The organism is Vogesella urethralis (assembly GCF_007644045.2).
Lineage (GTDB): Bacteria > Pseudomonadota > Gammaproteobacteria > Burkholderiales > Chromobacteriaceae > Vogesella > Vogesella urethralis.
In genome coordinates this window covers 1-56,641 of record NZ_VMDW02000090.1, presented here as the reverse complement: position 1 = coordinate 56,641, position 56,641 = coordinate 1, and the positions used below count along the sequence as shown (strand labels likewise).

Sequence of the window (56,641 nt, the reverse complement as noted above, 5' to 3'; positions counted from 1 at the left end):
GCGGCGCGTTGCGCCACCAGCAGGATCTGCTTGCCCTCTTCCATGGCCTGTTCCAGCGCCTTGATGGATTTGGGTCGGCCCACAAACAGCGGAATCACCATGTGTGGAAACACCACCACGTCACGCAGGGGCAGCAGCGCGAGGGTGGCTTGGTCTTTTAGTTCGGCGGGTTGTGGCATATCACCTAACCTTGCTCTTGGTGGAATTCAGTCTAGTGGCAGATGTGGGCAAATCTGACCATATCAAGCATGCTAAAGCACTTAATAACAGCTGCAAACAAAAACCGCCCTCGCGGGCGGTTTGGCGAACAGGGAACCCGTCCAGCAATCAGGCAGACTTGGCGGCAGCCTCGTCAGCCGGGGCTTCCGGCTGCGCCATGATGAAAGCCGGTTTCTGGCCTTGCTCGATCACTTTTTCGTCTACAACGACCTTGCTGACGCCTTCCAGCGACGGCAGTTCGTACATGGTATCCAGCAGCGAGCGTTCCAGAATGGAACGCAAGCCACGGGCGCCGGTCTTGCGAATCAGCGCCTGCTTGGCAATCACACGCAGCGCCGACGGCAGCACTTCCAGCTCTACCTGCTCCATCGCGAACAGACGCTGGTACTGCTTGATCAGCGCGTTACGCGGCTGGGTCAGGATGCTGACCAGCGCTTCTTCGTCCAGCTCTTCCAGCGTGGTCACTACCGGCAGACGGCCGATCAGCTCGGGGATAAGGCCGAACTTGATCAGGTCTTCCGGCTCTACCTCGCGGAACAGCGTGCTGATCGACTTGCCGTCTTCCTTGGACATCACCTCGGCACCAAAGCCGATACCGCCCTTTTCCGAGCGACGGCGGATGATCTTTTCCAGACCATCAAACGCGCCACCGCAAATGAACAGGATGTTGGTGGTGTCAACCTGGATGAACTCCTGGTTCGGGTGCTTGCGGCCACCTTGCGGCGGTACCGAAGCCACCGTGCCTTCGATCAGCTTCAGCAGTGCCTGCTGCACGCCCTCGCCCGACACGTCGCGGGTGATGGACGGGTTTTCCGACTTGCGGGAAATCTTGTCGATCTCGTCCAGGTACACGATGCCACGCTGTGCTTTTTCTACGTCGTAGTCGCACTTCTGCAGCAGTTTCTGGATGATGTGCTCGACATCTTCGCCCACGTAGCCGGCTTCGGTCAGCGTGGTGGCGTCCGCAATCACGAACGGCACGTCCAGCAGCTTGGCCAGGGTCTGCGCCAGCAGCGTCTTGCCGGAGCCGGTGGGGCCGATCAGCAGGATGTTGCTCTTGGACAGCTCCACGTCGTCCTTGCTGCTAGGGGTGTACAGCCGTTTGTAGTGGTTGTACACCGCCACCGCCAGCGACTTCTTGGCCGGGTCCTGGCCAATGATGTACTGGTCCAGCGTGCTGCGGATTTCCTGCGGCGTCGGCAAGGCAGGCGGTGCGCCCGACTCGGCCTTGTCGCCGATCTTGGCTTCTGTCTCTTCGCGAATGATGTCGCCGCACAGGTCTACACACTCGTTGCAGATGTAGACCTGCGGGCCGGCGATCAGACGCTGCACCTCGTGCTGGCTCTTGCCGCAGAAGGAGCAGTACAGCAGCTTGTCGTTACTGCCTTTGTCTGCCATCAGATAGACGTCCTGAATTAAACAGCCGCATCCAGACGCGAACTCAGCACCTTGTCGATCAGGCCGTATTCACGGCTCTGCTCGGCAGACATAAAGTTGTCGCGTTCGGTATCGGCTTGTACTTGTTCGATGGTCTGGCCGGTATGTTTGGCCAGCAGTTCGTTCATGTGCGCCTTGGTTTTCACCAGTTCGCGGGCATGAATTTCGATATCGGTCACCTGGCCGCTCAGGCCGCCACCGTACAGCAGCGGCTGGTGGATCATCACGCGGCTGTTCGGCAGCGCAAAGCGCTTGCCCTTGGCACCGGCAGACAGCAGGAAAGCACCCATGCTGGCAGCCTGGCCAATGCACAGGGTGGAGACATCCGGCTTGATGAAGTTCATCGTGTCGTAGATCGACATGCCGGCGGTAATGGAACCGCCAGGCGAGTTGATGTACAGGTAGATGTCCTTGTCCGGATTCTCCGACTCCAGGAACAGCAGCTGTGCTACCACCAGATTGGCCGACTCGTCGGTAACGGGGCCTACCAGGAACACGATACGCTCCTTCAGCAGGCGCGAGAAAATGTCGTAGGCGCGTTCGCCACGGCCACTTTGCTCCACCACCATGGGCACCAGGCCCAGACCTTGCGGTTCAAACATCGATTTCATCGACCTCTCCGGTTGCAGTGATACAGATCAGGCGTTGTTGCCCATCAGGGTTTCGAAGGAAACATCCTTCTGTACAACATTGGCGCGACCCAGCACAAATTCAACCACATTATCTTCCAGCACCATCGAAGTCGGGCCTTCCAGGCGGCCGGCTTCAGCGTAGTACCAGTCGATCACGTCTTGCGGCTGCTCGTAGCTTTCGGCGAACTCTTCCACCAGGGCTTTTACTTGCTCCGGCTTGGCTTCCAGCTGGTTGGCTTCTACCACTTGCGCCAGGATCAGGCCCAGAGCCACGCGGCGCTCGGCTTGCTTGGTGAACAGGTCAGCCGGCAGCGGCATGTCTTGCAGCTTCATGCCGCGCTGTTGCAGGTCTTGACGAGCCTGGTCCATCAGACGGCCCACTTCCAGGTCTACCAGCGCTTTCGGCAGGTCGATCGGGGTCACGTCGATCAGGGCTTGCATCACGTTTTCTTTCACCTGGGCGGACAGGCGGCGTTTCACTTCACGCTCAACGTTCTTGCGGATTTCAGCGCGCATCTTGGCCACGTCACCGTCGGCAATACCCAGCAGCTTGGCGAATTCTTCGTTCACTTCCGGCAGTTCGGCAGCCGCTACGTTTTTCACGGTGATCTCGAACACGGCAGTTTTGCCAGCCACGTCCTGACCATGATAATCAGCCGGGAAGTTCACTTCCACGGTCTTGGTTTCGCCTTCTTTGGCGCCGATGATGCCGGCTTCGAATTCCGGCAGCATCTGGCCCTGACCCAGCATGAACGGGAAGTTCTCGCTGCTGCCGCCTTCGAAGGCTACGCCGTCGATGGTGCCTTTGAAGTCGATGATCACGCGGTCGCCGTTGGCAGCTTCGCGCTCAACACGGTTGAAACGGGTGCGTTGCTTGCGCAGGATGTCGACAGTCTTGTCGATTTCAGCGTCGGTCACTTCGGTGTTCGGCTTTTCGATTTCCTTGCCGGCCAGTTCGCCGATCACGATCTCCGGGTATACCTCGAAGGAAGCGGAGAACTTGAAGGTCTCGGCATCGCCTTCGGCCGGTTCGAAACGCGGGTAGCCGGCTACGCGCAGCTTCTGCTCAACGGCAGCCTTGTAGAAGCTCTGCTGAACTTGCTCGCCCAGCACTTCTTCACGCACTTGGGCGCCGTAGTTGGCTTCGATGATCTTGGCCGGAGCCTTGCCCGGGCGGAAACCCTGGATCTTGGCGGTGCGCGCTACGCGCTTCAGGCGGTCGGCCACTTGGGCGTCGATAGCAGCCAGCGGCAGTGCAATGCTCATGCGACGCTCCAGGCCGCTCAGCGTTTCCAGTTGTACTTGCATGTCCAATCCTTAGATTCAAAAGGTGTGGGGTTGTAGCCAGAAGCGGGAAAGCCATCGGGTAAACCGCGATGCTTGGGGAATCTTGCAGATTTTGCTTTCCAGCGCCATGAAATATGTATTGTCGAGCTGCGTGTCAGCCCGCAAAACGGGCCAAGGCAGGCGGCCAAAGCAAAGGGCGAGTATAGCACGCAGTGTCGAATTGAACAGTCCACGATGCCGTTGCCCTGTCCTGCCCGCCAGCTGGTTCGCACCGCCCCCCATCAAATCAGGCGCTTGCCCCACTACGCCGCCCGGCCGATTGCGGCCAACCTTGCCCCGCGTTATCGTAGGCCACCCTCACATCATGATCATTACGCATGAGCACCCTCACCCACTTTGACGCCAGCGGCCAGGCCCATATGGTCGACGTCGGCAGCAAGGCCGAAACCCGCCGTGTGGCAGTTGCCAGCGGCCATATCAGCATGCACGCCGACACCTACGCGCTGCTGCAAGCCGGCAACAGCAAGAAAGGCGACGTACTGGGCATTGCCCGTATCGCCGCCATCCAGGGCAGCAAGCGCACCGCCGACCTGATTCCACTGTGCCACCCGCTGGCGCTCAGCCACGTGGCGGTGGATTTCCGCTACCAGGACGACGCCTGCCGCCTGCACCTCACTGTGACTGCCGAAACGGTTGGCCGCACCGGTGTGGAAATGGAAGCACTCAGCGCCGTCATGGCCGGCCTGCTGACCGTGTACGACATGCTGAAAGCCGTCGACCGCGGCATGACTATCGCCGGCGTGCGGCTGCTGGAAAAACAGGGCGGCAAGAGCGGCCACTGGCGTGCCGATGCCGAAGACGCGGAGGTGGCGCCATGAGCACCCTGCAAGCCGTGCCGCTCGACAAAGTCTACCGCCTGCTGAATCACGGCCCGACCGTACTGGTGAGCAGCGCCCACGACGGGCACCACAACGTGATGGCCGCCGCCTGGGCCATGCCACTGGATTTCGACCCGCCGAAAATCCTGGTGGTGATCGACAAGGCCACCCATACCCGCAAGCTGATGGAAGCCTCCGGCGAGTTTGCGCTGAACGTGCCCGGCCGCGACCAGGCCCACGCGGTGGTCGCCGCCGGCAGCGCCAGTGGCGCCGACTGCGACAAGTTTGCCGCCAGCGAGCTGCAACCCATGCCGGCGCAGCGCATCGGCGCGCCGCTGGTCGCCGGCTGCAGCGCCTACCTGGAATGCCGCATCATCCAGGAACCGCACAACCAGCAACAGTACGACCTGTTTATCGCCGAGGTGGTCGCCGCCCAGGCCGACAGCCGCGTCTTCAGCGACGGCCGCTGGCACTTCGACGGGCACGACGGCCTGCGCAGCTTGCACCACGTGGCCGGCGGTGCCTTCTTCGTCAGCGGAGAGATGGTCAGCGGCCAACCCTGAACCGCCTCGCCAGACGCAACAAACCCCGCCGTGGCGGGGTTTGTTTTTGAACGTTTGGCGCGACAGCTCAGGCCGTGGCCACCTGCTGCAGGTACTGCGCCACCTTGGCGGCGGGTACTTTCTGCAGCTTGCACAGCAAATCGTGACCGGGTTGGCGCACGCCATGACGCTGCTGCAAGGTGTGCTGCAGATAGTGCCACAGGTTGGCCGCCATTTCGGCATCGGCCAGCGCGCGGTGCGTCCGGCCGGTGGCTGGCAGGCCCGCCCAGCGCGTCAGCGTGCCAAGCTTGTGATCCGGCGCCTGCGGCAACAGCCGGCGAGACAGCAGCAGTGTGCAGGCAAACGCCTGCTTGCGCTGCAGGCCCAGCAAACCCAGCTCGTAGTCCCAGAACTTACTATCGAAGCTGGCGTTGTGCGCCACCAGCGGCGCACTGCCGACAAAACGCGCCGCCTCGGCCATCACCTGCGCAGCCGGCGGCGCCGCCTGCAGCATGGCATTGCTGATGCCGGTAAGCTGCTGGATCATCGGCGGCACCCACACGCCGGCGTTCATCAGGCTCTGGTAGCGGTCCACCACCTCGCCTGCTTCCAGCAGCACGATACCGATTTCGGTAGCCCGCCCCTGCGGCCCCGGCGCCACGCCGGTGGTTTCAAAGTCGATAACGGCCAGCCGCTGGCTCATGCCAGCGCCTGCTTGGCGGCCTCGGCCGGGCTGAGGCCATCGTAGAACATGTCGGTATACCACTCGGCCTGCTCTTCGATGTGGTCTTGCGCTTCCGCCTCGGTGGCGCCGGCGGCGACCAGGTGGGCTTCTACCTCGGTGCACCAGGCCAGCAGGGCCAGGGTTTCATCGTCCAGCTCGTCGATGTCGTTCTTTTTGCGCGACATGGGGTTTCCTTTGCTTGCTTCGTCATTGAACAGCCGCGCATTGTACGCAGCTTTGCCGTGTCGCGCGCTAGCGCGTCATCACATCACCGTACACCACTCCGGGCTGCGGCTTGCGCTTGGCAGACGGCGCGTCGTACAGCACCAGCCAGGCCAGCTCGCCCAGCCAGTGCGCCGGCATGGCGCACAACGCCTCGGCCCGATCCACCCCCTTGCCGTGCGGCAGCGCCAGGTGCTCGTGCACGCCGTCCCACCACAAGGCAGCCGCTTCGCCTGCTGCCACACCGGCCAGCAAGCCGCGTGCGCCCTGCCAGCGGAACACGCGCACGGCACCGTCCAGCACCATGGTCGGCCCGGCCAGCAGCATCAGGTCGTCGCCATCCAGGTACAAGTCGCGCACGCCCAGCCCCGCCAATGGCAGGAAGTGCTTGCGGTACAGCAGGCCACTGTCGTCCAGCGGCTGCAGGCGCAATTCGCCCTTGTGCTCGGCCACCCGCACTTCCAGCAGGCAACTCCAGCCGCGCAACACCGGGCCACGCAAGCCCAGCAGCAGGCGGCCATCTACTGCCGCCAGACCTTCCACGTCAAAACCGTTGTCCTTGCCGGGAATGGCCATGAACGGCGCCAGCTGTGGATCGTCGGCCAGCAAGGCCGTGAGCTCGTTGTGCTTTTTCTTGCCCTTGAGTATGGCAGCCGAGCGTCCGTCTGCCGTGCTTTTCTGCAGCGAAAATACGCCGTCGCCGTCGTCTTGCAGCGGGATGCGCACCAGCAGGCAGCGGTTGCCGTCGTGACTGACGGTGGCCAGCCGCTTCAGGTTGGCCGCAGCATCGCGTTCCGGCCTCGGCGCCTTGCGCTTCAGCCCGTGCGAGCCTACCAGCCACAGATAGCCATCGGCCACCGCCAGGCCTTCCAGGTCGGCTTCGATGTCGGCGCTATCCGGCAGGTCGAGGTAATCGGCCAGCGGGTAATGGCCATCGGCCACGAAGTGCAAGCCCTCGGCATGGCGATCGCGCAGCAGGCGGTCCAGGCCGCAGGCTTCGTCGCCGGCCACCCACAAGGTATCGCCGATGGCCACCGCGCCGGACAGGTTGTCGTGCACCAGTTGCGCGCTATCCAGCGCCAGACTTACCGCATTGACAGCAAGTTTCTTCGGCATCGTGCTCTCCTTTCGCCCTCAGTCAGCCGGCAAGCTGACACACCAAGGCGTGTCTTCCACAGATAAATGACAAGCCAGCCGCACGGTAGCCGGCGCATCCGGCCACTGCTCGCTGGCAGCGGCGGCCGCATCGCACAAGCCGGCGCGCAGCAGCACATTGCGTTCCTTGCGGCCAACCTGCACCAGCCGCGGCTGCCCCGAATGACGGATGCGCACCGCACAAGTACCACACGTGCCCTGACCGCAGCGCCAATGCAAGGGCACGTCGTGAAAGCGCGCCACGTCGATCAGCACGTCACCGGCGCTGGCCTCCACCTCGGCCAGCAGTTGGCCGCCACGCTCGAAACGCAGCAGCGTCACAGCGTGTACACCGGCAGCAACTCGCCCGCCGTTACCGCCTGGCCGGGCTGCAGCCGCACCAGACCATCGGCCCAGGCGCACGAGGTCAACACGCCGGACCCCTGGTTCGGATAGCGCTGCAGCAGCAGCCGGCCATCCTGCTGCACCACACGCACGCGCAGGAACTCTTCGCGCCGGGTGTCGGGCTTGCTCCAGTCAAAACCGGCCGGCAGCCAGTACTGCGGCTGCCACGCGGGCACCACCTCGCCCTGGCGCGCGCGCAGGAAGTCGCGCACCAGCACCGCAAAAGTGACATAACCGGACACCGGGTTGCCCGGCAGGCCGATGAAGTCGGCGTCGCCGATACGGCCGCTGGCCAGCGGCTTGCCGGGCTTGATGGCGATTTTCCACAGCTGCAGCTCGCCCTCGGCTTCCACAGCCGCCTTGACGTGGTCTTCCTCACCCACCGACACGCCACCGCAGGTCATCACCACGTCGGCGACTGCCGCTGCTTCGCGCAGCGCCTGACGCGTGGCAGCCAGGTTGTCGGCGATGATGCCCAGGTCCAGCACCTCGCACCCCAGCGCCTGCAGCGCCGGCACCAGCCAGTAACGGTTGGAGTTGTAGATTTTGCCCGGCGCCGCCGGCTGCCCGGGCTCCAGCAGCTCGTCACCGGTAAAGAACACCGCCACCCGCAAGCGGGCGTGCACGCTGAGCGTTGCCGCCCCGATCGACGCGGCCAAGCCCAGGTCGGCATCGCGCAGGCGCTGGCCTGCGGCCAACACCGTCTGGCCATCGGCAATGTCCTCGCCACGGCGGCGGATGTTCTGGCCGGCACTGACCGTCGCCGTGAACACCACGCTGCCGTCGGCCTGCAGCTCGGCCTGCTCCTGCATCACCACCGCATCGGCACCCAGCGGCACCGGCGCGCCGGTGAAAATGCGCGCGGCCGTGCCGGCGTCGAGTGGCGCGGGCATACTGCCCGCCGGAATGCGCTGACTGACCGGCAAGGCCGCCCCCGCCTCCGCCGCCCGCACGGCGTAGCCATCCATCGCGCTGTTATCGTGCGGTGGCACCGCCAGCGTGGACACCAGATCGCTGGCCAGCACGCGGCCAGCGGCTTGCAACAGGGGAAGGGTTTCAGTACGGGCCGGCACGCGGGCGCGTGCCAGTAGCCAGTCGCGGGTTTGCTCGACGGTTTGCATGGCAGGGACAGGCACAAAAAATGAAAGCCGCATCTTCTCACAGACGCGGCTGACAGGTAAGGCAAACGGCTCAAGCGGCGGCAGGGTTGGCCGCCAGCGGCGGGTCCTCGAAGCGCTTCCAGTCGGTAATGTGGATGCGGGACAACTGCAAGCTGCTGGCCAGGCGCCGCTCGATGTCTTCCAGCACGTGATGGTTATGGATGGTGCCGGCCAGCGTGATCTCGGCGTGGCGGCTGACGGGATGGTCGGGCGTGACAAACCAGATGCAGTAACGATTCATGACAGACACCAGAAATTGGCCTAATCACAGTATCGGCCCAATGCCTGCCATTCTTGAAGTTTTTTATCGAACGCCAGCGTATGCGCCGGGCTGCTGGACGGCAGCACCAACACCGGCACCCCGCTGGAGGCCAACTGTGGCGCCGCCTTGCCCGCCGTCTGGCCGTTGAATGCCACCACGCGCAGCGCCGGCAAGCTGGCCACCAGCTCGGCCAGCGGGTTGGCGCGCGCGTCGCGGATGGCGCTATCGAGGCTGCCACGGCGCGAGGCCTCGGCCACCACGTCCCACAGCCCAACACCGTGCTGCTGCATGGCAGCCAGCCGCTGCAGGTACGGCATGTCCGCCAGCGGCACCGCCAGCACCGCGCCCAGCAGGCGCCAGAACTGGTTGCGCGGGTGGGCATAGTACTGCGCCGCCGCCAGCGAGGCGTCGCCAGGCAGCGAGCCCAGAATCAGGATGCGGGTATCGGCGTCTACCACCGGGGCAAAGCTGGCTTTGCGCATGCGGCCAACCTAGAACAGGCTGCCCTGCTGCGCCGCCAGCTGCAGCCGCACCGGGCCGAAGCTGCGGCGGTGCTCGGCCAGCGCACCGTGCTCGGCCAGTGCCTTCAGGTGCTCGGCGGTGGGGTAGCCTTTGTGACGGGCAAAACCGTACTGCGGGTGGATGGCGTCCAGCGCGATCATTTCGGCGTCGCGCGCGGTCTTGGCCAGGATGGATGCAGCGGAAATCTCTTGCACCTTGGCGTCGCCCTTGACGATGGCCTCGGCCGGCACCAGCAGCTGCTTGGGCACCTTGTTGCCGTCGATCAGCGCCTTGTCCGGCAACACTTGCAAGCCGGCCACCGCGCGCGACATCGCCAGCATGGTGGCCTGGAAGATATTGAGCTGGTCGATTTCCTGCGCGCTGGCGCTGGCAATGCACCACGCCAGCGCCTGCTCGCGGATCAGCGGCGCCAGCGCCTCGCGCCGGGCTTCGCTGAGCTTTTTGGAGTCGGCCAGGCCGGCGATGGGCCGCGCCGGGTCCAGAATGACGGCCGCGGCAAACACCGAGCCGATCAGCGGGCCACGGCCCGCTTCGTCTACACCACAGATCAGCATCGTGCCACTTTCAGGATGGCCTCGGCCGCCAGCCTGGCGGAATCGGCCTTCAGGCTGAGGTGCAGCTCGGTAAAGGTGTCGACGATGTCCTGCCGGCTGGCCTGGTTGTCGTAGAGCTCGGCTACCGCCGCGGTGAGTTTTTCCACCGTAGCGTCTTTCTGCAGCAGCTCGGGCACCACAAAGCGCTTGGCCAGGATATTGGGCAAGCCCACATACGGCAGCTTGAGCTTGCGCTTTACCAGCTGGTAGGTCAGCCACGACAGCTTGTAGCTGATCACCATCGGCCGCTTGGTCAGCGCCACTTCCAGCGTAGCGGTGCCGCTGGTGACCAGCACCACGTCGGCAGCGATCATCGCCATCTGGGCGTGGCCAAACAGTTTGCGGATGGGCAGATCCCACGCCTTGTGCCGGGTCAGCAGCTGGTCGAACTGGTCCAGGGTTGGCCGCGTGGCCAGCGGCACCAGAAACTGCGCGTCCGGGTAGCGCGCCAGCAGCTGCCGCGCCACCTCGATATACAGGCCGCCCATGAATTCCAGCTCGCTCTTGCGGCTGCCGGGCATCAGCGCAAACACCGGCGCCTGCCGCGGCAGGCTCAGTTGCTCGCGCATGGCAGCGCGGTCCGGCTGCAACGGGATTTCGCTGGCCAGCGGGTGGCCGACAAACGTGGCCGGCACGCCGGCCGCGTCGTACAGCGGTTTTTCCATCGGAAACAGGCACAGCACCTGATCGGCGCTGTCGCCGATCTTCACCACCCGCTCCGGCCGCCACGCCCACACCGACGGGCTGACGTAATGCACGGTGCGCAAGCCGGCCTGCTTCAGCCATTTTTCCAGCGCCAGGTTGAAATCTGGCGCATCGATGCCGATGAACACGTCCGGCTTTTCCGCCAGCAGCGTGTCGCGCAGCGTGCGGCGGATGCGCAGCAGCTCGGGCAGGCGCGACAGCACCTCCACGTAGCCGCGTACCGCCAGCCGCTCTTGCGGCACCTGGCTGGTGAAGCCGCGCGCCAGCATGCGCGGGCCGCCGATGCCGGCAAACTCGACATCGGGGTGCGCCGCTTTCAGCGCGTCCATCAGGTGCGCGCCCAGCAAGTCGCCCGAGGCCTCGCCGGCGACCATGGCCACCTTCAGGGCACCCGGGCGGGTAAACAGCCGCTCCGCCATGGCTTAACGGATGATGCCGCGGTTGGCCGCAGCAAAGAAGCGGACGAAGGCGTCCAGCTCGGTCTTGCCTGCGGCGGCTTCGGTTTCGATCTCGGCACGGGCCTCGTCAAAGCCCAGGCCCTTGCGGTACAGCGACTTGTAGGCGTTACGCACGGTACGGATCTGTTCCGCGCTGAAACCGCGACGCTTCAGGCCTTCGGCATTGATGCCGGCCGGCACCGCACGGTTGCCGTGTGCCATCACGTACGGCGGCACGTCTTGCGCCACGGCGCTGGAGAAGGCGGTCATCGCGTGGTCGCCGATGTGGCAGAACTGGTGCACGCTGGTAAAGCCGCCCAGGATCACCCAGTCGCCCACATGCACGTGGCCGCCCAGCGTGGCGTTGTTGGCGAAGATGGTGTTGTCGCCGATCTGGCAGTCGTGGCCCAGATGCACGTAGGCCATGATCCAGTTGTTGTTGCCCAGACGGGTGACGCCCACGTCTTGCGCGGTACCGATGTTGAAGGTGCAGAACTCGCGGATGGTGTTGCCGTCGCCGATTTCCAGGCGCGTCGGCTCGCCGGCGTATTTTTTATCCTGCGGAATGGCGCCCAGCGAGCAAAACTGGAAGATGCGGTTGTTCTTGCCGATGGTGGTATGCCCCTCGATCACCACGTGGGGGCCCACCCAGGTGCCGCTGCCGATGCTGACATTGGCACCGATGATGCTGTAGGCGCCGATTTCGACGTCGTCAGCAATCTGCGCGCCATCGGCAATGATGGCGGTGGGATGAATGGCCATGGTTATACCTCGCGTTTGGCACACATGATTTGCGCTTCACAGGCCACCTGGCCGTCTACCAGCGCACGGGCGTTGTACTTGGCAATGCCGCGCTTCATGGTCAGCTGCTCCACTTCCAGCGTCAGCTGGTCGCCCGGCACCACCTGGCGCTTGAAGCGGGCGTTGTCGATACCGACGAAGAAGTACAGTTCGTTTTCCGGGCGCTCGCCTTCGCTGCGGATCGACAGGATGCCGGCCGCCTGCGCCAGCGCCTCGATGATCAGCACGCCCGGCATCACCGGGTATTGCTCGAAGTGGCCCATGAAGAACGGCTCGTTAACGGTCACGTTCTTGATGGCCTTGATGCGCTCGTTGGTCACGAACTCGGTGACGCGGTCCACCAGCAGGAACGGGTAGCGGTGCGGCAGGTAACGCATGATCTCGCGTACGTCGATGGATACGGCAGCAGCGTTGCTCACGGCTTCAGTCATGGTTGGGAGTCCTTATTGTCCTGCGCTTGTTGCAGCGCTTTTTCAAGTTGTTTGACACGGGTAACCAGCTCGTCCAGATGGCGCAGGTGCGCCGCGTTGGACAGCCATTCCTTGTGGGTGGCCATCGGGTACACCGCGGTGTACGCGTCGGCCTTGCGGATGGATTTGGAAATCAGGGTACCGGCGCCCACGTGGGTACCGTCGGCAATATCCAGGTGGCCGATGATGCGGGCGGCGCCGCCAATGGTACAGCGGGCGCCGATGCGGGTACTGCCGGCCACGGCGGCACAGCCGGCCATGGCGGTATGGTCGCCCACATGCACGTTGTGCGCCAGCTGGATCTGGTTATCCAGCTTCACGTCGTTGCCGATCACGGTATCTTTCAGCGCGCCGCGGTCGATGGTGGTATTGGCGCCGACTTCCACGTCGTCGCCGATCACCACCACGCCGGTTTGCGGAATCTTGAACCAGCCATCGCCGGCCCAGGCCAGGCCAAAGCCGTCGGCGCCGATGACGGCACCCGCATGCAGGATGACGCGATCGCCCAGGCGGCAGCCGTGGTAAATGGTGACATTGGGGTAGATGCGGGCATCGTCGCCGATGGTGACACCATCGCCGATCACCACCCCGGGGTGCAGGATGCAGCGCTGGCCAAGGGTAACGTTGCGGCCGATGCTGACCATCTCGCGTACTTCGCAGCCCTCGCCCAGCACGCTGCCCTCGCCCACCACGGCGCGCGGGTGGATACCGGCCTGCGCGGCCGGCGGCGGCGTCAGCAAGGTGGCTACGCGGGCAAAGTACAGGTACGGGTCCGGCGTCAGGATCAGGCTGCGGCCAACCTTGGCTGCTGCTTCGGCCAGCGCCGGCTTGACGATGACGGCGCCAGCGGCCGTGCTGTCCAGCTGGCTGCGGTATTTGGGGTTGGCCAGAAAGGTCAGCTGAGCCGGCCCGGCTTCTTCCATGCTGGCAAGGCGATCGACGTCGATATCGTTGCCCTGCAGCTCGCCGCCCAGGGCGGCCACGATGTGCGATAGTTTCATGACAGTTAGCAAAGACGAAGCCGACGTAACGTCGGCTTCGGTTGATCAAGATGCCGGCAAACGGCTATTTACCCAGCTCTTTCAATACCTTGTCGGTGATGTCCAGCGTGCGGCTGACATAGACCACATCCTGCAGGATCAGGTCGTACTGCTCGCGCTCTGCCATCTGGCGGATCACCCGGTTGGCACGCTCCTGCACCGCAGCAAACTCTTCGTTACGGCGCTGGTTCAGGTCGTCGCGGAAATCACGGGCCTTGGCCTGATACTCACGGTCGACCGACTCTAGCTCGCGCTCCATCTGGCGACGCTCGGGGCTGGGGGTCTTGTTCTTGGCCAGCAAGCCTTCCAGTTCCTTGCCGCGTGCCGCCAGCTTTTTCAGCTCCGCCTCGCGGGTGGCAAACTCGCGCTCCAGCTTTTTCTGGGCATTCAAAGCCGGCTGCGCTTCGCGATAGACACGCTCGGTATTGACGTAGCCGATTTTGACTTCCGCAGCGGCAACACTGAACGATAGCAGGGCCAGCGGCAGTAACAGCAGGTTTCTGGTTGACATGAGCCGTCCTTAGAACACTTGACCAATGGTGAACTGGAAGCGTTGCAGCTGGTCGCCCGATTTCTTCTTCAGCGGCACACCATAGCTGAACTTCAGCGGGCCAATCGGCGACACCCAGGTCAGCGACATACCGGCCGAATAACGCAAACCGCTTGAGGCCGTGACCGAAGCATCTTTCGGGTCCCACAACGTACCGGCATCAAAGAACAGGCTGGTACGCAAACTGCGATTATCACGCATGCCCGGGAACGGGAACAGCAACTCGGCCGAGGTTGTCGCCTTGCGGGTACCACCCAGTGCATCTCCGTTGGTGTCCAGCGGGCCCATACTGCCGTTTTCGTAACCACGCACCGAGCCCAGACCACCCAGATAGTAGTTCTGGAAGAACGGTACACGGCTGGTACGGCCGTAACCGTTGACGAAGCCGATGTCACCGCTGACAGCCAGCGTGTAGGTCTTGCTCAGCGGCCAGAACCATTGCTGACTATGCGACATGCGATAGTACTGGATATCGCCACCCGGCAAGCCAGCGTCCAGCGACACCCCCATGGTGTAGCCAGTGGTTGGCCATACCGCGCTGTCACGGGTGTCACGCGACCAGCCTGCAGATGCCAGCAGCGTCATGTTGGAACGGCCGTACTGGTTAACGAAATCCTTGTAACGCTGCGGACTGTCGCTGAACAGCGTGATCTTGGTGTTTTCGGCACCAAAGCTGTAATTGATACGGTCGTACTCGGTCACTGGCACGCCAAAGCGCACGGCACCGCCGAAGGTATTGGTCTTGTACTTGTTGGTGTCCGTCGAGGCCGGGTTGTACACACGGCGGTAAAGGTCGTAGCCCACGCTGACGCCGTCCACGGTGTAGTACGGGTCGGTAAACGACACGGTAGCCGACTTGGAGGTCTTGCCATTGGAAAAGCCTACCGACAGCGACTTGCCTGAACCCAGCACGTTGGCTTGCGAAACGGAACCGCTCAGCTGCAGGCCATCGCCTTGCGCATAGCCGATACCGGCGTTGATGGAACCGGTAGCGCGCTCTTTGACGGTAATATTCATGTCCACCTGATCCGCCGTATCGGCAACTGCCGGCGTATCGATATTGACCGTTTCAAAGTAGCCCAGCAACTCCAGGCGCTCCTTGCTGCGCTTGATGGCCGCACCGTTGTACTGGGCGCTTTCCAGCTGACGCAGCTCGCGACGGATCACTTCGTCTCGGGTACGGGTGTTGCCAGCCACATTGACGCGACGCACGGTCGTCAGGCGGCCCGGATCCACAAAGAACGTCAGGCTGACGGTTTGTTTGTCCTTGTCGATCTCCGGTACCGGGTTGACGCTGACAAAGGCGTAGCCATCGGCTTCCAGGCGTTCGGAAACGGCCTTGATCGAGTTATTGATGTCTTCCCGGTTGAACAGCGCACCCTGCTTGACCGTAATCAGCTTGCGCAGCTCTTCTTGCGGGACGCGCAGATCACCTGCCAGACGGATATCGGCAATCTTGTACTGCTTGCCCTCTACCAGGTTCAGCGTCACAAACATGTCCTGTTTGTCGGCGCTGATCGCCACCTGGGTGGACTCGATATTGAACTCGGCATAGCCCTGGTTCAGATAGAAGGCGCGGATTTTTTCCAGGTCGGCAGACAGCTGCTGCTTGGAGTAGCGGTCGGAGCGCGACAACCAGGTCATGAAACCGCTTGGCGTCAGCGACATCTCTTCCAGCAGCGTGTCCTCGCTGAATGCCTTGTTGCCGACGATACGGATATCGCTGATCTTGGCGGTTACACCTTCCACGATATCCAGCGTCACCGCCACGCGGTTACGTTCCAGGCGGGTAATCTGGGTCTGGATCTCGGCAGAATACTTGCCCTTGCTGAAATACTGGCGCTTCAGCTCTTGCACAGCTTGGTCCAGCAAGCCTTGGTCAAAAATGCGCGACTCGGCCAAGCCGTTATCTTTCATCGCCTTGATCAGCTGCTCTTTCGGAAACTCCTTGCTGCCGTTGACCTGCAGCTGGGCGATGACCGGCCGCTCGCTCACCGACAAAACCAGCACATCGCCGTCGGATTCGACACGAACATCGTTGAAAAAGCCGGTGCCGTACAAGGCCTTGATGATATCGGGCGCGCGCTGCGGGTCGAAGGTGTCACCCACTTTCAGCGGCAAGTAGTTGAAGACGGTACCCGGTTCGGTACGCTGCAACCCTTCAACACGGATGTCCTTGATGACGAAAGCGTCAGCGGCCCAGGCCGGCGACAGGAAAGCAGCGGCAACGGCCGCAGCAAGTAAACGTTTGTTCATGTTTGTTATGATCCTAGCCGGCCAGCAACCGGGCGAAGTCATTGAACAGGGCCAGCATCATGACCATCAAAATGAAAGCCATCCCCAGACGCTGACCGACTTCGTATACGCGATCAGGAAGCGGTCGCCCCCTGAGCCATTCCGCCACATGATACAGCAAGTGCCCGCCATCCAGCATCGGCACAGGCAGCAGATTGAATACCCCTAGACTGACACTGATCAGTGCCATGAATTCCAGCAGCGCCACCCAGCCAGCGTCCGCACTCTTGCCGGCATACTCTGCAATCGTCAGCGGGCCGCTCAAGGCGTCCAGCGAGACACCGCCAGTCACCATGGCACCGAGCGTTCCGAGCGTATGCCATGACAGGTCGCGCGTACGGGCCAGCGCAGCGGCCATTGCTTCGGCAAACGGCACCTGCACGCGCTGCGTCAAGCTTGCCAGCCAGGGTTTGTCGATGGCGGGCGCTGCGCCAATGCGGCCAACACTACCACCGTCCTGCACCACCACATCGGGGCGCAAAGACAGTTGCAGAGGCTTGCCATTACGCAGTACAGACACGGTGAACTGCTCACCAGGATGATTGTGCACCCACTGCACCCAAGCTTCCCAGCTTGCCAGCGGTTTGCCATTGACAGCCAACAACCGGTCCCCGGCCTTCAGCCCTGCACGCGCCGCTGCGCCACCCGGCTGCACCGCGGCAATTTCGGGTAAATAACGCGCCGGCAAGACACCCAGCTTGCCCATGGTCGCCTGATCGAACTTTTCCAGGCCAAAGCCAGCCAGGTCAAAACGGGCCGTCAGTGCTTGTTGCTGGCGCTGCAAGGCCAGCTCCAGCCGGCCGTCGTTGACGATGGCCATGCCCATCGCCTCGCGCGCCTCGCCCCAGTCGGCGACGCGTTGGCCGTTAACAGCCACGATGCGATCGCCCGGCTTGACGCCAGCCGCCGCCGCGGCGGTTTGCGCGGCCACCGTGCCTACCAGCGGCTGCAGCCGGGTTTGCTCGCCGCTCATGGTGACGGAAAACAGCCCCACTGCCAGCAGCAGATTGGCCAGCGGCCCAGCCAGCACGATGATCATGCGCTGCCATACCGGGCGCTGGTTAAAGGCGCGGGGCCGGTCGGCCGGAGCCACCGGCGCCTCGCGCTCGTCCAGCATGCGCACAAAACCGCCCAGCGGAATCCATGCCAGCCGCCACTCGGTATCACCGATGGTGCGTGCCCATAGCGGCTTGCCGAAACCGATGGAAAAAGTGAGCACCTTGACGCCACACAGCCTGGCCGCCAGGAAGTGGCCAAACTCGTGAAAGGTGACCAGCACGCCGATCACCAGCAGGAAGGACAGCACCGTCATGCTGCCACCCACTCCGTCACCAGCGCCCGCGTGGCGGCATCTTTGGCCAGCAGGCTATCAAGATCCGCACTGAGCGCCAGATCCATCCGTGACAGCGCGCGCTCGATCAGTTGCGGAATCTGCAGGAAGCCGATGCGACCGGAGAGAAAGCTGGCAACGGCCACTTCGTTGGCCGCATTCAGCACTGCCGAGGCGTCGCCACCGGTACGCAGGCTATCAAATGCCAGTCGCAGGCACGGAAAGCGCTGCAGGTCGGGTGCTTCGAAGGTCAGGCTGCCCAGCGTCAGGAAATCCAGCGCCTGCACTGGGGCGGCAATGCGCTGCGGCCAGGCCATGGCGTAGGCGATCGGCGTGCGCATGTCGGGCGACCCCAGTTGCGCCATGATGGAACCGTCGTGGTAACGCACCATGGAGTGGATAACACTTTGCGGGTGCACTACCACCTTGATTTGCTCGGCCGGCGTATTGAACAGCCAGCGCGCCTCGATCACCTCCAGCCCCTTGTTCATCAGGCTGGCAGAGTCTACCGAAATCTTGCGCCCCATTACCCAGTTCGGGTGCTTGCAGGCATCGTCCGCCGTGACATGTTGCAACTGTTCGAGGCTATGGTGCCGGAACGGGCCACCCGACGCCGTCAGGATCAGTTCCACCACCCCGGCCGCGGCCAGATCGCCGTCAAAACCGGCCGGCAGCGACTGGAACAGCGCATTGTGCTCGCTATCCACCGGCAGCAAGGTGGCGCCGCTCTCGCGCACGGTGCGCATAAACAGGTCGCCAGCAACCACCAGCGATTCCTTATTGGCCAGCAGGATACGCTTGCCGGCCGCCGCGGCTGCCAAGGTTGGCCGCAGACCAGCCGCGCCGACGATGGCGGCCATCACCATGTCCACCTCGGCAGCGCAGGCAATATCACTCAGCGCGGCCTCGCCGGCCAGCACTTCGGTGTCGGCGCCTGCGGCGGCCAACTGCTGCTGCAAGCTGGCCGCCGCCGCCGCATCCACCAGCACTGCGTAGCGCGGACGATGCTGCAGGCATTGCTGCAGCAGTTTGTCGACCTGGCTGTGGGCAGCCAGGGCAAACACCCGGTAGCGATCCGGGTGCATGGCCACCACATCCAGCGTATTGCTGCCGATGCTACCGGTGGCGCCGAGTACAGTTATGTATTGAATAGTCATGCAAATCTCAAGCAAGCAGCAAACGCAGTGCGTGCGATACCGCCAGCACGGCGATCAGGCTATCGATGCGATCGTAGACGCCGCCGTGGCCAGGCAACAGATTGCTGCTGTCCTTGATGCCGGCACTGCGCTTGAACCAGGACTCGAGCAGGTCCCCTACCACGCTGACCACAGTCAGGCCCAGCGCCAGCGGCAGCAGCAGTACCAGCGGCAGCGGGATGTTCAGCCAGCCCAGATCATTCACCAGCCACACGTAAGCCGCCACGCCGATGACGGCACCGACGACACCTTCCCAGCTTTTACCCGGGCTGATGGCCGGTGCCAGCTTGTGTTTGCCGAACGCTTTGCCGGCAAAGTAGGCCGCCACGTCGGCCACCCATACCAGGCCCATCACCGCCAGCAGCTGCTTGCCGCTAACCGCCGAACTGTCCGGGTGCCAGGCCAGAAAAGCAAACCACGCCGGAAACATCAGCAACCAGCCCAGCACCATAGCCGGCATGCCCCCCGGAATGGCCCAGCGCTTGCGCAGCCACAGCGGTGCCAGTACCAGCCAGACCAGCAGCGAAATGGCCATCATGGTGCCATCCGGCACGAAACCGCTGAACCAGGCGGCCGCGGCCAACAGCGTGCTACCCCCCAGATACAGCCATTGCTGCATGCCACGGATGGCGGCCATGCGGGCGTACTCCCACATGGCAAGCACGATGATCAGCCAGGAAAAGGCCGCCCAGGCAGCGGGCGGAAAAAAGAACAGCGCGGCCAGCATCAAAGGAAGCAGGACCAGCGCCGTGATGATACGGGTCTTGAGCATGAATCAGCCTCGGCGTTGCGCTTCGGGCAACTGCTCGCTGGTGCGGCCGAAACGGCGCTCGCGGGCAGCAAAGGAGTCCAGCGCAGCGGTCAGGGCCTCGCGACCAAAATCCGGCCACAGCAGGTCGGTAAAGTACAGCTCGCTGTACGCCAGCTGCCACAACAGGAAGTTGCTGATGCGCTGTTCGCCGCCGGTGCGGATGAACAGGTCCGGCTCCGGCGCGTACGCAGTAGACAGGTTGGCCGCAATGTCGGCCTCTGCAATCTGCGTCACTCCCTTGGCCAGCAAACCATTCACCGCCTGCAGCACGTCCCAGCGGCCACCGTAATCGGCAGCGATGGTCAGCGTCAGCCCGGTATTGCCCGCCGTCAGTGACTCTGCGGCGTCGATACGGGCCAGGATAGCCGGCGAAAAGCGTTCACGCGCGCCCACCACTTTCAAGCGGATGTTGTTGCGGTGCAGGCGCTCGACTTCGCGCTCCAGCGCCACGAAGAACAGCTCCATCAGGAAGCTGACTTCCTCTTCCGGGCGACGCCAGTTTTCGGTGGAAAACGCAAACAGGGTGAGGAATTCCACCCCCAGCTCCGAGCAGGCCTTGACGGTGTCACGCACAGCGTCCAGGCCGCGCTTGTGACCGGCTACGCGTGGCAGGAAGCGCTTCTTGGCCCAGCGGCCGTTGCCATCCATGATGATGGCAATGTGCCGAGGCACGGCACGCGCCTCCGGCACATCCTGTGTTGAACTTGCAAACAAGGGACGCCCCTTATACAGCCATCAGTTCGGCTTCTTTGGCGGCCAGCGCCTTGTCGATTTCGGCAGTGTACTTGTCGGTCAGCTTCTGGATTTCGTCCTGGCCGCGGCGCTCTTCGTCCTCGGTGATGGCCTTATCCTTCAGCAGGTTTTTGAAGTCGTTGTTGGCATCGCGGCGCACGTTGCGCACGGCAACACGCGCACCTTCAGCCTCGGCACGCACGACCTTGATCAGGTCGCGGCGACGCTCTTCGGTCAGTGCCGGCATCGGCACGCGAATCAGCTCGCCCATCGACGACGGGTTCAGGCCCAGGTCGCTGTCACGGATGGCTTTTTCGATCTTGGAAACCATGGTCTTTTCCCAAGCTTGCACACCCAGGGTACGGGCATCGATGTTGGTAACGTTGGCCACCTGGTTTACCGGAACATCGCTGCCGTAGTATTCCACCATAACGTGGTCGAGCAAGCCGGGGTGAGCACGGCCAGTGCGCACCTTGCCCAGGTCGGTCTTGAAGGTCTCGAGCGATTTTTGCATTTTGTGCTCGGCCGACTTCTTCACGTCATTGATCATGATTACTCCCGTTGTCATTCTGAAAAACAAGGCGGAAAGCGGCGCCTGGCCGTTTCCGCCTATGAGGATTCGTTAAAATCAGCAGTGTACCAGCGTGCCTTCGTCTTCGCCAAGCACGACGCGGGTCAGCGCACCCTGCTTGAAGATGCTGAACACCTTGATGTTCAGGTGCTGGTCGCGGCACAGCGCGAAGGCGGTAGCGTCCATCACCTTCAGGTTGCGCGAGATAGCCTCGTCGAAAGTCAGCGTCTGGTAGCGTACGGCGTCCGGGTTTTTCTTCGGATCGTCGGTGTACACACCGTCAACCTTGGTGGCCTTCAGCATGATGTCCACGTTCATTTCCATACCGCGCAGTGCAGCGGCGGTGTCGGTGGTAAAGAACGGGTTGCCGGTACCGGCGGCAAAAATCACCACTTTGCCTTCTTCCAGGTACTGCATGGCCTTGCCGCGCACGTAGGGCTCGGCAATCTGCTGCATGGTCAGCGCGGATTGCACGCGGGCAATCAGGCCGGCCTTGGTCATGGCGTCTTTCAGTGCCAGCGCATTCATCACGGTGGCCATCATGCCCATGTAGTCGGCAGTGGCACGATCCATGCCGGCAGCGGCCGGAGCCACGCCGCGGAAAATGTTACCGCCACCAATCACGATGCCGACTTGCACGCCCAGATCCACCACTTCCTTGATCTGGGAAACGATCTGCTCGATCGTATTGCGGTTAATCCCGTAGCTGTCATCACCCATCAGGGCTTCACCGGAAAGCTTCAGCAGAATGCGTTTATAGGCGGGGGATTGGCTCATGATTACCTCTGGCATGCGGTTTTGAATTCTTCAGTTTGCGAAACGGCACCCTGCGGTGCAGGGTGCCGTTATATCGATCAGCTTAAGCTAGCGATCAGAGCTGGGCAGCAGCAGCGACTTCAGCAGCGTAGTCGACCACTTTCTTCTCGATGCCTTCGCCTACTACAAACATAGCAAAAGCTTTTACGGAAGCGCCTTTTTCGGCCAGCAGTTTTTCTACGGTCACGTCCGGGTTTTTCACGAACGGCTGACCCAGCAGGGTCACTTCAGCCAGGAACTTGTTGATGCGACCTTCAACCATTTTGGCAACGATGTCGGCCGGCTTGCCGGATTCAGCAGCCTGAGCGGTGTAGATCTTGCGCTCTTGTTCCAGCACGTCGGCAGAAACCTGGTCTTTGGAAACACAGATCGGCTTGGAGGCAGCAACGTGCATGGCCACGTCTTTGCCCACTTGCTCTTCACCTTTGAAATCGACGATCACGCCGATTTTGGCACCGTGCAGGTAGGTAGCGATGGCGCCGTCGGTTTCGTAGCGTACGAAACGACGGATGGTCATGTTCTCGCCCAGTTTGGCGATGGCAGCCTTGCGGATCTCTTCCACAGCTTCGCCATCCACCACAACAGCAGCCAGCGCTTCAACGTCGGCCGGGTTGGCTTCAACCACGGCTTTGGCAGCGGCGGTTGCCAGTGCGATGAAGGTCGGGTCTTTGGCGACGAAGTCGGTTTCGCAGTTCACTTCTACCAGGGCGCCAACGCCACCAGCCACGAAGGAACCGATGATGCCTTCGGCAGCCACGCGGCCAGCCATTTTGGAGGCTTTGGCACCGGACTTGATGCGCAGGATTTCTTCAGCTTTGGCCAGGTCGCCTTCAGCTTCTACCAGTGCTTTCTTGCACTCCATCATGCCCAGACCGGTCGCAGCGCGCAGGTCGGATACCATTTTTGCGGTGATTTCCGCCATGGTGAACTCCTTGAATTAAATCGTGATACGTTGAAACTGAGGTCTAAAAAAAGGGGCTTTCGCCCCTTTTCTTCTGCTTACTCGGCAGCAGCCGGCTCAGCAGCGATGATTTCCTGGATTGCCTGAGCGCGGCCTTCCAGAACAGCATCGGCGATACCGCGAGCGTACAGGCGGATAGCGCGGCTGGAGTCATCGTTACCCGGGATAACGTAGTCAATGCCATCCGGCGAGTTGTTGGTATCAACCACGCCGATTACCGGAATACCCAGTTTCTTGGCTTCAACAACGGCACCTTTCTGGTAGCCGGTATCGATAACGAAGATCGCGTCCGGCAGACCTTTCATATCCTTGATACCGCCCAGCGAACGCTCCAGTTTTTCAACGTCGCGTTGCAGGTCCAGCAGTTCTTTCTTGTTGAAACCGGACTGGTCGCCAGCTTCGAGCTGAGCACGCTTATCTTCAAGACGCTTGATGGACTGCTTAACGGTCTTGTAGTTGGTCAGCATGCCGCCCAGCCAGCGGTGATCCACGAACGGCACGCCTGCACGGGCGGCTTCTTCGCGGACGATCTCACGCGCTTGACGCTTGGTGCCCACAAACAGAACGGTACCCTTGTTGGCAGTCAGACGACGCACATATTCCTGGGCTTCCACGAACAGCGGCAGCGTTTTTTCCAGGTTGATGATGTGAATCTTGTTGCGGCTGCCAAAGATGTACTGAGCCATCTTCGGGTTCCAGAAGCGGGTTTGGTGGCCGAAGTGTACGCCGGCCTCAAGCATTTGACGCATGGTCACGTTGGTGGACATTCTGAATCTCCAAAAGGGTTATGCCTCCATCCGTACAGACAACCCGTAAACGGGCACCCTTTGGTACGGATGTGCGTGATATCCCCCAGACATTGAGGGAACTCGCAATTGTAACACTATAAAAAGGCGCAACTCAAGACAGTCGAATCAGATATCGCCATCCGGGTTTTGGCGCCGCAAGTGGCGCCGGCGCACGATCCACAGGATCAGCCACGTTGGCAACACTCCCAGAAAAAACACGATGATGCCAGTCCGCACCAAGCTATCTTGCGCTACCGCCAGCATCAGTACGACATACAGCCAGCCAATCAGAATCAGATACATATCAAACATCCGTTTGAAAAATGGCAAAGATTCTGACAAGAATACATCACTACAACCCATACAGAGCTAACACCATGCAAACCCGCTTCACCGACACCTTCGGCGTTCAGCTGCCGCTGGTCTGCCCTGGCATGAGCTACATCGCCGTACCTGAGCTGGTGGCCGCCACCAGCAATGCAGGCGGCTTGGGCATCCTCGCTACCGGCCCATTGAATGCCGAACAAACTCGCACCGCCATTCGCCGCATTCGCGAACTGACCGACAAGCCGTTCGGCATTGGCTGCACCCTGATGATGCCGGGTGCCAAAGAGAATGCCGAAGTCGCGTTACAGGAAAAAGTACCGGTGATCAATTTCTCGTTGGGCAAGGGCGACTGGATCGTCAAGCGCGCCCGCGAGTATGGCGGCAAGGTGATCGCCACCGTGGTAACCGAAAAGCACGCCATCTCGGCAGAAAAAGCCGGCGTGGACGCCCTGCTGGTAACCGGCCACGAAGCGGCGGCCCACGGCGGCGAGGTAACGTCGCTGGTGCTGATTCCGGCCATCCGCAAGGTATCGTCGCTACCCATCATCGCCGCCGGTGGCTTCGGCACCGGCAGCGGCCTGATTGCCGCCCTAGCGCTGGGCGCCGACGCCATCGCCATGGGCAGCCGCCTGGCCATGACCCGCGAAAGCCCGGTGCACCAGCGCACCAAAGACATGATCCGCGAACGTAACGTGAGCGATACCATTTATTCCAAAAACTTTGATGGCCTGTGGTGCCGGGTAATGGATACCGCCACCGCCCGCAAAGCCACCCGCAAACCACTGGGCCTGCTGACCGCCGGCTGGCGCGCCATGGGCGTCAGCCGCAAGCTGGGCATGCCGGTGGCTAAGGTGGTCATCGGCGGCATGCTGACTCAGCCGCAATCGCTGCGGCAGCTAGCCCAGTTCGGCGCCGCCACCGAATCGATCCGTCTGGCCATCGAAGAAGGCAACCACGACAAAGGAGTGCAGCTAATCGGCCAAGTACAGGGGTTGATCGACGACGTGCCCACTGTTGCCGAGCTGTTCAGCCGCCTGCAGCAAGAGGCTCGCGAGTGCCGCGATCGCCTGCCGCAGTGGTAAGCACGAGGCTTGTCTTTTCAATAAACGATAATTATTATCAATATTGAAAAGCGCAATGCGTGCCGCTCCGGTGCACCTTGCTGCGCCGGAGCCCGCCATGCTAGATCTCGATTACGACACCCCACTACCAAGCTGTCAGCAACACACCTGCCGCGCCGACTGCCGCGCACTGCGCTTGCGCGCCAACCGGCTCACCACCTTCAGCGGCTTGGCTGCCGCGTCAAGCCTGCACAATGCCCTGCTGCAGCAAGGCGGTACCCTGTGCCAAGCCGCGCGCGCCACATTCGCCCAGCAACAAGCCATTCCGTCGACAGACAAACGGTCGCTACAGCACTATCTGTTGCAGCAGCGCAGCGGGCGGCGCTGGTTCTTCCGTCCACAAGCCATCGATCACGAAGCCGTGGCACTGACACTGGATGGCCTGTCGCTCACCGCACTGGCAAATACTCCGCTAGCCCGACTGGACGCCACGCAGCGACTGCTGGCCAGCCTGGCTGGTGCACTGGTGCAGACCGCGCCACTGGTATTACTGGACCTACGCCACGCCGATCTCGACAGCACACTGCGCCGCCGCATCCTGCGCCACCTTGCCCAACGCGCGATATACGGCCGCACCATCCTGTGCGCGCTGGCCGAGGCCGCCGATAGCGAAGGCTTGTCGCACTGGCACATCACCCTGCAGGCACACCCCCAACCGACCACCACCATCATGAGTCAACAGGCGGCATGACACTTGGGCACCTGCGCCGGAGCACGTAGAATGGCTAGCCCGCACCCGCCAGCCAAGCGCCATGACCATCCTGCACCTGCCCCCGCATCCCCACCCCACCCTGCCCGACCTGTGGTGCCTGTTCAACGGCGAACAGCTGTATCTGCAAGACGACGCCCTGCCCGGCGCACCGGGCCAGGCGCATACTGCCGTGCGCTACATCGGCCACAACGATGCGGCCAACCTGTACAGCGCCGAACTGATCGGCCCGCCGCCGGCAAACTGGCAAGCCGTCAGCTTGCGCCAAGCCATTTATACGCTGCCGGCCGACATGAGCGCGCTACTGGCGCGCGCCGCCCAACTGCATCGCTTTGCCCGCAGCCACCGTTTCTGCGGCGTCTGCGCCAGCCCGCTGCAGCCCAACCGCCACGACCTGGGCCGTCAATGCCCATCGTGCGGGGAGCTGTACTATCCGCGCCTGTCGCCGGCCATGATGGTGCTGATTACCCGCGGGCGCGAACTGCTGCTGGCGCGCAGCCCGCATTTCGCCCCCGGCATGTACAGCGCACTGGCCGGCTTTGTAGAGGCCGGCGAATCGCTGGAAGCCTGCGTCCACCGCGAGGCATTCGAGGAAGTGGGCGTACGCATCCACAACCTGCGTTACGCCATGTCGCAATCCTGGCCCTTTCCGCATTCGCTGATGCTGGCGTTCGTCGCCGACTATCTGGACGGGGACATCACCCCGCAAGCCGGCGAAATCGAACACGCGGCCTGGTTCGACATCGATCAGCTGCCCGGGCTGCCAGCCACCCGTTCGATCGCCCATCATCTGATCCACCAGCACATCCACCAGCTACGCCAAGCCGACTAAGCTGCCGCCTCATTACAACGGCTATTGCCCACCAGCTGGCTGCTGGCGGGCAAGCAGCGGCAACCGACGCGCGCCCAACACCACCCGGCTTGGCAGCCCGCAGGCGGCCAACCCGCCAACACACGCTCCCCCTGCAGCCACCTATCCGTGACAACCCGCTGGCCGGCAGACAGCCACATGCCATTTCCAGCGCGATTCAATCGCTTTTATGTCGATTGCACACCGCTATTTTCTACTTGGTTCTTTAAAAAGCGCGATAGTCGTTTTAATATCAAAACACAAAAACATAGGCAGCCGATGGACAACTGCCTTCACCCAATCGAAGCACGTCTGCAAGGAAAATAACATCATGGGGAAAATGACACTGGCCCGGCGCCTGGGCCTGGGTTTTGGTGCGGTCATTCTGCTGCTAGTACTGGGTTCCGCCTTCACCCTGTACCGTTTGACTGTCATCCAGTCACGCGTGTCCGAACTGGTAGAGCACCGCATACCCGTCATCCAGTATTCGCGCACCCTCAGCGGCGCCCTGCTGGCCTCCACCAACGCCGCTCGCACCATCCTGCTGGAAAGCGACGACAAGCTGGTGGAAGAAAAAATGGCCATCCTGAAAAAGTCGGTAGTCACGGCTAATCAGCAATTCAAGCTGATGCAGGAAATCTCGTCCGACCCGGAAGAGCTGGTGCTGGTAGAAAAAATCGGCAAGTCGCTGGCGGAATTCAACCGCCTCACCGACAAGCTTATCCCCATGATTACCAAGCAAAAATGGGACGCCTCCATCATCGTCAGCGAGAAGATGGAGCCGCAGGAAGGCCTGCTCGGCATGCAGCTGGACAAGCTGATCGCGCACCACACCCAGGTCATGGAAGAACAGAAGTCGTCCACCACCAGCACGCTGCGTGACACCATGGTAGCGGCGGTCATCGCCATCATCGCCAGCGTGGCGGCCAGTATCGTGGTTGCTCTGATCATTGCGCGCACCCTCACCCGCCAACTGGGCGGCGAGCCGGACTACGCCGCCACCGTGATGAAAGAAATCGCTCACGGCAACCTGGGCATCCAGGTCAACCTGGCCAAGGGCGACAACTCGTCGCTGCTGTACAACCTGTCGCGCATGACCCACGAGCTGAACGACGCCCTGCGCACCGTGGAACGCAGCGTGCAGGAAAGCAGCAACGCGTCGCAAGAACTGCGCGACACCATGCAGCGCCTGATGAGCCGCAGCGAAGAACAAAACCGCGCCGCTGACGAAATGGCAACAGTTATCCAGCAAATGGCCGTCGGCGTTCGCGAGCTGCACCAAAGTGCAGGTAGCGCCGAATTGGCGGCCCGCAACGCCAGTGGTGACGCCCGTGACGGCGTGGAAGTGATCAAGGGTGCCGTGAAGGAAATGGACGCCATCAGCACCCTGATCCAGAGCACAGCCGGCAGCATCAACGAGCTGGGCCGTCAGTCGCAAACCATCGACAACATCGTTTCCGTCATCCGTGACGTGGCCGACCAGACCAACCTGCTGGCACTGAACGCCGCCATCGAAGCTGCTCGCGCCGGCGAACAAGGTCGCGGTTTTGCCGTAGTGGCCGACGAGGTACGCAAGCTGGCCGAGCGCACCACCAAGGCCACCGGTGAAATTGCACAGATGATTGGTGCCATCCGCATCAGCTCGCAACAAGCCGTGGAAGCGATGAACCAGTCGGTTGAGCGCGCCCATACCAGCGCCACCCAGGGCCAGCGCGCCGGCGAATCCATCGTGGCCATCCAGAGCGGCACCGAAAATGTGGGCCAGAGCGTACTGAACATCGCCAGCGCCCTGTCCGAGCAAGCCCGCTCCGGCGAGCAGGTTTCGCGCGAGGTAGAGCGCATCACCAGCATTGCCCATCGCAACCGCGAAGCCGCCGACGAAGCCGCCCGCGCCGCCGCACGCATGAGCGAACTGACAGAAGAAATCCGCCAGAGCTTCAGCCGCTTCCGCACCAACTAAGGTTGGCCGCAGCCCTGGCATCAGGGCAGACGCACAACAGCCCCGTCTGGATAATCAGCGGGGCTGTTGCTTTATCCGCGGCACACTGCGATGACGATACTCATGAGCCTGCTGCAGTCCGGCGCAACGCGAATCACGGCCGCCTGCGACCAACCTTGGCCGGCTGCTGCATCTGACGAACTCGCTTAGCCACCCCGCTTGCCCAGCAGCCGCGCCAGCCAGCCCACTTTGGGGGCGGGACGCTGCGGGTGGGTGCTGGGGCCATCAGGGCGCAGCAAGTCGCCCGGATAGTGCTCGTGCCCCAGGCATAGGTTGTCGTCCAGCCCAAAGGCTTTGACTGCCGCCACGGCCTCGATGCACCAGCGACCGAAGTAGCTACCCATCTCCAGCGGGTTCAATACCGGGTCGCCATAGATGTACCAGAACGGCTCGATGGTGGGCGCCTTTTTATTCCTGGGCGCGGGGCGCTTTAGCTCGGGATACCAATGATCAACGAAGTCTCGCAGCAAGCCAGCCTGTTGGTCTGCCGGGGCATCCACTGCCTTGAGCAGCCGCGCGTAGGGCTTGGCGTGCAACAGCCTGGTGCCGACACGCCGCGCGGGTGACCGGGTGGCGATCACCCGGTCGAGCAACACATCTTCCCCTTCCCGCCAGCCAGATGGATCAAGCGCTACCACTGCGCTTCGGGCATCTCCAGCACCAGCGCCAAGCCCACCAGCCAGAAGCACCAGTTGTAGTGGTTGAGATTTGACAGCGAGAAGTCCCAGTCGCGGCAGGTTTGCCAGCCGTACTCTTTGCAGACCTCGTCACTCAGGCGGTTGGACAGCGCCCAGGCGTCGAGCAGGCCAGGAAAGTGCTGGGGCAAGCCGCGGATGGGGGCGCCGGAGGAATAGTCGACCAATAGGAGGCGTCCTAGGAAAAGGCTCGTGTCCCAAACATATTGCGGTCGGTACACCGGGTTGCCGCTGGGCTCACCAATCCTTGTCCAACTTCTGTCGACCGCCTCCCGCCAATAGCTCGCACGGTCAGCCCAGTATCCGCTCTTTCCGATTGAGCCACGAATCATCGTTGAGCTCCAGACAGGTTGGCGTTCGGCAGAATAATCTTCGATGTATCTACGGGTTTGACACGCCCGAACGAATCAAGAACTTGAACCGCTGTTGATCCATCTGGACGAACAGTTACCACCCAGCTTTCAACTCGACCAGCGTCAAGGGCATCACGAATGTCCAACGCTTCCTTGTTGGGGCCGCCAACAGCCCTCTCAATCCTCTCCGCCCCTCGCAGCCAACTCTCACTGCCCTGCCTGCCATCCCCCGTGTTCTTCAACACCTGCGCCCCTGTCTTGTTGTCCTGGCCCACGAACTTGTATTCCACGCTCACGTAGTCCACATCACGGCGGTTTACCTTGTACAAATCATCGATACCGGTCTCGCCCACGCCCGGTATCCGCGCCAGCTTTTCACCACCCGGCACAATAGCTTGTACCGTCTTCGGCCCGAACAGCTCGCCCATCAGGCTTTTTTGCAAACCAGGCACCGGTCAAATCAAACGCCTTATGTCACCAAGGCCGTGGATTCCCTTTTGTAACGTTTGTGGCAATACCCATCTCAGGGTCGAGTATATATTTCTGATAAGCCGAACCCATTAACCAAATTGTGGCACCCGGCGTCCAAATTGCATGATCTGGCGGACTTCCTGTATCTGGGTTTATATTATTACTACCATCGGGATAATTAATGACAAAGTAGGTGAATGGCCTACGAGCACCATCTTCGCCAATTTGTCGAGCATGAGCATGCAACACTTCCCACCACCCATCACCTCGAACACTGTCATCCCTGCGAACCTGCCAAATAGCATGCCCATCAGAGTCAACACAGAAAACATTATGATTCTCATCAAACAAAGAAACGTCATCAGCGCCATCACCCTGAAAATAAAAACAGACTATTTTTCTACCATCACCGAGAAAAATAGTTCTCCGAAACCAATCTTTAAAATTCTGATTTATCACCAAATATTCCTTGCACCATTAAACCACTGTTGATTCAGCTTCCTATCGGGGGTGATTATTTGAAACTGCACACCGCCGCCGCCACCATTATCACCAGTCACTACGCCTTTCGCAGCTCCAGGAGATATACCGCCAGCCACACTCACATTCATTTTTGTTCCGGCTGGCAAAGTAACGTCACCAATCATGGACTGCGCCTGGGCAAAGTCGGCCCACGCACGCGGGGCCTGGCGGCCGAATTCGGCGGTGATGGCGACCTGTGCCCCCACGTTGGCCGCCACGCGCTGGGCGTCGAACGGGTTGGCAATGCCGGTTTCGGCGTCGCCGCTGCGCACGCTGCTGTTGCCGGCGATGCCGCTGATGCCGGCGCGGGTGTCGGAGGCGGCGCTGCCGCTGGGTTTGCCGCTGCTGACGCCGACGTTGACGCTGTAGCCGCTGGCCTTATAGCTGGCCTGGTTGTGCAGATCGCTGAGGTGGGTGGCCGTGGTGTCCAGCCGGTTGACGCCGGCTTGCACGGCGACGTCGCTGCTGGCAATGACGCCGCCGCTGAGGGGGGTGTCGCCTTTTACCGTGAGCTGGAAGCCGCCGTCGCCGGCTTTGAGGCCGCTTTGTTCGGCCACGTTCAGGTAGTCGCTATCAATGCGGGTGTTGCCGGCACTGATGCTGCCGCTGGCGCTCCCCGTCCCGGCGGCGATGCTAACGCCGGCGTTTTGCTGGCGGCTGTCGTAACGGCTGCTGTCTTGCAGACTATCGATGCGCAGTTGGCCGCCGATGTCGCCAGTGACACGTTGCCCACTGGCGACGGTGCCTTGCAGCGTGGTGGTTCGAACCACCAGCCAGGCGATGTCGCTGGTGAGGCGGGCCATCCAAATGGGGGCTGAGCACTACCCTAGGCGCAGGCCATAGGCTGAGCAAAAGTGGCGCTATCCCTACACAACGCGGTACGCATGGCTCGCACCGCGTCAAATGCGGCCCTTTTGTGTAGCACTGGCTTTTAGTGACGCTAGCGATAACACCTCTTCGTAAACCCCTGGCCAATCCTCGTTAGCACGCTTCACCACACCCTGCATCAACTCGTCCAGCGGTGGCACGGGTTGCGGCGCAGGCAGTTGATGATAAGGCGCAGCCATCAACGGGTGGTCCAGCAACGGGTTAGCCAAGCCTTCCCATTCGCGCAGCCGGAACAACAACAGGATTTCCACCGGCACCCGCCCCAGGTCCCACTCGGTGCTGAAGTCGTAGAACTTGGTCAGCGTGTCACGCCCGGCCTGGTGGGTATGGCGGTCGCAGGCTGCCAGCAGGCACGGCACCAGCGCCGCCGGGTCTGACGTACGCCAGTGCTGCAGCAGGGCTTCGTAAATCGGTTCGTCGTAGGCGTAGGCTGGCCAAGCATGGTCGGCATCGCCCACCCAGCTGGCAAACAGCCGCAACATGAAAGCCTGGGCCCGACGGTGCTCCTCCCGGTACTCCAGCCGCAGCTGGTAGTCATTGTTCAGCGCAGCATGCGTGAGGTAACCCTGATAAATGACTGCATCTTTCCAGCCGAGAATAGCCATGGCGGCAAGCATGTTGGCGCTACTAACGATACTGAACATGCGTAAGCCATGAGGATGTTCTGGTGCCAAAATACCAAAACGGTGATGCCAGAAGAAAGCTTGGCGTATTCCTACCTGATAATAACGCATCCAGTTCGCCACGCGGGTCAACCACTCAGGGTCTTCAGGTGCTAGCGCCAAAGCATTGTGGGCCCACGTACTGCCTTTCATTTGCGCTGTATAATCAGTCACATTTTGCTTATTCGGGATCAACTGCTGTGGTGAAACATCCTCTCTTGTGACATATTCAATAATGGTATTTAGCGTTATATCAGCCTTTAACAATGCGTGTCGTTCCCGCAATGCTCTCTCTCGACCCAGAATTGTTTTGAGCCTCGGCCATTTAGGGTTTATATCCATTCTGACACACTGCAAATTTACTTCGGCCATGGTTCTACCTTGAATGTTGCAGCACCCGTGGTACCTGGTGCTGGTATTCCTACTTTAATAGTTATGCCCTGCACTTTAGCCTGGCTATCCAATGCTTTTTGGATTGCCTTTGCCAGTACTTGGTTTTCTGGTGTGGCTTTATCTCCTGAAATAGAAGCATTCTGTAGCCATCCATTCAACCGTTCCGCCGGATCCCCCGCCGTATTTTTCGCCCCACCAACACCCATCTGGGACGACTTGGCATCCATCACCACCACGGTAATGGTATCGCCGTGAATTGCCACAGCGCAGCCATCACAACCGTGGCCACTGGCGTTTTGCAAAGGCTGAAACTTCAGCGTGGTTTTTTCGTTTAGCAGCTGCAACGCCAAGGTTTCACCCAAATCCCCATCCTGCCTGCCGGCAGTGTGCGACAAGGGAATACTGGCAAAAGTCTGACCAAACAGCACTTCTACCTTGTCCACTTTGCCAGATGTGTTTGATGCAGGCTTTGTGCCAGCAATCTGCTCCGCTGCCGGCATAACAGGTGCTGATTGCTCTGCTTTATCAGCTATCGGCTTCTGCCCCTCCGGCGCAACCACCTACCCCTTGGCAGGCGGTACGCCCTGCGGTTTGGCATTCACCCCCTGGCTGGGTACCAGCATACCCGCTGCCATCGCCCTTTGCATGGCACTGGCTTCGCTTTCGCTGATGGCGCCACTGCGTACCGCCGCGTACTCGGCGGTGGCCAGCAATTTGTTCAGCACCTCCAGCCGTGCGGCCAACTGTAATGCCTGACCACCAGCACTTTGCCCTGCATGTTCTTGCGCCAACTGCTGCTTGAGCGTGGTTTGGTATTCACTTTGCAGCTGCTGAACGTGCTCGGTAGGCGGGATACGCGTGAAATCGCCAGATAGCAGCCCGGCGTAGCGGGCGAATTGTGCTTGGCTCATGCTGCCATTCAGCGGCGGTAGCTGCTGATAAGCTTGGGTGAGCTGCGGCAGGTATTGCAAGTTCAGCGCGTCGTTACGGTAGGCCGCCGTGGCGCGGTAGTCCATCTGCACGCCGCTTTGACTTTGCAGGGTGGTCAGGATGGCTTCGGCTTGCGGGTCGTTGCCGTAGCGGACGTACATTTCGCTATTCTGGTACGCCAGCTGCGTGAGCAGGCGTTTTTCCCACTCGGCTGCCGTCAGGCCTTGCTGGCCGGCCAGCTTTTTGGCTTGTGTTTGAACCAGACGTACCTGATCCGGATGCAACTGCCGGTTGTTGACGTCCACATTCAGCCCCATCGCAGCGCCGGCGGTACCGCCGCTGACCGCCCCCAGCGTGGCGCTGGCCACCATGCCAATGGCTTGCTTGACGGCGGCGGGCAGATCGCTGCTGTCCAGTTGCTCGCCCAGCTTGGGCATCAGGCTGGCGCTGCTGACGGCGCCGGCAGCCCCGGCCACCCCGCCAGACAGCCCGCCCAGCAGGGTATGGCCGGCAACGCGGTAGGCGCCGCCTTCGGCCCATTTGGCGGCGTCCTCGGCGTTGCCGCTGGCTTGCGCTGCCTGGTACTGCGCCTGGGCAAAGTCGGCCCACGCACGCGGGGCCTGGCGGCCGAATTCTTCGGTGATGGCGACCTGGGCCCCCACGTTGGCCGCCACGCGCTGGGCGTCGAACGGGTTGGCGATGCCGGTTTCGGCGTCGCCGCTGCGCACGCTGCTGTTGCCGGCGATACCGCTGATACCGGCGCGGGTGTCGGAGGCAGCGCTGCCGCTGTCTTGCCCGATGCCGGCGCTTGCACTGGGTTTGCCGCTGCTGACGCCGACGTTGACGCTGTAGCCGCTGGCCTTATAGCTGGCCTGGTTTTGTAGGTCGCCGAGGTGGGTGGCCGTGGTGTCCAACCGGTTGACGCCGGCTTGTACGGCGGCGTCGCTGCTGGCGATGACACCGCCGCTGAGGGTGGTGTCGCCTTTTACCGTGAGCTGGAAGCCGCCGTCGCCGGCTTTCAGGCCGCTTTGTTCGGCCACGTTCAGGTAGTCGCTATCGATGCGGGTGTTGCCGGCACTGATGCTACCGCTGGCGCTCCCCGTCCCGGCGGCGATGCTAACGCCGGCGTTCTGCTGGCGGCTGTCGTAGCGGCTGCTGTCTTGCAGGCTGTCGATGCGTAGTTGGCCGCCGATGTCGCCGGCAACACGCTGCCCGCTCGCGACGGCACCTCGCAGCGTGGTATCGCCACCGCTGCTCAGCGTGAGTTGCTGGCCGGCGCTGACGAGCAGCAAGTCTACGCCGCTATCTATGCGACACTACTGCTTGTTCATTCGACATGCGCCCCCGCTCAATCCAACACCACCTATATTTCACTGGTCCGTGAATCCCCAATTGTCTTCGTCCATCGGTGGGGCAAGTTTCTCCAGCGGATACTGCCGCAAGCCCTCTAGCACCTCGGGCAAATCACGCTTCATGGCTTCGTATTCTTCGGTGGGCAGGCGGTACGCCGCCTGGTAGCGCTCCAGGTCAAACTTCTCCAGGATCGCCAAAGCCACTGGGTAAAAGTTGACCGGGATGTGATCCCAGTACAGGACGCGTTTGGAGATGGCGAGCCAGCGATAGGGTAGATCGGGCTTCAATGTCCCGTACTCCTGCCACGCCTCATTCATGACCCACCAGAGCTCATAGTTCCGTCCATGATCATCAGATTGATCCCAATCTTCCTTGGCTGATGGACTGTCGAGCAAACGATGGTAGTAATCAAGTAGAGCAAGGTACACCGGCTTGCACTCAGCAAATTCGTACACCTTCTCTGATGTCAGCTCCTCAATTGTCGCGTTCCGAAACAGCATCTCAGCCTCCCTTCTTTTGAACCAATGGCTTCGACAAATCCGGAGATGCAGGCCATCGCTTTTCATTCGAGTTCGGGACTTTGACTACCCCAATCTCGGAACCTTTGTAGACCGTGATCTCTCCGTTGTTGTGGTAGAGCCGAACTTCCATGTTGGGGTACATCTTCGCAAACTGCTCTTTGATCACATCCGTGCAACTCCTGCACGGGGGCCTCTCCGTGAACAAGTTGATGCTGCCCTGCACCTGCGGGTTGGCTTGGTGCTGCTGCGCGAAGTTCTCCAGGATTTTGTACTCCGTATCGACTTCGCGCGGCACCCCTCTGGGATCAGGCAATGGTTTGAGGATGCGCTGCTCAGGCGGTGGCAGGCTCACAAACCCGTCTCTCATTGATGCTGGCTCATTGCCCACGCGAGAATGTGCCTGAACCCGTGTGCTGCCTTCACCGTAGACGTTGATCTCTGCGACCGCCGCATTGCCGATCGGTTTGCCGGTTTTGGCGTCCACCATGTCTGGCAACTGTTTTCGCACTGCATCCGTTTGTCCCTTGAGCTCTTGCCAACAAGCACTTACCAACTTAAGCGCTTTAGATCACCAAGGCCGTGGATTCCCTTGTGTAACGTTTGTGGCAATACCTGTCTCAGGGTCGAGTATATATTTCTGATAAGCCGAACCCATTAACCAAATTGTGGCACCCGGCGTCCAAATTGCATGATCTGGCGGACTACCTGTATCTGGGTTTATATTATTACTACCATCGGGATAATTAATGACAAAGTAGGTGAATGGCCTACGAGCACCATCTTCGCCAATTTCTCGAGCATGGGCATGCAATACATCCCACCAACCTTCCCCACGGACGCTATCATCACGGCGAACTTGCCAAACAAACTCCCCAGAGTGATTAATCATGAATACATTATGATTGCAGGTATCCAGATCATGAAATCCGTGACTCCCACCCCAATCAACCATCAGGATGAAGTTATTAAAAAAACGGACAGAAGAAAAAATGGAATACTCAACACCATTTATAATTTTCTTATAACTCATTTCAACACCCGTGCATTTCCGAACCAATTCGCAAATTCATCTCGAGATAGCGGTCTGGTAGTTATTTGAAACTGCACACCGCCGCCGCCACCATTATCACCAGTCACTACGCCTTTTGCAGCGCCAGGGGATATACCGCCAGCCACACTCACATTCATTTTTGTTCTGGCTGGCAAAGTAACGTCACCAATCATGGTCGGTACCTGCGGCAAACTGTACTTGCTGGCAATCTGTTGGGGCGTCAGACCTACAACATCCTCGGCTTTCATCACCCAACTTCCTACCTGCCCCGAATCACCACCAAATACACGAACAAACTTCGTTGGTTTATCGATCACAATCTGCAGCACCTGTGTTCCTTGCACAAAGGGTGGTTGATAGCCTTCTGCAATAGCTTTAGCGTTCTCAAGATTAGCGTCCTGCCTGCCCGTTATCTTGGCACCAACTGGCAAGCTGCTATTTAGCAGGTTGTTGGCTTCTTTAGGCGTCAGTTCTACTGCTGCCTTCCAAGGACCACCCACAGACAACGTCCTGGACGTATCCGCAATCGCGCCATCACGATAAAACTGATTATTAAGCTTGGCGCCGGCATTATTTTCAACCTTGGCTGTCGCCAATAGCTCATCCAGCCCCCCGAGCTTGTACCCAGCAACGGTGCCTGCAACCAAGGCGGCGGTACCCGCTGTGGCGAGCAATGAATGCGCCTGCGACGGGGTCAGGCCAAGACTGCCCAATTGACTCACCCGCAACTCCGTCAGGCGAGCATGGCTATCTGCAACCAGGTCTTCCCTGCTGTACTGGAACAGATTTTTTATGGTAACGGTCTGGACTGCGGGGTAACCACTAGCCTTTTGCAATATCACAGTTTCTTGATATTGCAGTAACTGTTGCTGTTCGCTTTGCATACTGGCGCCTTGTCGCTCCAGTTGACTGTAGTAATCGGCTTGAGGGCCACTCAGGAACTCTGCAGAACATTTCACCAGATAGCAGGCCGCCGCACGCAAGCGCTGGGCCTTGTCCTTATCACCCTTCGCAAGCTGGGCAATGGCACGCTCTTCCTCCGGATGCAACTGCCGGTTGTTGACATCCACATTCAGCCCGATCGCCGCGCCAGCAGCACCGCCGCTGACCGCCCCCAGCGTGGCGCTGGCTACCATGCCGATGGCTTGCTTGACGGCGGCGGGCAGGTCGCTACTGTCCAGCTGCTCGCCCAGCTTGGGCATCAGGCTGGCGCTGCTGACAGCGCCGGCTGCCCCGGCCACGCCACCGGACAGCCCACCCAGCACGCTATGGCCGGCAACGCGGTAGGCGCCGCCTTCGGCCCATTTGGCGGCTTCGTCGGCGTTGCCACTGGCTTGCGCTGCCTTGTACTGCGCCTGGGCGTAGTCGGCCCACGCGCGCGGGGCCTGGCGGCCGAATTCTGCGCTGATGGCGACCTGTGCCCCCACGTTGGCCGCCACGCGCTGGGCGTCGAACGGGTTGGCGATGCCGGTTTCGGCGTCGCCGCTGCGCACGCTGCTGTTGCCGGCGATGCCGCTAATGCCAGCGCGGGTGTCGGAGGCAGCGCTGCCGCTGTCTTGTCCGATGCCGGCGCTGCCGCTGGGTTTGCCACTGCTGACGCCGACGTTGACGCTGTAGCCGCTGGCCTTGTAGCTGGCCTGGTTGTGCAGGTCGCTGAGGTGGGTGGCCGCGGTGTCCAGCCGGTTGACGCCGGCTTGCACGGCGGCATTACTGCTGGCGATGACGCCGCCGCTGAGGGTGGTATCGCCTTTTACCGTGAGCTGGAAGCCGCCGTCGCCGGCTTTCAGGCCGCTTTGTTCGGCCACGTTCAGGTAGTCGCTATCGATGCGGGTGTTGCCGGCACTGATGCTGCCGCTGGCGCTCCCCGTCCCGGCGGCGATGCTAAAGCCGGCGTTCTGTTGGTGGCTGTCGTAGCGGCTACTGTCTTGCAGGCTGTCGATGCGCAGTTGGCCGCCGATGTCACCAGTAACACGCTGCCCGCTGGCGACGGCGCCTTGCAGCGTGGTATCGCCACCGCTGCTGAGCGTCAGTTGCTGGCCGGCGTTGACGTGAGTGTTGCTGTAGGTGACGTCGCTGCCATCGGCGTGGCCTCGGCCCTGGCTGGCGCTGAGGGTGGCTTGCGGGCCTGCCGCCGTGTTCCAGCTAACACCAATGCTGCCGCTGCCACTGCTATTGCGGCTGTGCTGCTCGGCGGTATTGCGGGCGGCTTGTAGCGTGATCTGGTCATCGGCTTGCAATAGCGCGTTGCCGCCAGCTTGCAACTGACTGCCTTGTACGGTGAGGTCGCTGGCTTGCCCTGCCCCTGTGGCGCGCAGGCTGAGGTTGCCGCCGGCGGCCAGGGTGGACGCCGCTGCCTGGTTGCTACTTTGCGTGTTTTGGCTGCTGCTACGGCTGCTACCGATGCTGGCGCTAACGGTGACGCCGCCCAGCTGCCCAGGCTGGGCGGCCACGTCTTGCGCGGCGCGGTAGGTGGCTAGCCCGGCACTGGCGGCGGCCAACGCTTGCATGCGGGCATCGCCGGTCTGGCTGGCGGCTTGCTGCATGCCCTGTACCGTTTGCGCAGCGCTGACAACCGGGTTGCTGATGGCCACAGTCAGCCCGCTTTGCTTGCTGTAGCTACTGCTGTCCACCCGCGTTTGCTGGCGCGCCTCCTCGATGGTGATGCTTTGCGCCTGCACATCGATATCACCCTGTGGCGTCAGTACGCTGGAACCGGTCTGGCGATAGGCCTGGCCAGCTTGAATCACCACATCACCCTGCACGCTGCCGAGGGTGCTGCCCACTGCTTGGGTGGTGGTGACGCTGTTGGCGTTACCTTGCGCAGCTTTGCCGATGGTAAAGCCCAGCCCACCGCTGCTCATCAAGCCGGATTTTTTCTCGTCGCGGCTGTGGCTTTCGCTGCTGCTGTTCTGCGCGGCGGCGAGGGTGACGTTGCCACCGGCGTTGAGGGTGGTGGCCAGGTCGCTGGCGATGCTGCTGCCGGTGACGGTCAGGTCTTTGCCGGCGCTGACGCTGACGGTTTGGCCTGATAGCTGGCTGCCGATGGCCTGGGTTTGGTCCAAGGTGTCGCGGGTGGTGGTGCTGCGACTGCTGAGCAGGCCCTTCTGGCTGTTGTGGTGGGTTTCGTCCAGCTGCGTCCGGCTTTGCCCGCTATCGAGCTGGATGTTGCCGCCGGCCTGCAGGCCCAGATGGCCTTGCGCACTGCTGACGTTGGCCGCCGTAGCGTGCACATCGCCACTGGCTTGCAGGTACAGGCTGCCCTGGCTGCTGATCTGGCTGCCATTGTCCTGTTGTTGCGATTCCTGCAGCGCGTTACCGGGTGCCCATTGCGCCTGGTGGCTGCTTTGGGTGGTGAGGGTGGCGAGCTGGAGATCTTTGCCGGCCTGTAGCAGGGTCTGGCCGGCGGCCGCCTGGTTGACGATGGTGGCACCCTGCAGTGTGAGATTGCCGCCTGCGCTGGCCAGTAGCAGACCGTTGCCGCCACTGAGGTACAGGCTGGCGATTCGATCCAGATAGGTGCGCTGGTCGTTGACGCCGTCGGCTTGCCGGGTGGTGCTGGCCAGGGTGAGGTCGTTGCCGGCGTGAAGTTGCAGGCTGTTGCTGGCGCCGATTTGGCCGCCCAGGTTGTGAAGGTTATGGCTGGCTTGTACCTGGATATCTGCCGCGCTGAGCTGGCCACCCTGCTGACTGAAGTTGGCCGCCTTGATGTCTACCAGGCGCCGCCCGGCAATGCTGCCGCTATTGTTGAGGTCACCCGCGAGGGTAAGGTTGATTCGGTCGCCGGAGAGCAAGGCACCGTCGGCTTGCAGGTCGCCCGGCGTGGTCCGGACGTAAAGGCGTGGCGTCAGCACGCTTTGCTGGCTGCCATCGGGCAGGGTGAGGGTTTCGCTGACCAGCCAGACGATGTCGCTGCTGAGCCGTGCCATCTGTTCGGCGCTGAGCGCCACCCCAGGGCGCAGGCCGTACTGGCGGGCAAAGGTGAGGCCGCTGTCCATCAACGCGCGATACTGTGCTTCGTCGCTGGCGTAGCCATCCAGGAAGCGGCGGCCGGTAAGCTGTGCCACTTGGTCGCGGATGAGCTTTTGCTCGTAGAAACCGTCGCCCAGGCGCTTTTGGCTGGCGGCAGGGTCGCTGGCCAGCTGGCTCAGCATGTAATCACTGCTAAGCCACTTGCCATACTGGGTGAAGCGCGGGTCGGTTTGTATCAGTACCTTGGCGCTACGCTCTGGCTGCTGCAGATAGAGGCGACTGCGCGGCAGCGTCAGGCTGAGCCCGCCGGTACGGATGACGTCCAGCGCGCCGTTGACCGATGCCGGTAGGGCCAGCTCGGTTACGCCCGGCAGCGTTTGCTGCCCGGTTACGCTGACGTGGCCGGGCGCGGCCATGGCGTCGCCAGAGGGTGCCGACAGCAAACTCAGCGCCGACGGGGCGGCATGGCCGTCTTGCCACGCTTGGTGCGCCTGGCTGATGCCTTGCTGCAGCACCACCGCGTGGCGTTCGGTATTGGCAAACGGGCTGCTGTCGTTGCGACGCACATCTCCTTTGAAACGTCGGCTCTCGACATGGGTGTAAACATCGACCCCCTGGATGTCGGTGATGGCATCCTCTTGCAAGGCAATGTTGTCGAGCTTGCCGCCTGTCACGACCAGGTTTTGCCCGGCCAGGATGCGACTGTGGTTGCTGCCACTGCGGCCCAGGGTAATCGACAGGTCGCCACCCGCCACGATTTCGCCAGGTTGCGTGGCACTCACTACCGGCGTTTGCGTGCTGCTGGTGCTGTCGCGGTAGCGCCAGTTGTCTACCCATTGTGCACCGGCATCCAGCATCCGGACTGGCGCAGCATTGGTGGAAATCAAGGGAGCGAACTCGCCGATCGCAGCATCCAGCTTGGCATGCGCCGGGACATACTCGTTGTCATGCCAAGCGGACCAACGTTGCCATTCTTGCAACTCTTGCTGGGTAACCGGGTGGTCGAAGTACAGGGTACGGATGGCCGAGCCTTTTTCCGGGGGCGGGTCAATGGTAACGCTGTAGCTGGTTTGCCCCAGGCTAATACCGGCATAGCGCCGGCCCGGGTTATCTGCCGACAGCGGCGGCTCTCCCGGAGGGGGCAATACGCCAAAGGTGGCCCAGATCGGGTCGCTGTTGCCGTACCAGGCGCCACCTACCTGGGTGGTGGTGCAGTTCTCGTCCTTGCGGCACTTGGTGTAGCTGTAATCCTGGCTCGGCGCCGGGAAGTGCTGGTAGTAAGCGGCAAAGCGGGACAGCGGGTAGCGCGGCGAAAGAATCAGCAGCTTGCGGTAGTCGTCATCCCCCAGCCAGTCGGTCTGCTCAGGAGGGACGTAGGCAATGCCATCCCCCTCCCACTTGGCTAGCAACAGACCGGCCGAGTCAAGGGCCACACCATTCAGATAGTGGGTCACCGTGCGGGACACCGGCCCGGGCTGATACTGGTATTGCAGGTGGGTGTCGCGGTTCTGCAAGGTATCCACCGCCAGCGTGAGTTGCCCCAGCGTTTCGATGCGGGCGCTGGCATTATCGAGGCTGCCCGCTTGACCAGTGGCACGCTCGGCGGCATCCAGCGCACCGCCTAACACCATGTCGCCACCACTAAAGATCAGGGCTTGCTCCTGGTTGCTGATCTGGCCGGCTGCGATGTCCAGCTGTTGCCGGGCAGCAATCACCGGTGCGGCATGGCCATCACCCGTGTTTTGCACTGTCCGTGCCTGGATGACCAGCCGGTCGCCATAGATGCGGCCGGTGCTATCGTTCGCCAGCACGCCGGCAGTAATGCGGGTGAGCCGGCCGTCGATCAGACCGCGGTTATCCAGCTGCCCGGTAATGTCCAGCCGGGTTTCATCGGCGGCCACGCTGGCGCCATTCCGGTTGTCCAGCGCCGCCGCCTCGATCCGCAATTGACGCCCAGCCTGCAGGCTACCCGCGTTGCTTAGCCGCCCGTGGATGGACAGCCGGGCGTCCGTACCGGCTTGTAGTTGGCCGTCATGCCGGAAATCTCCGGCCAGTTGCAAGTTCAGCGCGCCCGCCGATAGCAGCCGCCCCTGCCCTTGCAAGCCGGTGGCTTGCAGATGCAGGCGGTCGCCGGCCTGCAGCGTTCCGCCGTCGTTATCGATGTGCAGCTCAGCGCCATCGTCCGGGCTAAGTGATAGTTGCTGCCGGGCGCTCAGCTCGCCTTGCTGGTTAGCCAGCTGGCCCAGCCGCAAGGTGAGGTAATCGCCACGCAGCGCCCCTTGCTGGTTGAATAGGTGCGGGGTTTGTAACTGGATGCTAGCGGCTTCGATACCGCGGTCGCTGTGCCGGGTCTGCTGGTTGTACAGCTGATCGGCCTGCACACGCAGGCCGGCATTGCTGCGCAGCAAACCGTCTTCGTTATGCAGCGCCGCGGCCAGTTGCACGGTAATGCCGGCCGCCGATTGCACTTGCCCGCCACGGTTGTCGAGCGCACTGGCGTGCACGTTCAGCGGCCCGGCGGCTAACAGCTGCGCCTGGCGGTTATCCAACAAGCCGGTGTCCAGCTGCAGCGCGGCCTGGCTTTGCAACTGGCCGCCGGCGCTGTTGTCCAGCAATTGGCCGCGAGTGTCGATCTGCAAAGCGCCGTCGCTGTAGATGACGCCCGCCGTATTGTTCAGCCCGCTACCTGCCAGTTGGCCGCCTTGCAGGCCGGCCAGCACCCTGCCACCGCGGTTATCCAGCCCACCCGAGCCACTCTCCAGCTGCAATGCTTGCCCGGCCAGCAGCCCGCCTCCGTTCTGCACCTCTTCGGCTTGCAGCTGCAAGCGCTGGGCCGCCTGCAGACGGCCAACCTGATTACGTATCGTGCCGCTGGCCATGACCGACCCATCCTGACCCGCCAGGATCTGGCCCGCCTGGTTGTCAAGATTGGCCGCCTGCAAGTACAGCGACTGCTGGCTCAGCAGTTTGCCCTCGGCGTTTTGCCAGCCCCCCAGGCTCTGCGCCTGCACACGGGCAGCGGCCATCTCGCCTTGCTGATTCAGCACGCTAGCCGCTTGCACCACCAGTGACGCAGCAGCGCTCAACAGACCGTGCTCGCGGTTGTCCAGTACGCCATCAGCCTGCACACGCAGGCCGGCTTCCCCTTGCAGCCGGCCACCTCTGTTGTCCACGCTACCGGCTTGCAACTGCAACTCACCGACGCTGGCCAGCGTGCCGGCGCGGTTGTCCAGCGCTTCGCCCTGCACGGTCAGCGTCTGCCCGGCCACCACGCTGCCGTGCTGGTTATCCAGCTGGCTGCTGCGTAATTGCAGGCTGCCGCCGGCGCCGATCTGGCCGTCCCGATTATCGAAGGCCTGGCTATGCAGTACGGCGTCGCCCTGGATTTGCAGCTTGCCCTGCTGGTTGCCGATGGTGAGGGTGTCAATGTTGGCCGCCTGCGCGCTGAGGCTGCCCTGACTGTTGTCGAAGCGCTCGCCGCCCACCTGCAGCTGCCGCAGCGCCAGCGTACCGTGGTTGACCAGCCCGCCCTGGCTGGCCAGATCGATGCCGCCATTGGCCAAGATGCGGCCACGGTTATCCAGCAGCCCGCTTACCTGGATGCTGCCTGCCGGCAGCACCTCGGGCGCGGCGGCTTGCACGCTGCTGCCCGCGGCGGGGGCAACCTCGGGTAACGGCAACGGCTGCACCACCGTCGCTTCGGCGTTGCCGCTGCCAGCGCCGGCAGACGCCCCGCTGCCCGGCGCCGCCTGGGCCGGCAAGGCGCCAATACTGCCGCTGTTCTGCAGCTGGCCGGCTTGCACGGCCAGCACCTGACTGCCGCTTTGCCGTAGTTGGCCGCTGTTGTTTAGGGTAGCGGTGGTGATGGCCAGCCGTTGCGCGTCGATGGCGCCGCTGCTGGCGTTATCGAGCTGGGCCGCGTTCAGCGTCAGCTGCCGAGCGGCGCTGAGAGTGCCCTGGTTGCTGAGCCGCCCGCTGCTGTCCAGTTGCAGGTTGCGCGCCGACGACAGCGTGCCGTCGTTGGACACGGCGCCGGTTTGCAGCTGCACGTCGGCGGCGGCATCGGTGGCGCCCAGCGTGCCGCTGTTCAGCAGTTGCCCGTCGGCCTGCAGCCGCAAACCGCCGGCACCGGCTACCAGCTTGCCGGCGTTGCGCACGCCCAGGCCGTGTTCGGTGCCGACCAGCACGATCTTGCCGGCGTACATGCCGCCCAGCGCGGCCACATCCAGCGCAAACGCCGGCGCCGGCCCGCTGGCGGCGAGCGCGCCCTGCCCGCTGCCGTCCGCCGCATACGCCTGGCTGCCGGTGCCCACCTGCAGCTGTTGCGCCCAGATGCCGGCGTTAGCCGCCACGCTGCGCGCAAGAATGGCGGTGTAATCGCTGGCGCTGGTATCCAGGCCATTGCCACCGATGCTGACCTGCCCGCCGCTGACGCGGTAGCCGTCCAGGCTGCCGCCATTGATCACCGGCGTGCCACTGGTCAATACCGTCCGGCTGGCATTCAAAAAGGTTGCGCCGCTCACCTGCAGGCCAGCCGGGTTGGCGATGATCACCTCGGCGCGCTGGCCGGCTACTTCCAGCGTGCCGCGCAGCAGCGACGGGTGCTGGCTGTTGACCTGGTTGACGATGACGCGGGCGCTGCCGGTGGCCAGCCACGGGTTGGCCGCCACCCAGCCGGCGCTTTGCGTCTGCACATTGACCCGGCTGTTGTTGAGGATGGTGCCGGCGTCGCCGGTATCGAACTGGCGGTACTGGTTGAGCGATACGCCAGCGGCGGACGGGGTCTGGATGTTGACCTGCACCGCGCCGCTGCTGGTAGTCAGCACCGTCGGGCGCTGACTACCCGGCACCGCCGGGTCAGCCACGATCTGCGCCGCCGCCGGCAGCGTCCACACCGCGCCGTGGGCCAGTAGCAGGCAGGCCACCAGCGGCCGCAGTGCCGCAGACAGGCGGCCAACTACAGGCCGGGCACGGGTGGCTGACGCATTGGCACCCTGTTGCGGGGTGATCTCGGCCACCGCCATCAGCATGCGGCGGTGGGCGTTGAAAACAAGGCGGTAGCAGTGCTGGTTCATCGTGCGGCTCCTGGCTAAAACTGCAGATTCAGGCTGACACCGCCGGTGGTGCGGGCGGCGCGCAGGTAGTCGGGGTAGCCATGCGGCTGGCTGACAAAGGCGTCGTAGGCCAGGCGGCCCAGCCGGCCGCGCACGCCCAGCGTGGTACCAGCCAGGCGTTGGCCCAGCAACAGCGTGGCGCTGGGGCCGGCCACGCGGCCGTAGTCGTAGCCGAGGTACAGTTCCTGACCGGCCAGTTGCCAGCCCAGCTCGTTGCGCAGCAGCCAGCCACGTTCGGCGCTGAGCTGGTTTTCACCGTTGTAACCGCGCACGGTGTAGCGGCTGCCGATGGCAAAGCGGTCTTGCGGCACTAGCGGGCCGCGGTTCCACTGCGCGCGCCAGGCCAGGCCATAGCGCAGCCTTTGCCCGCCCAGCGCAAACGGCGCGTCCAGCTGGGCATCGGCCTGGTATAGCCGTGGGCGCGAACGGCCTTCGCCAAAGGCTTCTTCCGGCGCCGGCATCGCATTACGGGCACCGGTACCGCGGCGGTATGCGAGGTTGACGTCCAGCGTGGCGCTGCCGATGAACTCGCGCCAGTTGACACCTGCCTCCCAGCCGGCGGTGCGGCGGCGCTGCACCTCGACTTCGGTGTCGTCGATGAAGTTGTTGCTGCTGCGCTGCCAGCCTTTGAGTGACAAACCGAGCTTGCGCACCGCGTTGCGGTACACCAGCCGGCTGAGCTTGAGCTCGCTGGTCTCGCTTTTGCCGCTGTAGCTGTAGGTCTGGCTGGCGCCTGCTACCGCCTGGTGGTAGCGATGCTTGCTGCCGTTGTAAGCCAGCAGCCAGTAACCGAACGGAATGCTGTAATGCCAGCTGTCGCCTTCGCTGCCGCGCTCGCCGTCGGCACCGCCGCCCAGGTCCTGGCTATGGGTGAAGTAGAACAAGTCGTTCAGGGTGAACAGGTGGTCGTAAGACAGCGTGGCGCTGCCCTGGTACAGGCCGGTGCTCTTGCTGCCGCCGTCGTCCACGCTCAGGGTAAGGCGGTACGGGTTGCCCTGCTGCCACTGGATCACCAGGTCGCTGTCGCCCGGCGCGGCGTCGCTGGCGGTGGCCGGCTCGATACGGATGTCGGCCTCGGCCGTGGGTACCCGCTTGAGGTTTTCCAGCCCTTGTTCGATGTCGCGCAGGTTCAGCAAATCGCCTACCTGCATCGGCAAGGCATTGGCCGCGTGCAGGCGCTCGGCAGCTGGCTGCGCGTAGCGTATGTCGCGGATGCGGCCGGGGATCAGCGTCAGCGTCAGCACGCCGGTCGCCAGCTGCTGCGGCCCGGCCAGCACGCGGGTAGTGATGTAGCCGCGCGCCAGGATGGCGGCCTGTACCCGGTTGATGACCAGGTTGATGCCAGCCACGTCCAGGCAATGGCCCGCCAGCAGGTCGTCATCGCCGTTGCTGTCGCGGTCGGCTGCCGCCAGTGCCCACGGGAAAAGGTCGGCGCTGTCGCCCTGCAGGCGCAGGTCGCTGATGACAAAGCACGGTGCCGCGCCGCGCTGGTAGCGTTGCAGTGTTACCGGCGCTGTGGGCTGTAGGCGCACATCGGGCGCGTCGGGCTGTGGCAGCTGCGTGCTGCGCTGTTGCTGCAACAGCTGTTCGCGGGCGTCGAGCTGGGCCGGGGTGGTGGTCTGGCCGGTTTGCGCCTGTGCCAAGAGTGCCGGCAGGCAAAGCAGCCAGCAGTAAACGCATGGTCGTGAGAGATGATGAATGGGCATGGTCGGTAGCGGTCGGGTCCAGCGCCAAAGCACCGCCCTTTCGATAGATTTAGTTAAAATGCCTGATGCGATTTAAATCAAATCAGCACTGTAACAAAGCCCATCGCCATGCCGCAGATATCTATAAATGACGTCGCTGCCGCTTTGTCTCCTATTGGCATCACCTCGTCATGCAATAAACCGGCCGCCAAAAAAGAAACACCCTGCCCGGGTGAGGGACAGGGTGCAAACGGGCGCGATGCCCGTGTCAGGGGAAAGCTCTGGCGACTCAGGCCTTGGCCGGTACCGCCGCCAGCACCGCTTTCAGCAGCTGCCAGGCGTGGCCGACCGAGGCCACTTCCACGCGCTCGCCAGGGGCGTGTGCGCCACGGATATTGGGGCCGAACGACACCATGTCCATCTGCGGGTACTTGGCGCCGATGATGCCGCACTCCAGGCCGGCATGGATGACCTGTACGCCCGACTCGGCGTCGAACTGCTCGCGGTACACGCGCTGGAACAGCGCCAACAGCGGCGACGCCGGGTTCGGCGCCCAGCCCGGGTAGCCGCCTTCGGTTTCGGTGTTGAAGCCGGCCAGCTGGAACAGCGCCACGATTTCGGCGGCCAGGTTACGGAAACCGCTATCCAGCAGCGAGCGCACCATCAGGTTGGCAAACACCTTGCCATCGCCAATCGCAATCACGCCCAGGTTGTTGGAGGTTTCCACCACACCTGCCACACGCTGGCTCATGCGTTTCACGCCGTGCGGCGCGGCGTGCAGCGCGGCGAAGATGGCCGCCTGATCGGCCTGCACCATCACGCTGGCGGCAGCGGCAGGGTTGGCCGTAATGGTGACGCCTTCGTCCACGCCGGCCAGCTCGAAGCGCATCAGCGCCTGGTAGGCATCGATGGCGGCCGCCACTTGCTCGGCCTGCGCGGCCGGGTAGGCCACCACGGCAAAGGCTTCGCGCGCCAGCGCGTTGCGGGCGGTACCGCCGTTGAACGACACCAGACGCAGCGGCAGCGTCGCGGCCAGCTCGTTCAGCAGGCGGATCAGCACCTTGTTGGCGTTGCCGCGACCCAGATGGATGTCGGCGCCGGAGTGGCCGCCCACCAGGCCGGACACCACCAGCTGCTGCACGGCGTAGCCGGACGGCAGCGCTTCCTGGGCGTAGCTGCGGCGTACGTTGACGTCGATACCGCCGGCGCAGCCCATGTAGAACTCGCCCCACTCTTCGGTATCGATGTTGATCATCATCTGGCCTTGCAGCAGCGACGGCGACAAGCCCAGCGCGCCGCCCATGCCGGCTTCTTCATCCAGCGTCATCAGCACTTCCACCGGGCCGTGGGCGATATCGTCAGCCGACAGCACGGCCAGGCCCAGCGCCACGCCGATGCCGTTGTCAGCGCCCAGCGTGGTGTTTTCGGCGATCAGCCAGCCGTCTTTCAGCACCGGGCGGATCGGGTCGTTGAAAAAGTCGTGCTCGGTGCCGGTATTGGCCTGGCACACCATGTCCAGATGGCCTTGCAGCACCACGCCAATGCGGTCTTCCATGCCCGGCGTGGCCGGCTTGCGTACGACCAGGTTGCCCACCTCGTCCACGGCGGTTTCCAGCCCGCGCAGCTCGGCCCAGCCCTTCAGGTAATCGCGCAGCGCCTGCTCGTGCTTGGACGGGCGCGGGATGTCACACAGGGTCTGGAAGTGTTCCCAGACGGCACGGGGTTCGAGTTCGGCAATGTTTACCACGACAACAAGCTCCTTTGCGGTATTCAGGGGGCAGCTCACGGCCTTGTGCGCCATGAACAAGGGGCGGCCGCTGTGCCGCCCCGTCAACAGGTTGATCGTAATGTAACACGCTGGCCGCAGAGCGTCATTTGCACTAATCGGCCAGTTTTCAGCAGCAAACCGCAACAAAGCCGCAGTTTCGTCTATCGATCACGCAGCGTAGTGCCGGTCTGATCGCGGCAGCTTGGCAAGGCATTTGAATTTGTACATAATCAAAAAAAGGAGATTGCCATGCCTGCCACCATCCTGCCCCACCCTGCGCCATCCGCCTGCCGGCTACCGTTGTACGGCAGCCGCGTGGCTGCCGGTTTCCCCTCGCCGGCAGACGACTATCTGGAAGGCCACCTCGACCTGAACCGCTACCTGATCGACGACACCGCCGCCTGCTTCATGGTGCGCGTCAGCGGCGACAGCATGCAGGATGCCGGCATTCACGACGGCGACCTGCTGGTAGTAAACCGCAGCCTGCCGGCGCGCCACGGCCACATCGTGCTGGCGGTGCTCAGCGGCGAGTTCACCGTCAAGCGCCTGCACCAGCGCGACGGCCGCACCGCCCTGCTGCCGGAAAACCCGGCCTACCCGCCCATCGACATCGGCCCCGGCCAGGAGCTGCATATCTGGGGCGTGGTCAGCGCTTGCGTGCGGCGGCTGCTGCCATGAGCCAGTTTGCGCTGGTGGACGGCAACAGCTTCTATACCAGCTGCGAGCGCGTATTCCGCCCCGACCTAGCTGGCAAACCCATCATCGTGCTCAGCAATAACGATGGCTGCGTGGTGGCACGCAGCGCCGAAGCCAAGGCCTTGGGCATCCCCGGCTTTGCGCCTTACCACCAGGTGGCCGAGCAGTGCCGCCGCCACGACGTGGCGGTGTTCAGCTCCAACTACGCGCTATACGGTGACATGAGCCGGCGCATGATGCAGGTGATCGCGCGCTGGGGCGTGCAGCAAGAGGTGTACAGCATCGACGAATGCTTTCTGCACCTGGACGGCATTCCCGAACAGCGCCAGCACGCCGCCAGGCTGCGCGCCGACGTGCTGCAAAGCGTCGGCATCCCCTGCTGTGTCGGCATCGGCCGCAGCAAGACGCTGGCCAAGCTGGCCAACCACGTGGCCAAGACGCGGCCGCAATGTCAGGGCGTCTTCGGCTGGGACTGGCTGGCACCGCACTATCAGCAGCTGCTGATGAGCCGGTTGGCCGTGGGCGAGGTGTGGGGCATTGGCCGGCAGTTGGCCGCACGGCTGGCGGCGTGCGGCATCCGCAGCGCGCTGGACCTGCAGCAAGCCAACGTGGCCGACATCCAGCGCCGTTTCAACATTGTGGTGGCGCGCACTGTGGCCGAGCTCAACGGCGAAGCCTGCGTCGGCGCCGACGACATCCACGCCGACAAACAACAATTGATCTCCAGCCGCAGCTTTGCCCGGCAGGTGACCGATTTCGACACCCTGGCCAGCGCCATCAGCCACCACGCCGCCCGCTGCGCCGAAAAACTGCGCCGCCAGCACGGGCTGGCCAACCTGGTGGGCGTCAGCATCCGCACAAACCGCTTTCGCGAACAAGACCGCCAATACCGCGGCTGGATCGCCGTGGCACTGCCCGGCGCCAGCAGCGACAGCGCCGACCTCACCCGCGCCGCGCTGGCCGGCCTGCGCCAGATTTATCGCGACGACTGCAGCTACAAAAAAGCCGGCGTGGTGCTGATGGCGCTGGAAAGCCACCACCACGGCCAGCAAAGCTTGTTCGGCAGTGCGGCCAACCCGCGCCGGCAACAGCTGATGCAAACGCTGGACCGCATCAACCGCCAGTTTGGCCGCGGCACGCTGAGGTTGGCCGCAGAAAGCCTGCACGACGGCTGGGCCATGCGCCAGGAGCTGCGCTCGCCACGCTGGACCACGCAATGGGACGAGCTGCCCTGCGTTCGCTAGCACGGCTTCCGGTTGAGAAAATCCGAATGTTTACATAAGAAAGTGATGATTTAACTCACGCATACTCCTGACGCAAGCTAGCAGCAGGCCGGTATTCGCCCCGCCACTACGCCCGCAACAAGGAGAACCCATGAACACACGCGCCCACCACGGCAGCCAGCCGCGCAGCCCTTCCTACTACAGCGCCACCATCGTGCAGGAAAGCGATTACCCGATGCTGCAAGGCAGCGTGGACGCCGACGTCGCCATCATCGGCGGCGGTTTCACCGGCGTTGCCAGCGCCGTGGAGTTGGCCGAACGCGGCCTGAGCGTGGTGCTGCTGGAACAGAACAAGATCGGCTGGGGTGCCAGCGGCCGCAACGGTGGCCAGGTCACCGGCAGCCTGTCCGGCGACGAAGCCATGCGCAAGCAGATGCGGCAAACGCTGGGCGACGATGTAGACGACTTCATCTGGCAACTGCGCTGGCGCGGCCACGACATCATCCAGCAGCGCGTGGCGCGCTACGGCATTGCCTGCGACCTCAAGCACGGCCACCTGCACGCGGCGATGAAACCGTCGCACATGGCCGAGCTGCAAGCCAGCTACGACGAAGCGCAGCGCCGCGGCATGGGCGACGACGTCACCCTGCTGGACGCCACCGGCGTGCGCGAGCACCTGGCTGCCGATATCTACTGCGGCGCCCTGAAAAACCGCCGCAACCTGCACCTGCACCCGCTCAACCTGTGCCTGGGCGAAGCCCGCGCCGCCGCCAGCCTGGGTGCCCGGCTATACGAACACACCGAGGTGCTGGACATCGTGCACGGCCCGCGCCCGGCCATCGTCACCGCCCACGGCCGCGTCAACGCCCGCCACATCCTGCTGGCCGGCGACGTGTACCACAAGCTGGCGCAAGACCAACTGGGCGGCAAGATCTTCCCCGCCATGGGCGGCATCGTCACCACCCGCCCACTGGGCGAGTTGGCCCAAACGCTGAACCCGCACGACCTGGCAGTCTATGACTGTCGCTTCGTGCTGGATTACTACCGCATGACCGCCGACGGCCGCCTGCTGTTCGGTGGCGGCGCCAACTACAGTGGCCGCGACTCGCGCGACATCGCTGCCGAACTGCTGCCGTGCATCGAGCGCACGTTCCCGCAACTGAAGGGCGTGCAGATCGACTACCAGTGGAGCTGCGCCATGGGCATTGTGGTGAACCGCATCCCGCAGCTGGGCAAGCTGTCGGACAATGTGTGGTACTGCCAGGGCTACTCCGGCCATGGCGTGGCCAGCAGCCACATCATGGGCGAGATCATGGCCGAAGCCATTACCGGCACCCTGGCCCAGTTCGATACCTTTGCCGCCTGCAAGCACATCCGCGTGCCGCTGGGCAGCAAGCTGGGCAACCCGCTGCTGGCTGCCGGCATGTGGTACTACCAGTTGCTGGAAAAGCTGCGCTGAGCGTTTTTATTCAACAAAACCTACAAAAAGAAAGCTGTTAGCAATAAGTTAAAGCGTAAAGTGCAACCCTTGTCGGATAAAGCATGCCGAGATGTGTCGCGTTGTTTGACTTCATGCAGTCAATGACAAACAATTTAACATCTTTGCATAAAATCCGGCGTATCCGACGCTGCCACACCATGCTCGACAGCAAACTTCTGCACACCTTGGCTACCGTCATCGAGTGCAAGGGCTTTGAAAAAGCCGCCATCCAGCTGGGGGTTACCCAGTCCGCCGTCTCGCAGCGCATCAAGCAGCTGGAAGAAACCCTGGGCCAGGTGCTACTGGTGCGCAGCCAGCCACTGGAAGTCACCGCCGCCGGGCGCCGGCTGCAGCAACACTTCCGGCAGCTAAGCCTGCTGGAAGAGGAGCTGATGACCCATCTGCAGCCGCCCGCGCCGGTGCCTACCCCCAGCTGCCTGCACCTGGCCTGCGAACCGGACAGCCTGGCAAGCTGGCTGCTACCGGCATTGATGCCGCTGATGCAACAGCAGAACCTGCACCTGAACATCAGCGCCCTACCCCAGGAGGAAAGCGAAGCCGCACTAACCTCGCGCCTGTGCGGCTGGGTCAGTAACGATGGCAGCAGCGTATACGGCAGCCAGCCGGTTCTGCTGGGGCATATGCAGTATCTGTGTGTCTGCACGCCGGCCTTCCAGCAGCAGTACTTCCCGGCCGCCGGCAGCACCGACTTCAGCCAGGTACCCGCGGTCATCCTGCACGGCCAGCAAGAACGGCATCGTCGCCTACTGCTGCAGCTGGCAGCTTACGACGGCCACTTTCCCCACTCCAGCGCTCCGACGCCACAGGCAATGCTGGGCCTGATCAGCGCCGGGCTGGCTTACGGCCTGCTGCCAGCAGAATTCCTGGCGCAGCACAGCCATGAGCTGGTATGCCAAGGCACCAGCGTGCAAGAACCGTTGTTCTGGCATCACTGGCGCATCGAACCGGCGCTGGCCAAGCAGCTGGGGGAAGCCCTGCTGGCTGCCAGACAGGTACGTGCGGCCAACCCGGCACGCGCCACCGCAGAAAATCATTGACAAGGGCGTGCCGCAGCCGGAATATCCCACGCCCTTCCGATTGGAGCGCAACGATGGACAAAACGATTCCCTGGGATATGCTGGCCAAAGAGGCCAGAGCTGCCGCCAAGCACGCCTACGTACCGTACAGCCGCTTTGCCGTTGGTGCCGCCATCCTCACCGCTGAAGGCAAGATCGTACGTGGCTGCAATGTGGAAAATGCGTCCTACGGCCTGACCAACTGCGCCGAACGCACCGCCATTTTCACCGCCAAAGCCGACGGCATGCAGGAAGTGGTGGCGGTTTGCATCTATACCCCCACCGCGGTGCCCACCCCGCCGTGTGGCGCCTGCCGCCAGGTGCTGAACGAGTTTGGCCCTACCATGCAGGTACGCGCTATTTGTGATGGCGATGGCACCATCGATACCACGCTGGATCAGCTACTGCCCGGCGCCTTCGGCCCGAAAAACCTGGACTAAGCCCGGCGCACGCCCCAGACGAAAAAACCGCCACAACCGTGGCGGTTTTTTTTGATGGTACGCCGCGCTCAATCACGCGGTATCGACAAAGGCTGCCACTGCGGCCACCAACCTTCCGGCTGGGCACGATCCGCCGCCACTGCCACGCCCGGCAACGACAGCAACTGCCCCGCCTCATCGCATAGCACTGGCCAGCTGTCGCGCAACAAAGCCGGCACGGCGGCCTCCTGAAACAGTTTTTTCAGCGCTTTGCGGCCAACCCGTGTGGACAGGCTTTCACCGCCTTGCCGCGACCGCAGCTGCCACACCACGCCGGGTGCGGCAGACAATCCACCTGCCTGCCAGACCCAGCGCAACTCGCCACTCGCCAGGCGCAGCGTCTGCCCTGGCACGCACGGCACCGGCCATGCGCTACGGCTGCCCCACGGCATGGCCAGTAGTTGGCCGCGGTAGCTCAGCACCACGCCTGCTTCACCATCCAGCCGGGCGTCCTGCCCGGCCAGCAACGCAGACTGCAAGCTCAGCAGCGCCGCCGGTGCCGGCGCCGGCCAACCCAGCTTGCCCAGCCAGTGCAACAAGACATGGCGCTGCCGCGGCGCACTCAGCACCTGCCAGGCAGCAAGCGACAAGGCCCCGCTGGCGGCGTCGTGCAACGCTTGCCAATCCTGCGCCGCCACTTCGTCGAGAATGGCCGCCGCGTCGGCCATTTGTGCCGCACTACGCGCCAGTCGCGCATCCAGCCCCTGCTGACGTTGCCGCAAACCCGGCAACACCTGCAAGCGCAGATGGTTGCGCAGATAGTTGGCCGCATCCTGGTTGCTGTCATCCTCCACCCAGTGCAAACCGCGATCGGCCGCGTACGCGGCCAACCTTGCACGGGGCACGCCCAATAGCGGGCGCCACAGCTGCTTGCCCTGCCAGGTACGCCAGCACGGCATCGCTGCCAGGGCCTTGACGCCACCGCCGCGCAATAGCTGCAACAGCACGGTTTCGCTTTGATCATCCGCATGGTGCGCCAGCGCAATGATGGTGGCAGCTGACGCGGAGAAAACCTGATAGCGGGCGGCGCGGGCGGCAGCCTCTATACCTTGCTCACGCGCGCTGCCGATGCTGACGCGCTCAGCGTGCAGCGCGACACCGCGCGCGTCGCAGGCTTGCTGGCAGTGCTGCAACCAGTCATCCGCGTGCGGGCTGATGCCGTGATGGACATGAATGGCCGACAGCGCCGGGCCACCGGCCTCGTCGCGCCAGCGACACAACAGGTCCAGCAGCACCATCGAGTCCAGCCCGCCCGATAACGCCAGCGCCAAATGACAATGGCCGGACATAGTGTCCGGCCAGGTCTGGATCAGCGCAGGCAGCAGATCAGGCTGCATTTTCCTTGAAGCGCCCGTAACTCATCAGGCGATCGAAGCGGGTTTTCAGCAGCTCGTTTACCTCGCGGCTATTGGCTTCCTTCAATTGTTCCTGCAGCACGCGCTTGAGCGAAGTCATCATCGCGGCGTGGTCACGGTGCGCGCCACCCAGCGGCTCGTTGATCACACGATCGATCAGGCCCAGGGTTTTCAGGCGCGGCGCGGTAATGCCCAGCGCTTCGGCCGCGTCGGCAGCACGCTCGGCGGTTTTCCACAGAATGGACGCACACCCTTCCGGCGAAATGACCGAGTAGGTGGAGTACTGCAGCATGTTCACGTAGTCGCCCACGGCGATAGCCAGCGCACCACCCGAACCACCCTCACCGATGACGGTCACGATGACCGGCACCTTCAGGCGCGTCATCTCGTACAGGTTGCGACCGATGGCTTCAGATTGGCCACGCTCTTCGGCGCCGATGCCGGGGTAAGCACCCGGGGTATCGACAAACGTAATGATGGGCAGGCCGAATTTCTCGGCAGTACGCATCAGGCGCAGCGCCTTGCGGTAACCTTCCGGACGCGGCATGCCAAAGTTGCGATAGATCTTTTCCTTGGTATCGCGGCCTTTCTGGTGGCCGATAACCATCACCGGCTGGTCGTTGAAACGGGCAAGGCCGCCAACGATGGCCGGATCATCCGCGAACGCACGATCGCCGTGCAGTTCCTGGAAGTCGGTAAACAGGCTATTAATGTAATCGAGCGTATACGGACGCTGGGGATGACGCGCCACAATTGCAATTTGGGAAGGGGTCAGTTTGCTGTACAAGGTCTTTGTCAGTTCCTGACTCTTCTTCTGCAAGCGCGAAATCTCTTCCGAGATATCGAGGACGGAATCGTCTTGGACGAAACGCAGTTCCTCTATCTTGTTCTCGAGCTCGGCAATGGGCTGCTCAAAATCAAGAAAGGTCGGCTTCATGCTTAGGTTCCGATTAGGGACAATCGGGCAATGATACATGAGCGGTTTGCATCACGCACCACCCTGTCCGACAAAATGCGGCGGGCATCAGTTCTAGCAAAAACAATCGTTTGAAGAAAACCTGCATTTTTCTTGCAAATACCCCTTGCAGGCCCGCCCAGCCTATGTTTTAATTCGCCTCCTCGCTGAACGACGCAGCAAAAACAGCGTCCCAGCAAGCCGAATTTTCGGGCGTTTAGCTCAGTTGGTAGAGCGTCTGCCTTACAAGCAGAATGTCGGCGGTTCGACTCCGTCAACGCCCACCACCGTTTTACGGTTGGAGCGGTAGTTCAGTTGGTTAGAATACCGGCCTGTCACGCCGGGGGTCGCGGGTTCGAGTCCCGTCCGCTCCGCCAACCTACAATTTAGCAGTAACCGAGTTTTCGGGCGTTTAGCTCAGTTGGTAGAGCGTCTGCCTTACAAGCAGAATGTCGGCGGTTCGACTCCGTCAACGC

At 62.5% G+C, this 56,641-nt stretch carries 54 protein-coding genes and 2 tRNA genes (1 of these 56 cut by a window edge); 13 read left to right on the top strand and 43 right to left on the bottom strand.

Features of this window, described 5'->3' with window-relative positions:
• The 4 genes from lon to tig form a co-directional block, all read right to left on the bottom strand.
• Positions 1–179, bottom strand: the beginning of a protein-coding gene (lon, locus tag FLQ03_RS10655; protein WP_144372171.1) for an endopeptidase La. It extends 2,236 nt beyond the left edge of the window; the window shows 179 of its 2,415 coding nt (coding positions 1–179); the start codon lies at positions 177–179; the stop codon falls past the left edge of the window.
• Positions 180–327: 148 nt separating this feature from the next.
• Positions 328–1,617, bottom strand: a complete 1,290-nt coding sequence (gene clpX, locus FLQ03_RS10650; protein ID WP_144372170.1) for an ATP-dependent Clp protease ATP-binding subunit ClpX — start codon at positions 1,615–1,617, stop codon at positions 328–330.
• Between the two features lie 17 nt (positions 1,618–1,634).
• Positions 1,635–2,267 carry an ATP-dependent Clp endopeptidase proteolytic subunit ClpP gene (clpP, locus tag FLQ03_RS10645; protein ID WP_144372169.1) on the bottom strand — a complete coding sequence of 211 codons (633 nt, stop codon included), beginning with the start codon at positions 2,265–2,267 and terminating at the stop codon, positions 1,635–1,637.
• Positions 2,268–2,294: 27 nt separating this feature from the next.
• A complete protein-coding gene (tig, locus tag FLQ03_RS10640; RefSeq protein WP_144372168.1) occupies positions 2,295–3,596 on the bottom strand; it encodes a trigger factor in 1,302 nt (433 codons plus the stop codon).
• Between the two features lie 356 nt (positions 3,597–3,952).
• Here tig and moaC point away from each other — a divergent pair, with 356 nt between their 5' ends.
• Both moaC and FLQ03_RS10630 read left to right on the top strand, forming a co-directional pair.
• The gene (moaC, locus tag FLQ03_RS10635) at positions 3,953–4,453 is read left to right on the top strand and encodes a cyclic pyranopterin monophosphate synthase MoaC (protein WP_144372167.1); all 501 of its coding nucleotides are present in this window, start codon (positions 3,953–3,955) and stop codon (positions 4,451–4,453) included.
• Positions 4,450–5,016 (top strand): flavin reductase family protein, encoded by a 567-nt coding sequence (locus FLQ03_RS10630; RefSeq protein ID WP_144372166.1) that lies wholly within the window; start codon positions 4,450–4,452, stop codon positions 5,014–5,016. Before moaC ends, FLQ03_RS10630 begins: the two co-directional genes overlap by 4 nt.
• A 67-nt stretch (positions 5,017–5,083) precedes the next feature.
• Here the strand turns inward: FLQ03_RS10630 and FLQ03_RS10625 are convergent, their stop codons facing one another.
• From FLQ03_RS10625 to FLQ03_RS19115, 23 genes are all read right to left on the bottom strand, one after another.
• Complete coding sequence (locus FLQ03_RS10625) at positions 5,084–5,698, bottom strand: 3'-5' exonuclease (protein WP_144372165.1); 615 nt, start codon at positions 5,696–5,698, stop codon at positions 5,084–5,086.
• Positions 5,695–5,904: a hypothetical protein gene (locus FLQ03_RS10620; RefSeq protein WP_144372164.1), complete on the bottom strand. Its 210-nt coding sequence runs from the start codon at positions 5,902–5,904 to the stop codon at positions 5,695–5,697. Before FLQ03_RS10620 ends, FLQ03_RS10625 begins: the two co-directional genes overlap by 4 nt.
• Positions 5,905–5,971: 67 nt before the next feature.
• Entirely contained in the window at positions 5,972–7,057 is a 1,086-nt protein-coding gene (locus tag FLQ03_RS10615) for a DUF3616 domain-containing protein (RefSeq protein WP_144372163.1), read from the bottom strand.
• 18 nt (positions 7,058–7,075) lie between these two features.
• Positions 7,076–7,417: a 2Fe-2S iron-sulfur cluster-binding protein gene (locus FLQ03_RS10610; protein WP_144372162.1), complete on the bottom strand. Its 342-nt coding sequence runs from the start codon at positions 7,415–7,417 to the stop codon at positions 7,076–7,078.
• Positions 7,414–8,601 carry a molybdopterin molybdotransferase MoeA gene (locus FLQ03_RS10605; RefSeq protein ID WP_144372161.1) on the bottom strand — a complete coding sequence of 396 codons (1,188 nt, stop codon included), beginning with the start codon at positions 8,599–8,601 and terminating at the stop codon, positions 7,414–7,416. Before FLQ03_RS10605 ends, FLQ03_RS10610 begins: the two co-directional genes overlap by 4 nt.
• 70 nt (positions 8,602–8,671) lie before the next feature.
• Positions 8,672–8,881 (bottom strand): hypothetical protein, encoded by a 210-nt coding sequence (locus FLQ03_RS10600; protein ID WP_144372160.1) that lies wholly within the window; start codon positions 8,879–8,881, stop codon positions 8,672–8,674.
• A 20-nt stretch (positions 8,882–8,901) separates the two neighbouring features.
• The gene (locus tag FLQ03_RS10595) at positions 8,902–9,384 is read right to left on the bottom strand and encodes a DNA-deoxyinosine glycosylase (RefSeq protein ID WP_144372159.1); all 483 of its coding nucleotides are present in this window, start codon (positions 9,382–9,384) and stop codon (positions 8,902–8,904) included.
• A 9-nt stretch (positions 9,385–9,393) separates the two neighbouring features.
• Positions 9,394–9,978 (bottom strand): ribonuclease HII, encoded by a 585-nt coding sequence (gene rnhB, locus FLQ03_RS10590; protein ID WP_206210946.1) that lies wholly within the window; start codon positions 9,976–9,978, stop codon positions 9,394–9,396.
• Positions 9,972–11,141: a lipid-A-disaccharide synthase gene (gene lpxB / locus FLQ03_RS10585; RefSeq protein WP_144372158.1), complete on the bottom strand. Its 1,170-nt coding sequence runs from the start codon at positions 11,139–11,141 to the stop codon at positions 9,972–9,974. Before lpxB ends, rnhB begins: the two co-directional genes overlap by 7 nt.
• Before the next feature lie 3 nt (positions 11,142–11,144).
• Complete coding sequence (gene lpxA, locus FLQ03_RS10580; RefSeq protein WP_144372157.1) at positions 11,145–11,921, bottom strand: acyl-ACP--UDP-N-acetylglucosamine O-acyltransferase; 777 nt, start codon at positions 11,919–11,921, stop codon at positions 11,145–11,147.
• 2 nt (positions 11,922–11,923) lie between these two features.
• Positions 11,924–12,391, bottom strand: coding sequence for a 3-hydroxyacyl-ACP dehydratase FabZ (gene fabZ, locus FLQ03_RS10575; protein ID WP_144372156.1), 468 nt, complete (start codon positions 12,389–12,391; stop codon positions 11,924–11,926).
• Entirely contained in the window at positions 12,388–13,431 is a 1,044-nt protein-coding gene (gene lpxD, locus FLQ03_RS10570; RefSeq protein ID WP_144372155.1) for a UDP-3-O-(3-hydroxymyristoyl)glucosamine N-acyltransferase, read from the bottom strand. The genes fabZ and lpxD overlap by 4 nt, the downstream gene beginning before the upstream one ends.
• A gap of 64 nt (positions 13,432–13,495) precedes the next feature.
• Positions 13,496–13,981, bottom strand: coding sequence for an OmpH/Skp family outer membrane protein (locus FLQ03_RS10565; RefSeq protein ID WP_144372154.1), 486 nt, complete (start codon positions 13,979–13,981; stop codon positions 13,496–13,498).
• 9 nt (positions 13,982–13,990) lie between these two features.
• Complete coding sequence (gene bamA / locus FLQ03_RS10560) at positions 13,991–16,276, bottom strand: outer membrane protein assembly factor BamA (protein ID WP_144372153.1); 2,286 nt, start codon at positions 16,274–16,276, stop codon at positions 13,991–13,993.
• Between the two features lie 13 nt (positions 16,277–16,289).
• Positions 16,290–17,627: an RIP metalloprotease RseP gene (rseP, locus tag FLQ03_RS10555; protein WP_144372152.1), complete on the bottom strand. Its 1,338-nt coding sequence runs from the start codon at positions 17,625–17,627 to the stop codon at positions 16,290–16,292.
• Positions 17,624–18,802 carry a 1-deoxy-D-xylulose-5-phosphate reductoisomerase gene (ispC, locus tag FLQ03_RS10550; protein WP_144372151.1) on the bottom strand — a complete coding sequence of 393 codons (1,179 nt, stop codon included), beginning with the start codon at positions 18,800–18,802 and terminating at the stop codon, positions 17,624–17,626. The genes rseP and ispC overlap by 4 nt, the downstream gene beginning before the upstream one ends.
• Before the next feature lie 7 nt (positions 18,803–18,809).
• Entirely contained in the window at positions 18,810–19,613 is an 804-nt protein-coding gene (locus tag FLQ03_RS10545; RefSeq protein WP_144372150.1) for a phosphatidate cytidylyltransferase, read from the bottom strand.
• 3 nt (positions 19,614–19,616) lie between these two features.
• A complete protein-coding gene (gene uppS / locus FLQ03_RS10540; protein WP_170252379.1) occupies positions 19,617–20,366 on the bottom strand; it encodes a polyprenyl diphosphate synthase in 750 nt (249 codons plus the stop codon).
• Between the two features lie 10 nt (positions 20,367–20,376).
• A complete protein-coding gene (gene frr, locus FLQ03_RS10535; protein ID WP_144372149.1) occupies positions 20,377–20,934 on the bottom strand; it encodes a ribosome recycling factor in 558 nt (185 codons plus the stop codon).
• A gap of 78 nt (positions 20,935–21,012) precedes the next feature.
• On the bottom strand, positions 21,013–21,732 hold the full coding sequence (gene pyrH / locus FLQ03_RS10530) for a UMP kinase (RefSeq protein WP_144372148.1): 720 nt from the start codon (positions 21,730–21,732) through the stop codon (positions 21,013–21,015).
• Between the two features lie 94 nt (positions 21,733–21,826).
• The gene (gene tsf / locus FLQ03_RS10525) at positions 21,827–22,693 is read right to left on the bottom strand and encodes a translation elongation factor Ts (protein WP_144372147.1); all 867 of its coding nucleotides are present in this window, start codon (positions 22,691–22,693) and stop codon (positions 21,827–21,829) included.
• A gap of 77 nt (positions 22,694–22,770) precedes the next feature.
• On the bottom strand, positions 22,771–23,499 hold the full coding sequence (gene rpsB, locus FLQ03_RS10520; RefSeq protein ID WP_144372146.1) for a 30S ribosomal protein S2: 729 nt from the start codon (positions 23,497–23,499) through the stop codon (positions 22,771–22,773).
• Positions 23,500–23,646: 147 nt separating this feature from the next.
• On the bottom strand, positions 23,647–23,823 hold the full coding sequence (locus FLQ03_RS19115; protein WP_170252378.1) for a hypothetical protein: 177 nt from the start codon (positions 23,821–23,823) through the stop codon (positions 23,647–23,649).
• 74 nt (positions 23,824–23,897) lie between these two features.
• On the opposite strand from FLQ03_RS19115, the gene FLQ03_RS10515 reads away from it, so the two are divergent.
• From FLQ03_RS10515 to FLQ03_RS10500, 4 genes are all read left to right on the top strand, one after another.
• Positions 23,898–24,929 (top strand): NAD(P)H-dependent flavin oxidoreductase, encoded by a 1,032-nt coding sequence (locus FLQ03_RS10515; RefSeq protein ID WP_144372145.1) that lies wholly within the window; start codon positions 23,898–23,900, stop codon positions 24,927–24,929.
• Positions 24,930–25,026: 97 nt separating this feature from the next.
• Positions 25,027–25,659 (top strand): P-loop NTPase family protein, encoded by a 633-nt coding sequence (locus FLQ03_RS10510; protein WP_144372144.1) that lies wholly within the window; start codon positions 25,027–25,029, stop codon positions 25,657–25,659.
• Positions 25,660–25,720: 61 nt separating this feature from the next.
• A complete protein-coding gene (gene nudC / locus FLQ03_RS10505) occupies positions 25,721–26,509 on the top strand; it encodes an NAD(+) diphosphatase (protein ID WP_144372143.1) in 789 nt (262 codons plus the stop codon).
• A gap of 349 nt (positions 26,510–26,858) precedes the next feature.
• A complete protein-coding gene (locus FLQ03_RS10500; RefSeq protein WP_170252377.1) occupies positions 26,859–28,487 on the top strand; it encodes a methyl-accepting chemotaxis protein in 1,629 nt (542 codons plus the stop codon).
• A 185-nt stretch (positions 28,488–28,672) separates the two neighbouring features.
• On the opposite strand, the gene FLQ03_RS19280 is transcribed toward FLQ03_RS10500, so the two are convergent.
• The 14 genes from FLQ03_RS19280 to FLQ03_RS10435 all read right to left on the bottom strand — a co-directional run bounded on the left by FLQ03_RS19280 (position 28,673) and on the right by FLQ03_RS10435 (position 48,880).
• Positions 28,673–29,164 (bottom strand): PoNe immunity protein domain-containing protein, encoded by a 492-nt coding sequence (locus FLQ03_RS19280; RefSeq protein WP_206210945.1) that lies wholly within the window; start codon positions 29,162–29,164, stop codon positions 28,673–28,675.
• A complete protein-coding gene (locus FLQ03_RS19275; protein WP_206210944.1) occupies positions 29,158–29,553 on the bottom strand; it encodes a PoNe immunity protein domain-containing protein in 396 nt (131 codons plus the stop codon). The genes FLQ03_RS19280 and FLQ03_RS19275 overlap by 7 nt, the downstream gene beginning before the upstream one ends.
• Positions 29,550–30,017, bottom strand: a complete 468-nt coding sequence (locus FLQ03_RS10490) for a hypothetical protein (RefSeq protein WP_144372141.1) — start codon at positions 30,015–30,017, stop codon at positions 29,550–29,552. The genes FLQ03_RS19275 and FLQ03_RS10490 overlap by 4 nt, the downstream gene beginning before the upstream one ends.
• A gap of 31 nt (positions 30,018–30,048) precedes the next feature.
• Positions 30,049–30,504, bottom strand: coding sequence for a hypothetical protein (locus FLQ03_RS10485; RefSeq protein ID WP_144372140.1), 456 nt, complete (start codon positions 30,502–30,504; stop codon positions 30,049–30,051).
• Positions 30,501–31,370, bottom strand: a complete 870-nt coding sequence (locus FLQ03_RS10480; protein WP_144372139.1) for a hemagglutinin repeat-containing protein — start codon at positions 31,368–31,370, stop codon at positions 30,501–30,503. The genes FLQ03_RS10485 and FLQ03_RS10480 overlap by 4 nt, the downstream gene beginning before the upstream one ends.
• A 96-nt stretch (positions 31,371–31,466) precedes the next feature.
• A complete protein-coding gene (locus FLQ03_RS10475; protein ID WP_206210943.1) occupies positions 31,467–32,099 on the bottom strand; it encodes a hypothetical protein in 633 nt (210 codons plus the stop codon).
• Between the two features lie 377 nt (positions 32,100–32,476).
• On the bottom strand, positions 32,477–33,070 hold the full coding sequence (locus tag FLQ03_RS10470) for a hypothetical protein (RefSeq protein WP_206210942.1): 594 nt from the start codon (positions 33,068–33,070) through the stop codon (positions 32,477–32,479).
• Complete coding sequence (locus FLQ03_RS10465; protein WP_170252376.1) at positions 33,071–34,732, bottom strand: hemagglutinin repeat-containing protein; 1,662 nt, start codon at positions 34,730–34,732, stop codon at positions 33,071–33,073.
• Between the two features lie 78 nt (positions 34,733–34,810).
• Positions 34,811–35,293: a hypothetical protein gene (locus tag FLQ03_RS10460; protein WP_144372137.1), complete on the bottom strand. Its 483-nt coding sequence runs from the start codon at positions 35,291–35,293 to the stop codon at positions 34,811–34,813.
• A gap of 1 nt (position 35,294) precedes the next feature.
• Positions 35,295–35,801 (bottom strand): deaminase domain-containing protein, encoded by a 507-nt coding sequence (locus tag FLQ03_RS10455; protein WP_144372136.1) that lies wholly within the window; start codon positions 35,799–35,801, stop codon positions 35,295–35,297.
• A gap of 81 nt (positions 35,802–35,882) precedes the next feature.
• Positions 35,883–36,344: a hypothetical protein gene (locus tag FLQ03_RS10450; protein WP_144372135.1), complete on the bottom strand. Its 462-nt coding sequence runs from the start codon at positions 36,342–36,344 to the stop codon at positions 35,883–35,885.
• On the bottom strand, positions 36,341–45,409 hold the full coding sequence (locus tag FLQ03_RS10445) for a hemagglutinin repeat-containing protein (protein ID WP_144372134.1): 9,069 nt from the start codon (positions 45,407–45,409) through the stop codon (positions 36,341–36,343). Before FLQ03_RS10445 ends, FLQ03_RS10450 begins: the two co-directional genes overlap by 4 nt.
• Before the next feature lie 14 nt (positions 45,410–45,423).
• Complete coding sequence (locus FLQ03_RS10440; protein WP_144372133.1) at positions 45,424–47,091, bottom strand: ShlB/FhaC/HecB family hemolysin secretion/activation protein; 1,668 nt, start codon at positions 47,089–47,091, stop codon at positions 45,424–45,426.
• A gap of 331 nt (positions 47,092–47,422) precedes the next feature.
• Positions 47,423–48,880 (bottom strand): aminoacyl-histidine dipeptidase, encoded by a 1,458-nt coding sequence (locus FLQ03_RS10435; protein WP_144372132.1) that lies wholly within the window; start codon positions 48,878–48,880, stop codon positions 47,423–47,425.
• Positions 48,881–49,150: 270 nt separating this feature from the next.
• Here FLQ03_RS10435 and FLQ03_RS10430 point away from each other — a divergent pair, with 270 nt between their 5' ends.
• The 5 genes from FLQ03_RS10430 to FLQ03_RS10410 all read left to right on the top strand — a co-directional run bounded on the left by FLQ03_RS10430 (position 49,151) and on the right by FLQ03_RS10410 (position 53,816).
• Positions 49,151–49,579, top strand: coding sequence for a LexA family protein (locus tag FLQ03_RS10430; RefSeq protein ID WP_144372131.1), 429 nt, complete (start codon positions 49,151–49,153; stop codon positions 49,577–49,579).
• Entirely contained in the window at positions 49,576–50,841 is a 1,266-nt protein-coding gene (locus tag FLQ03_RS10425) for a Y-family DNA polymerase (RefSeq protein WP_144372130.1), read from the top strand. Before FLQ03_RS10430 ends, FLQ03_RS10425 begins: the two co-directional genes overlap by 4 nt.
• 130 nt (positions 50,842–50,971) lie before the next feature.
• Positions 50,972–52,279, top strand: coding sequence for an NAD(P)/FAD-dependent oxidoreductase (locus FLQ03_RS10420; RefSeq protein WP_144372129.1), 1,308 nt, complete (start codon positions 50,972–50,974; stop codon positions 52,277–52,279).
• Positions 52,280–52,458: 179 nt separating this feature from the next.
• Positions 52,459–53,358 carry an ArgP/LysG family DNA-binding transcriptional regulator gene (locus FLQ03_RS10415; RefSeq protein ID WP_170252375.1) on the top strand — a complete coding sequence of 300 codons (900 nt, stop codon included), beginning with the start codon at positions 52,459–52,461 and terminating at the stop codon, positions 53,356–53,358.
• Positions 53,359–53,411: 53 nt separating this feature from the next.
• The gene (locus tag FLQ03_RS10410; RefSeq protein WP_144372127.1) at positions 53,412–53,816 is read left to right on the top strand and encodes a cytidine deaminase; all 405 of its coding nucleotides are present in this window, start codon (positions 53,412–53,414) and stop codon (positions 53,814–53,816) included.
• Between the two features lie 68 nt (positions 53,817–53,884).
• Here the strand turns inward: FLQ03_RS10410 and tilS are convergent, their stop codons facing one another.
• On the bottom strand, positions 53,885–55,192 hold the full coding sequence (gene tilS, locus FLQ03_RS10405; RefSeq protein WP_144372126.1) for a tRNA lysidine(34) synthetase TilS: 1,308 nt from the start codon (positions 55,190–55,192) through the stop codon (positions 53,885–53,887).
• Positions 55,182–56,147 (bottom strand): acetyl-CoA carboxylase carboxyltransferase subunit alpha, encoded by a 966-nt coding sequence (locus FLQ03_RS10400; RefSeq protein ID WP_144372125.1) that lies wholly within the window; start codon positions 56,145–56,147, stop codon positions 55,182–55,184. The genes tilS and FLQ03_RS10400 overlap by 11 nt, the downstream gene beginning before the upstream one ends.
• A 229-nt stretch (positions 56,148–56,376) precedes the next feature.
• Here FLQ03_RS10400 and FLQ03_RS10395 point away from each other — a divergent pair.
• Together FLQ03_RS10395 and FLQ03_RS10390 are read left to right on the top strand one after the other, a co-directional pair.
• A tRNA-Val gene (locus FLQ03_RS10395) sits at positions 56,377–56,452 on the top strand.
• Between the two features lie 13 nt (positions 56,453–56,465).
• A tRNA-Asp gene (locus FLQ03_RS10390) sits at positions 56,466–56,542 on the top strand.
• Positions 56,543–56,641 lie beyond the last annotated feature (99 nt).

What these genes read in the sequence shown, in the direction of transcription:
- FLQ03_RS10455 (WP_144372136.1), bottom strand. Translation starts at nt 35,801, where the DNA reads ATGGTGGACGCCAAAACCGGCAAACCGATCGGCAATGCGGCGGTCGCA.
- FLQ03_RS10420 (WP_144372129.1), top strand. Translation starts at nt 50,972, where the DNA reads ATGAACACACGCGCCCACCACGGCAGCCAGCCGCGCAGCCCTTCCTAC.
- tig (WP_144372168.1), bottom strand. Translation starts at nt 3,596, where the DNA reads ATGCAAGTACAACTGGAAACGCTGAGCGGCCTGGAGCGTCGCATGAGC.
- FLQ03_RS10625 (WP_144372165.1), bottom strand. Translation starts at nt 5,698, where the DNA reads ATGAGCCAGCGGCTGGCCGTTATCGACTTTGAAACCACCGGCGTGGCG.
- lpxB (WP_144372158.1), bottom strand. Translation starts at nt 11,141, where the DNA reads ATGGCGGAGCGGCTGTTTACCCGCCCGGGTGCCCTGAAGGTGGCCATG.
- bamA (WP_144372153.1), bottom strand. Translation starts at nt 16,276, where the DNA reads ATGAACAAACGTTTACTTGCTGCGGCCGTTGCCGCTGCTTTCCTGTCG.
- tsf (WP_144372147.1), bottom strand. Translation starts at nt 22,693, where the DNA reads ATGGCGGAAATCACCGCAAAAATGGTATCCGACCTGCGCGCTGCGACC.
- FLQ03_RS10430 (WP_144372131.1), top strand. Translation starts at nt 49,151, where the DNA reads ATGCCTGCCACCATCCTGCCCCACCCTGCGCCATCCGCCTGCCGGCTA.
- FLQ03_RS10620 (WP_144372164.1), bottom strand. Translation starts at nt 5,904, where the DNA reads ATGTCGCGCAAAAAGAACGACATCGACGAGCTGGACGATGAAACCCTG.
- FLQ03_RS19275 (WP_206210944.1), bottom strand. Translation starts at nt 29,553, where the DNA reads ATGATTCGTGGCTCAATCGGAAAGAGCGGATACTGGGCTGACCGTGCG.
- tilS (WP_144372126.1), bottom strand. Translation starts at nt 55,192, where the DNA reads ATGCAGCCTGATCTGCTGCCTGCGCTGATCCAGACCTGGCCGGACACT.
- FLQ03_RS10515 (WP_144372145.1), top strand. Translation starts at nt 23,898, where the DNA reads ATGCAAACCCGCTTCACCGACACCTTCGGCGTTCAGCTGCCGCTGGTC.
- FLQ03_RS10400 (WP_144372125.1), bottom strand. Translation starts at nt 56,147, where the DNA reads ATGAAGCCGACCTTTCTTGATTTTGAGCAGCCCATTGCCGAGCTCGAG.
- FLQ03_RS10410 (WP_144372127.1), top strand. Translation starts at nt 53,412, where the DNA reads ATGGACAAAACGATTCCCTGGGATATGCTGGCCAAAGAGGCCAGAGCT.
- nudC (WP_144372143.1), top strand. Translation starts at nt 25,721, where the DNA reads ATGACCATCCTGCACCTGCCCCCGCATCCCCACCCCACCCTGCCCGAC.
- FLQ03_RS10595 (WP_144372159.1), bottom strand. Translation starts at nt 9,384, where the DNA reads ATGCGCAAAGCCAGCTTTGCCCCGGTGGTAGACGCCGATACCCGCATC.
- clpP (WP_144372169.1), bottom strand. Translation starts at nt 2,267, where the DNA reads ATGAAATCGATGTTTGAACCGCAAGGTCTGGGCCTGGTGCCCATGGTG.
- ispC (WP_144372151.1), bottom strand. Translation starts at nt 18,802, where the DNA reads ATGACTATTCAATACATAACTGTACTCGGCGCCACCGGTAGCATCGGC.
- FLQ03_RS10565 (WP_144372154.1), bottom strand. Translation starts at nt 13,981, where the DNA reads ATGTCAACCAGAAACCTGCTGTTACTGCCGCTGGCCCTGCTATCGTTC.
- FLQ03_RS19115 (WP_170252378.1), bottom strand. Translation starts at nt 23,823, where the DNA reads ATGTATCTGATTCTGATTGGCTGGCTGTATGTCGTACTGATGCTGGCG.
- FLQ03_RS10630 (WP_144372166.1), top strand. Translation starts at nt 4,450, where the DNA reads ATGAGCACCCTGCAAGCCGTGCCGCTCGACAAAGTCTACCGCCTGCTG.
- lpxD (WP_144372155.1), bottom strand. Translation starts at nt 13,431, where the DNA reads ATGAAACTATCGCACATCGTGGCCGCCCTGGGCGGCGAGCTGCAGGGC.
- rnhB (WP_206210946.1), bottom strand. Translation starts at nt 9,978, where the DNA reads ATGCTGATCTGTGGTGTAGACGAAGCGGGCCGTGGCCCGCTGATCGGC.
- FLQ03_RS10445 (WP_144372134.1), bottom strand. Translation starts at nt 45,409, where the DNA reads ATGAACCAGCACTGCTACCGCCTTGTTTTCAACGCCCACCGCCGCATG.
- rseP (WP_144372152.1), bottom strand. Translation starts at nt 17,627, where the DNA reads ATGACGGTGCTGTCCTTCCTGCTGGTGATCGGCGTGCTGGTCACCTTT.
- fabZ (WP_144372156.1), bottom strand. Translation starts at nt 12,391, where the DNA reads ATGACTGAAGCCGTGAGCAACGCTGCTGCCGTATCCATCGACGTACGC.
- FLQ03_RS10480 (WP_144372139.1), bottom strand. Translation starts at nt 31,370, where the DNA reads ATGGCCCGCCTCACCAGCGACATCGCCTGGCTGGTGGTTCGAACCACC.
- clpX (WP_144372170.1), bottom strand. Translation starts at nt 1,617, where the DNA reads ATGGCAGACAAAGGCAGTAACGACAAGCTGCTGTACTGCTCCTTCTGC.
- FLQ03_RS10425 (WP_144372130.1), top strand. Translation starts at nt 49,576, where the DNA reads ATGAGCCAGTTTGCGCTGGTGGACGGCAACAGCTTCTATACCAGCTGC.
- frr (WP_144372149.1), bottom strand. Translation starts at nt 20,934, where the DNA reads ATGATCAATGACGTGAAGAAGTCGGCCGAGCACAAAATGCAAAAATCG.
- FLQ03_RS10605 (WP_144372161.1), bottom strand. Translation starts at nt 8,601, where the DNA reads ATGCAAACCGTCGAGCAAACCCGCGACTGGCTACTGGCACGCGCCCGC.
- FLQ03_RS10600 (WP_144372160.1), bottom strand. Translation starts at nt 8,881, where the DNA reads ATGAATCGTTACTGCATCTGGTTTGTCACGCCCGACCATCCCGTCAGC.
- FLQ03_RS10615 (WP_144372163.1), bottom strand. Translation starts at nt 7,057, where the DNA reads ATGCCGAAGAAACTTGCTGTCAATGCGGTAAGTCTGGCGCTGGATAGC.
- FLQ03_RS10460 (WP_144372137.1), bottom strand. Translation starts at nt 35,293, where the DNA reads ATGCTGTTTCGGAACGCGACAATTGAGGAGCTGACATCAGAGAAGGTG.
- FLQ03_RS10545 (WP_144372150.1), bottom strand. Translation starts at nt 19,613, where the DNA reads ATGCTCAAGACCCGTATCATCACGGCGCTGGTCCTGCTTCCTTTGATG.
- pyrH (WP_144372148.1), bottom strand. Translation starts at nt 21,732, where the DNA reads ATGAGCCAATCCCCCGCCTATAAACGCATTCTGCTGAAGCTTTCCGGT.
- rpsB (WP_144372146.1), bottom strand. Translation starts at nt 23,499, where the DNA reads ATGTCCACCAACGTGACCATGCGTCAAATGCTTGAGGCCGGCGTACAC.
- lpxA (WP_144372157.1), bottom strand. Translation starts at nt 11,921, where the DNA reads ATGGCCATTCATCCCACCGCCATCATTGCCGATGGCGCGCAGATTGCT.
- FLQ03_RS10415 (WP_170252375.1), top strand. Translation starts at nt 52,459, where the DNA reads ATGCTCGACAGCAAACTTCTGCACACCTTGGCTACCGTCATCGAGTGC.
- FLQ03_RS10450 (WP_144372135.1), bottom strand. Translation starts at nt 36,344, where the DNA reads ATGAGTTATAAGAAAATTATAAATGGTGTTGAGTATTCCATTTTTTCT.
- FLQ03_RS10475 (WP_206210943.1), bottom strand. Translation starts at nt 32,099, where the DNA reads ATGTTCAGTATCGTTAGTAGCGCCAACATGCTTGCCGCCATGGCTATT.
- FLQ03_RS10500 (WP_170252377.1), top strand. Translation starts at nt 26,859, where the DNA reads ATGGGGAAAATGACACTGGCCCGGCGCCTGGGCCTGGGTTTTGGTGCG.
- FLQ03_RS10510 (WP_144372144.1), top strand. Translation starts at nt 25,027, where the DNA reads ATGCTAGATCTCGATTACGACACCCCACTACCAAGCTGTCAGCAACAC.
- moaC (WP_144372167.1), top strand. Translation starts at nt 3,953, where the DNA reads ATGAGCACCCTCACCCACTTTGACGCCAGCGGCCAGGCCCATATGGTC.